General features: G+C 73.1%; 51 protein-coding genes, 5 tRNA genes and 1 pseudogene (2 of these 57 only partly in view). 10 read left to right on the top strand and 47 right to left on the bottom strand.

All coding sequences use genetic code 11. The annotated features are described in order from the left end of the window. The 8 genes and pseudogenes from lepB (RND61_RS17515) to RND61_RS17550 all read right to left on the bottom strand — a co-directional run. A pseudogene (lepB, locus tag RND61_RS17515) lies at positions 1-343 on the bottom strand (signal peptidase I) (its annotated part extends 747 nt beyond the left edge of the window); the annotation flags it as partial. Continuing rightward, positions 336-1088: a signal peptidase I gene (gene lepB / locus RND61_RS17520; protein WP_315878915.1), complete on the bottom strand. Its 753-nt coding sequence runs from the start codon at positions 1086-1088 to the stop codon at positions 336-338. The pseudogene lepB (RND61_RS17515) and the gene lepB (RND61_RS17520), both read right to left, overlap by 8 nt. Before the next feature lie 69 nt (positions 1089-1157). Then, positions 1158-1508 (bottom strand): 50S ribosomal protein L19, encoded by a 351-nt coding sequence (gene rplS, locus RND61_RS17525; protein WP_031074691.1) that lies wholly within the window; start codon positions 1506-1508, stop codon positions 1158-1160. A 131-nt stretch (positions 1509-1639) separates the two neighbouring features. Beyond that, positions 1640-2461: a tRNA (guanosine(37)-N1)-methyltransferase TrmD gene (trmD, locus tag RND61_RS17530; protein ID WP_315878916.1), complete on the bottom strand. Its 822-nt coding sequence runs from the start codon at positions 2459-2461 to the stop codon at positions 1640-1642. Then, positions 2461-3069: a ribosome maturation factor RimM gene (gene rimM / locus RND61_RS17535; RefSeq protein WP_315878917.1), complete on the bottom strand. Its 609-nt coding sequence runs from the start codon at positions 3067-3069 to the stop codon at positions 2461-2463. The genes trmD and rimM overlap by 1 nt, the downstream gene beginning before the upstream one ends. 82 nt (positions 3070-3151) lie before the next feature. Further along, positions 3152-3391 (bottom strand): RNA-binding protein, encoded by a 240-nt coding sequence (locus RND61_RS17540; RefSeq protein WP_014153811.1) that lies wholly within the window; start codon positions 3389-3391, stop codon positions 3152-3154. A gap of 2 nt (positions 3392-3393) precedes the next feature. Beyond that, positions 3394-3837 carry a 30S ribosomal protein S16 gene (gene rpsP / locus RND61_RS17545; protein ID WP_315878918.1) on the bottom strand — a complete coding sequence of 148 codons (444 nt, stop codon included), beginning with the start codon at positions 3835-3837 and terminating at the stop codon, positions 3394-3396. Between the two features lie 186 nt (positions 3838-4023). Beyond that, positions 4024-4617 (bottom strand): hypothetical protein, encoded by a 594-nt coding sequence (locus tag RND61_RS17550; protein ID WP_189537915.1) that lies wholly within the window; start codon positions 4615-4617, stop codon positions 4024-4026. 524 nt (positions 4618-5141) lie between these two features. On the opposite strand from RND61_RS17550, the gene RND61_RS17555 reads away from it, so the two are divergent. Further along, on the top strand, positions 5142-6032 hold the full coding sequence (locus RND61_RS17555; RefSeq protein WP_315878919.1) for a methyltransferase domain-containing protein: 891 nt from the start codon (positions 5142-5144) through the stop codon (positions 6030-6032). A gap of 45 nt (positions 6033-6077) precedes the next feature. Here RND61_RS17555 and ftsH read toward each other — a convergent pair whose 3' ends face one another. From ftsH to nsdA, 6 genes are all read right to left on the bottom strand, one after another. After that, the gene (gene ftsH, locus RND61_RS17560) at positions 6078-8066 is read right to left on the bottom strand and encodes an ATP-dependent zinc metalloprotease FtsH (RefSeq protein ID WP_315878920.1); all 1989 of its coding nucleotides are present in this window, start codon (positions 8064-8066) and stop codon (positions 6078-6080) included. Between the two features lie 145 nt (positions 8067-8211). Then, positions 8212-9762 (bottom strand): signal recognition particle protein, encoded by a 1551-nt coding sequence (gene ffh / locus RND61_RS17565; RefSeq protein ID WP_315878921.1) that lies wholly within the window; start codon positions 9760-9762, stop codon positions 8212-8214. Positions 9763-9942: 180 nt separating this feature from the next. Beyond that, the gene (locus RND61_RS17570; RefSeq protein ID WP_315878922.1) at positions 9943-12393 is read right to left on the bottom strand and encodes a [protein-PII] uridylyltransferase; all 2451 of its coding nucleotides are present in this window, start codon (positions 12391-12393) and stop codon (positions 9943-9945) included. A 12-nt stretch (positions 12394-12405) separates the two neighbouring features. Continuing rightward, complete coding sequence (locus RND61_RS17575; protein ID WP_315878923.1) at positions 12406-12744, bottom strand: P-II family nitrogen regulator; 339 nt, start codon at positions 12742-12744, stop codon at positions 12406-12408. Next, positions 12741-14102 (bottom strand): ammonium transporter, encoded by a 1362-nt coding sequence (locus RND61_RS17580; RefSeq protein WP_315878924.1) that lies wholly within the window; start codon positions 14100-14102, stop codon positions 12741-12743. The genes RND61_RS17575 and RND61_RS17580 overlap by 4 nt, the downstream gene beginning before the upstream one ends. A gap of 318 nt (positions 14103-14420) precedes the next feature. Continuing rightward, complete coding sequence (gene nsdA / locus RND61_RS17585; protein WP_315878925.1) at positions 14421-15890, bottom strand: transcriptional repressor NsdA; 1470 nt, start codon at positions 15888-15890, stop codon at positions 14421-14423. 428 nt (positions 15891-16318) lie between these two features. Between nsdA and RND61_RS17590 the strand changes: the two genes are divergently transcribed. Continuing rightward, complete coding sequence (locus RND61_RS17590) at positions 16319-17026, top strand: bifunctional DNA primase/polymerase (protein ID WP_315878926.1); 708 nt, start codon at positions 16319-16321, stop codon at positions 17024-17026. A 260-nt stretch (positions 17027-17286) separates the two neighbouring features. Here the strand turns inward: RND61_RS17590 and ftsY are convergent, their stop codons facing one another. The 5 genes from ftsY to RND61_RS17615 all read right to left on the bottom strand — a co-directional run bounded on the left by ftsY (position 17287) and on the right by RND61_RS17615 (position 25077). Then, on the bottom strand, positions 17287-18519 hold the full coding sequence (ftsY, locus tag RND61_RS17595; RefSeq protein WP_315878927.1) for a signal recognition particle-docking protein FtsY: 1233 nt from the start codon (positions 18517-18519) through the stop codon (positions 17287-17289). Between the two features lie 267 nt (positions 18520-18786). Beyond that, a complete protein-coding gene (locus RND61_RS17600) occupies positions 18787-20205 on the bottom strand; it encodes a sugar porter family MFS transporter (RefSeq protein WP_315878928.1) in 1419 nt (472 codons plus the stop codon). 210 nt (positions 20206-20415) lie between these two features. After that, positions 20416-23970 (bottom strand): chromosome segregation protein SMC, encoded by a 3555-nt coding sequence (gene smc, locus RND61_RS17605; protein WP_315878929.1) that lies wholly within the window; start codon positions 23968-23970, stop codon positions 20416-20418. 211 nt (positions 23971-24181) lie between these two features. Next, entirely contained in the window at positions 24182-24394 is a 213-nt protein-coding gene (locus RND61_RS17610) for a hypothetical protein (RefSeq protein WP_023586342.1), read from the bottom strand. Between the two features lie 401 nt (positions 24395-24795). Then, the gene (locus RND61_RS17615; RefSeq protein ID WP_315878930.1) at positions 24796-25077 is read right to left on the bottom strand and encodes an acylphosphatase; all 282 of its coding nucleotides are present in this window, start codon (positions 25075-25077) and stop codon (positions 24796-24798) included. A 164-nt stretch (positions 25078-25241) separates the two neighbouring features. Between RND61_RS17615 and RND61_RS17620 the strand changes: the two genes are divergently transcribed. Then, a complete protein-coding gene (locus RND61_RS17620) occupies positions 25242-26192 on the top strand; it encodes a CAP domain-containing protein (RefSeq protein ID WP_315878931.1) in 951 nt (316 codons plus the stop codon). Between the two features lie 139 nt (positions 26193-26331). Here RND61_RS17620 and RND61_RS17625 read toward each other — a convergent pair whose 3' ends face one another. Beyond that, the gene (locus tag RND61_RS17625) at positions 26332-26934 is read right to left on the bottom strand and encodes a flavodoxin family protein (protein ID WP_315878932.1); all 603 of its coding nucleotides are present in this window, start codon (positions 26932-26934) and stop codon (positions 26332-26334) included. A 141-nt stretch (positions 26935-27075) separates the two neighbouring features. Between RND61_RS17625 and RND61_RS17630 the strand changes: the two genes are divergently transcribed. Next, a complete protein-coding gene (locus tag RND61_RS17630; RefSeq protein ID WP_315878933.1) occupies positions 27076-27492 on the top strand; it encodes a winged helix-turn-helix transcriptional regulator in 417 nt (138 codons plus the stop codon). Positions 27493-27648: 156 nt separating this feature from the next. On the opposite strand, the gene mutM is transcribed toward RND61_RS17630, so the two are convergent. The 11 genes from mutM to RND61_RS17685 form a co-directional block, all read right to left on the bottom strand. Next, a complete protein-coding gene (gene mutM, locus RND61_RS17635; protein WP_315878934.1) occupies positions 27649-28518 on the bottom strand; it encodes a bifunctional DNA-formamidopyrimidine glycosylase/DNA-(apurinic or apyrimidinic site) lyase in 870 nt (289 codons plus the stop codon). A gap of 162 nt (positions 28519-28680) precedes the next feature. Further along, positions 28681-29589 (bottom strand): ribonuclease III, encoded by a 909-nt coding sequence (rnc, locus tag RND61_RS17640; RefSeq protein WP_315878935.1) that lies wholly within the window; start codon positions 29587-29589, stop codon positions 28681-28683. 19 nt (positions 29590-29608) lie between these two features. After that, the gene (gene rpmF / locus RND61_RS17645; protein WP_003957604.1) at positions 29609-29782 is read right to left on the bottom strand and encodes a 50S ribosomal protein L32; all 174 of its coding nucleotides are present in this window, start codon (positions 29780-29782) and stop codon (positions 29609-29611) included. Between the two features lie 2 nt (positions 29783-29784). Continuing rightward, on the bottom strand, positions 29785-30387 hold the full coding sequence (locus RND61_RS17650; RefSeq protein ID WP_315878936.1) for a YceD family protein: 603 nt from the start codon (positions 30385-30387) through the stop codon (positions 29785-29787). A 203-nt stretch (positions 30388-30590) separates the two neighbouring features. Further along, entirely contained in the window at positions 30591-31658 is a 1068-nt protein-coding gene (locus RND61_RS17655; RefSeq protein WP_315878937.1) for an ATP synthase F0 subunit B, read from the bottom strand. A 135-nt stretch (positions 31659-31793) separates the two neighbouring features. Then, positions 31794-32303 carry a pantetheine-phosphate adenylyltransferase gene (coaD, locus tag RND61_RS17660; RefSeq protein WP_315878938.1) on the bottom strand — a complete coding sequence of 170 codons (510 nt, stop codon included), beginning with the start codon at positions 32301-32303 and terminating at the stop codon, positions 31794-31796. Further along, positions 32300-32884: a 16S rRNA (guanine(966)-N(2))-methyltransferase RsmD gene (gene rsmD, locus RND61_RS17665; RefSeq protein WP_315878939.1), complete on the bottom strand. Its 585-nt coding sequence runs from the start codon at positions 32882-32884 to the stop codon at positions 32300-32302. The genes coaD and rsmD overlap by 4 nt, the downstream gene beginning before the upstream one ends. A gap of 70 nt (positions 32885-32954) precedes the next feature. Further along, a complete protein-coding gene (gene recG, locus RND61_RS17670; RefSeq protein WP_315878940.1) occupies positions 32955-35195 on the bottom strand; it encodes an ATP-dependent DNA helicase RecG in 2241 nt (746 codons plus the stop codon). Positions 35196-35255: 60 nt separating this feature from the next. Then, positions 35256-36890, bottom strand: a complete 1635-nt coding sequence (locus RND61_RS17675; RefSeq protein WP_315878941.1) for a DAK2 domain-containing protein — start codon at positions 36888-36890, stop codon at positions 35256-35258. A 729-nt stretch (positions 36891-37619) separates the two neighbouring features. Beyond that, a complete protein-coding gene (gene thiD, locus RND61_RS17680) occupies positions 37620-38423 on the bottom strand; it encodes a bifunctional hydroxymethylpyrimidine kinase/phosphomethylpyrimidine kinase (RefSeq protein ID WP_315878942.1) in 804 nt (267 codons plus the stop codon). Further along, the gene (locus tag RND61_RS17685; RefSeq protein WP_315878943.1) at positions 38420-39394 is read right to left on the bottom strand and encodes a thiamine-phosphate kinase; all 975 of its coding nucleotides are present in this window, start codon (positions 39392-39394) and stop codon (positions 38420-38422) included. The genes thiD and RND61_RS17685 overlap by 4 nt, the downstream gene beginning before the upstream one ends. 261 nt (positions 39395-39655) lie before the next feature. Between RND61_RS17685 and RND61_RS17690 the strand changes: the two genes are divergently transcribed. Both RND61_RS17690 and RND61_RS17695 read left to right on the top strand, forming a co-directional pair. Further along, the gene (locus tag RND61_RS17690; RefSeq protein WP_023586356.1) at positions 39656-39889 is read left to right on the top strand and encodes an Lrp/AsnC family transcriptional regulator; all 234 of its coding nucleotides are present in this window, start codon (positions 39656-39658) and stop codon (positions 39887-39889) included. A gap of 20 nt (positions 39890-39909) precedes the next feature. After that, positions 39910-40401, top strand: a complete 492-nt coding sequence (locus RND61_RS17695) for a DUF3515 domain-containing protein (protein ID WP_315878944.1) — start codon at positions 39910-39912, stop codon at positions 40399-40401. Between the two features lie 60 nt (positions 40402-40461). Here the strand turns inward: RND61_RS17695 and RND61_RS17700 are convergent, their stop codons facing one another. The 3 genes from RND61_RS17700 to RND61_RS17710 are packed head-to-tail and all read right to left on the bottom strand — an operon-like array spanning position 40462 to position 43404. Continuing rightward, a complete protein-coding gene (locus tag RND61_RS17700; protein WP_315878945.1) occupies positions 40462-41610 on the bottom strand; it encodes a D-alanine--D-alanine ligase family protein in 1149 nt (382 codons plus the stop codon). 34 nt (positions 41611-41644) lie between these two features. Continuing rightward, on the bottom strand, positions 41645-42655 hold the full coding sequence (locus RND61_RS17705) for an NAD(P)H-dependent glycerol-3-phosphate dehydrogenase (protein ID WP_315878946.1): 1011 nt from the start codon (positions 42653-42655) through the stop codon (positions 41645-41647). Next, positions 42652-43404, bottom strand: a complete 753-nt coding sequence (locus RND61_RS17710; protein ID WP_315878947.1) for a lysophospholipid acyltransferase family protein — start codon at positions 43402-43404, stop codon at positions 42652-42654. Before RND61_RS17710 ends, RND61_RS17705 begins: the two co-directional genes overlap by 4 nt. A gap of 136 nt (positions 43405-43540) precedes the next feature. Between RND61_RS17710 and cofC the strand changes: the two genes are divergently transcribed. Next, complete coding sequence (cofC, locus tag RND61_RS17715; RefSeq protein WP_315878948.1) at positions 43541-44233, top strand: 2-phospho-L-lactate guanylyltransferase; 693 nt, start codon at positions 43541-43543, stop codon at positions 44231-44233. Positions 44234-44251: 18 nt separating this feature from the next. Further along, positions 44252-44455 (top strand): hypothetical protein, encoded by a 204-nt coding sequence (locus RND61_RS17720; protein ID WP_315878949.1) that lies wholly within the window; start codon positions 44252-44254, stop codon positions 44453-44455. A gap of 127 nt (positions 44456-44582) precedes the next feature. On the opposite strand, the gene RND61_RS17725 is transcribed toward RND61_RS17720, so the two are convergent. The 4 genes from RND61_RS17725 to leuC form a co-directional block, all read right to left on the bottom strand. Further along, entirely contained in the window at positions 44583-45251 is a 669-nt protein-coding gene (locus tag RND61_RS17725) for an HU family DNA-binding protein (protein ID WP_315878950.1), read from the bottom strand. 143 nt (positions 45252-45394) lie between these two features. Next, positions 45395-45622: an SCO5555 family protein gene (locus RND61_RS17730; protein ID WP_315878951.1), complete on the bottom strand. Its 228-nt coding sequence runs from the start codon at positions 45620-45622 to the stop codon at positions 45395-45397. A gap of 337 nt (positions 45623-45959) precedes the next feature. Next, positions 45960-46553: a 3-isopropylmalate dehydratase small subunit gene (gene leuD, locus RND61_RS17735; RefSeq protein ID WP_315878952.1), complete on the bottom strand. Its 594-nt coding sequence runs from the start codon at positions 46551-46553 to the stop codon at positions 45960-45962. Between the two features lie 6 nt (positions 46554-46559). Then, positions 46560-47984 carry a 3-isopropylmalate dehydratase large subunit gene (gene leuC / locus RND61_RS17740; protein ID WP_315878953.1) on the bottom strand — a complete coding sequence of 475 codons (1425 nt, stop codon included), beginning with the start codon at positions 47982-47984 and terminating at the stop codon, positions 46560-46562. A 187-nt stretch (positions 47985-48171) separates the two neighbouring features. Between leuC and ndgR the strand changes: the two genes are divergently transcribed. Continuing rightward, positions 48172-48888, top strand: coding sequence for an IclR family transcriptional regulator NdgR (gene ndgR / locus RND61_RS17745; protein ID WP_046495934.1), 717 nt, complete (start codon positions 48172-48174; stop codon positions 48886-48888). Positions 48889-49037: 149 nt separating this feature from the next. Here the strand turns inward: ndgR and RND61_RS17750 are convergent. From RND61_RS17750 to RND61_RS17790, 9 genes are all read right to left on the bottom strand, one after another. Next, positions 49038-49113: transfer RNA gene (locus RND61_RS17750), tRNA-Glu, on the bottom strand. Between the two features lie 22 nt (positions 49114-49135). After that, a tRNA-Gln gene (locus RND61_RS17755) sits at positions 49136-49207 on the bottom strand. Between the two features lie 18 nt (positions 49208-49225). Then, positions 49226-49301 (bottom strand) — tRNA-Glu (locus RND61_RS17760). A 61-nt stretch (positions 49302-49362) separates the two neighbouring features. After that, positions 49363-49435, bottom strand: a tRNA-Glu gene (locus RND61_RS17765). 21 nt (positions 49436-49456) lie between these two features. Continuing rightward, positions 49457-49528 (bottom strand) — tRNA-Gln (locus tag RND61_RS17770). 89 nt (positions 49529-49617) lie between these two features. After that, complete coding sequence (locus RND61_RS17775) at positions 49618-50337, bottom strand: HAD family hydrolase (RefSeq protein ID WP_315878954.1); 720 nt, start codon at positions 50335-50337, stop codon at positions 49618-49620. A gap of 213 nt (positions 50338-50550) precedes the next feature. Beyond that, entirely contained in the window at positions 50551-52065 is a 1515-nt protein-coding gene (gene gltX, locus RND61_RS17780; protein ID WP_315878955.1) for a glutamate--tRNA ligase, read from the bottom strand. Next, complete coding sequence (locus tag RND61_RS17785) at positions 52058-52846, bottom strand: fumarylacetoacetate hydrolase family protein (RefSeq protein ID WP_315878956.1); 789 nt, start codon at positions 52844-52846, stop codon at positions 52058-52060. Before RND61_RS17785 ends, gltX begins: the two co-directional genes overlap by 8 nt. A 123-nt stretch (positions 52847-52969) precedes the next feature. Then, positions 52970-53152, bottom strand: a complete 183-nt coding sequence (locus RND61_RS17790; RefSeq protein ID WP_315878957.1) for a hypothetical protein — start codon at positions 53150-53152, stop codon at positions 52970-52972. Positions 53153-53742: 590 nt separating this feature from the next. Here RND61_RS17790 and RND61_RS17795 point away from each other — a divergent pair. Next, a protein-coding gene (locus RND61_RS17795; protein WP_315878958.1) for a sensor histidine kinase crosses the window boundary here: on the top strand, positions 53743-57167 show its 5' portion. The gene runs 346 nt beyond the window's last position; 3425 of the gene's 3771 nt are visible here — the first part of the coding sequence; its start codon is at positions 53743-53745; the stop codon falls past the right edge of the window.

Consider the following 57167-nt stretch of genomic DNA (forward strand, 5'->3'; position numbering starts at 1 on the left):
TGAAGACGACGACGTCGCCGCGCTCCGGCCGCGAACCGAACCAGGGCGTCAACTTGTCGACCAGGACGCGGTCGTCGATGCGGATCGTCTGCTCCATGGAGCCGGACGGGATGACGAACGCCTGCACCAGGAAGGTCTTCAGGACGAGCGCGATGAGGACCGCGACGGTGACGAGGAGCGGGATCTCCTTGAGCGCGGACCGGCGCCTGCGCCGCTTCACCCTGCGGGCGAGCCTGCGCCGTTCGGCCCGGCCGGGCAGCGGGCGGCGGCCGTCCGCGGACCGCGCCCCGGCGGGCGGCCCGGTCCCGGCGCGGTGCCCGCCGCGCCGGCCCCGGCTACCCATGCCCTCCGCCCGGGACGGGGACGTCCGGTACGGCGCCGAAGGCGCCCGTCGCGTCGACGCCGGACCAGCGCCGCACCGGCCAGCCGATCCAGTCGGCCCTGCCGATCACCCTGTCGACGGGGACCATGCCGCCGCCCGGCGCGCCCAGGTGGTCACGGGAGTCCCGGGACTGGCTGCGGTGGTCGCCCATCACCCAGAGGGTGCCCTCCGGCACCACGACGTCGAACGGCACCCGGGAGGGGGCGTCACCGGGGTACAGGTACTCCTCCTCGACGGGTGCGCCGTTCACCTCGATCCTGCCCTCCTCGTCGCAGCACCTCACCCGGTCGCCCCCGACGCCCACGACGCGCTTGACGAAGTCGGTGTCGGCGGGCTCCGCGAGGCCCAGCGCCGCCGCGGCGCCGCGCAGGAACCCGGTGACCGGGTTCTCTTCCGGAACGGTACGGACGAAGGAGCCGCTTCCGTCGAAGACGACGACGTCCCCGCGCGCGGGCCGGGCGCCGAAGCGGTACGCCAGCTTGTTGACGACCACCCGGTCGCCCACCTGGAGCGTCGGCTCCATCGACCCGCTGGGGATCTGGAAGGGCTGGATGAGGAAGTGGCTGACGAGCAGCATGCCGACGGCCCAGGCGAGGCCGAGCAGGCCGGCGGTGCGCCAGGAAAGCGCGAAGCGCGACCTCCGCTCCGGCTGCCTCTCGGCGTCGGGAGGGAGGTCGCGCTCCGTGTGCTTGGCTTCGGTGTCCATCGGGGGCGAGCCTAACCGGCCACCCTGTCAGGCTCACCCGAGGCGCGGGCGCGCGGGCTGAGCCGGGGCTCAGTTCTCGCGCTTCTCCTTGATCTTCGCGGCCTTGCCGCGCAGCTCACGGAGGTAGTACAGCTTGGCGCGGCGGACGTCACCACGGGTGACGAGCTCGATCTTCTCGAAGATCGGGCTGTGCACCGGGAAGGTGCGCTCGACGCCGACGGAGAAGGAGACCTTGCGGACCGTGAAGGTCTCGGAGACGCCGGAGCCCTGGCGGCGGATGACGACACCCTTGAACTGCTGGATGCGGGAGCGGTTGCCCTCGATGACGCGAACGTGGACGTTCACGGTGTCACCGGGACGGAACGCCGGGATGTCGGTCCGCAGGGAGGCGGAGTTGACGGCGTCGAGCACGTGGGACATGGTCGTCTGCTTCCTCGCTGATGCCACAGGTCATCAACGGCAACTGGAAAGTCGAGTGGGTGTGGCCGTGCGGCGGGTGCGGCGTCGTGTCCCCCTGTGGCAGGGGCGCCGACCGGACGTACGGCAGCGGCCTATTCTTCCACGCTCTGCGGCCTGCGCCAAAATCGGCCACCGGGCTCGGGCGCCCAGCCGAGGATGGAGAGGGTCTCGCGGTCCTTCTTGTCGAAGGCCGCGGGGTCGCACCGCTCGATGAGGTCGGGACGGTGCAGCGCGGTGCGCCGGAGCGCCTCGTCCCGCCGCCACCGCGCGATCTTCCCGTGGTGGCCGCTGAGGAGGACGTCGGGGATGCCGTGGCCCCGCCAGACGGGCGGCTTGGTGTAGACGGGGCCTTCCAGGAGGTTGGCCATGGCGCCGGGGGCGAACGAGTCGTCCCGGTGGGACTCGGCGTTGCCCAGGACGCCCGGGAGGAGCCGGGCCACGGCCTCGGTGATCACCAGGACGGCGGCCTCCCCGCCGGCCAGGACGTAGTCGCCGATGGACACCTCGTACACGGGCATCCGCGTGGCGTACTCGTCCATGACGCGGCGGTCGATGCCCTCGTAGCGGGCCGGCGTGAAGACCAGCCAGGGCCGCTGCGACAGCTCGACGGCGAGCTCCTGGGTGAAGGGGCGCCCGCTGGGCGTGGGGACGACGAGCACGGGCCCGTGGGCGCCGGCCTCGTACCCGGCGGCGGTGACCTCGTCGAGGGCGTCGCCCCAGGGCTCGGTCTTCATGACCATGCCGGGGCCGCCGCCGTAGGGCGTGTCGTCGACAGTGTGGTGCCGGTCGTACGTCCAGCGGCGCAGGTCGTGGACGTGGACGTCGAGCTGGCCGCGGGCGCGGGCCTTGCCGACGAGCGAGACGTTCAGCGGGTCGAGGTACTCGGGGAAGATCGTGACGACGTCGAGCCGCATCAGCGATCGTCCCCGTCCCCGGCGGCCCCGCCGTCGGGGACGTCGGCGCCGCCGGAGGTGTCGACGCCGTCCTCCGCGCGCGTGGAGGCGATGACGGCACGGTCGTCGATGAGGCCCGGCGGCGGCACGACGACCGCCCTCTGCCCGTCGAGGTCGACCTCGGTGACGATCTCCTCGACGAACGGGATCAGCACCTCACCGCCGTCGGGCCGCTCCACGACGAACAGGTCCTGGTACGGCAGGTGGGAGACCTCGGTGATCCGGCCGATCACGGTGCCGTCGGCGAGGACGACGTCGAGGTCGATCAGCTGGTGGTCGTAGTACTCGTCCGGCTCCTCGGGGCGCTCGTCCGGGTCGACCTCGGCGATGAGGAGGGTGTTGCGCAGCGCCTCGGCGGCGTTCCGGTCGCGCACGCCCGCGAAGCGCAGCAGGAGCCGGCCGCTGTGGACGCGACCGCTCTCGACGGTGAGGGGCCCGGCGGAGGCCGGGTCGGTGGCGAGTACGGCGCCGGGCGCGAGCCGCAGCTCGGGTTCGTCCGTACGCACCTCGACGGTGACCTCGCCCTTGATGCCGTGGGCGCGGCCGATCCGCGCGACTACGAGCTGCACTTTCTGAACTCTCCTGTCGGACGACGACGGGCCGGGGCGGGCCGCAGCCCTCCCCGGCCCGTGCGCCGGTGTTCAACTTCGCTCAGCGAACCTGGTCCACGTCGACGAGGTCGACCCGGATCCCTCGGCCGCCGATGGCACCCACGACCGTACGCAGTGCGCGCGCGGTGCGGCCGTTGCGGCCGATCACCTTGCCGAGGTCATCGGGGTGCACCCGGACCTCGAGCACACGTCCGCGGCGCAGGTCGCGCGAGGCGACCTGCACATCGTCGGGGTTGTCGACAATGCCCTTCACGAGGTGCTCGAGAGCCTCCTCGAGCATGCTCAGGCCTCGGTCGACTCGGAGGACGCGGCCTCGGCCTCGTCCGCCTTCTTGTCGGCCTTCTTGGCCTTCGGGGTGATGGCCTCACCCTTGGCGTCGTCGCCCTCGATCGACTTGGCGAAAGCGTCGAAGGAAGCGCGCTTGTCTTCCTTCGTGGCCGGGGCCAGCAGCGGCTTCTCCGGAGCCGGCAGGCCCTTGTGCTTCTGCCAGTCGCCGGTCAGCTTCAGGATGGCGAGGACCGGCTCGGTCGGCTGGGCGCCGACGGACAGCCAGTACTGCGCGCGCTCCGAGTCGACCTCGATGCGCGACGGGTTCTGCACCGGGTGGTACAGGCCGATCTCCTCGATCGCCCGGCCGTCACGGCGGGTGCGGGAGTCGGCGACGACGATGCGGTAGTGAGGCGAACGGATCTTGCCCAGACGCTTCAGCTTGATCTTGACTGCCACGGGTGTGGTGTCTCCTGGTCTTGACGTGGTTGGGCACAACGAGATGCCACGTGGGGTTGCGGTACCCGAATGCCCGATGGACGCGTCAGCCGTAGGAGAGAGGGGTCCTGTTCGACTGTCGAGTACAGCTAGCCATTGTGCCACATCCCGCATGGTCGCCGGTTCCCGGGGCGAGCGGGCCGTGGATCATCTCGCGGCGCCCACCGCTTCCGGGATGCGGAAGGGCTTCCCGCATCCGCCGCAGACGATCGGCGCCTGGGCCAGGACCGACGGGACCACCCGGACGTTGCGTCCGCAGTCGCAGACCGCCTTGACCCGCACGCCGCCGCCCGACGAGCCGTGCCGCGCGGCGGGCCCGCGGAAGGAGCGCTTCGTGTCCGCGGCCGTGGCGGCCGTGTGCGCCTTGAGGGCGCGCTGCAGCCGCTCGATCGTCGGCCGGTACCGGCGCTTGGCCTCGGGGCTGAGCGTGACCAGTGAGAAACCGCTGCTCGGGTGCGGCTCCTCGGAGTGGTCCAGGCCCATCTCCTCGGCGATCGCCAGGAATCGGCGGTTGTGGTAGCGGCCGGCACGGGAGGTGTCGCGGACCCCCCGGGCGGCGGCGATGCCGTGGACTGCCTCGTGGAGCAGTCGCTCGAAGGAGAGCTCGGCGCCACAAGCGGACGACGACTCTCCGATCAGGGACTCGGGCGCGGCGAGATCCGGCAGTTCGGGGTGGTGCCGCTGAATGTCGGCCCACGCCTGTGCCAGTTCTGCGGCGAGGACAGGTGGTGTCGTGCTCACGTCGTGAACAACGAGCCGGGGAGCCGTCGGGTTCCATTCCGGGGCATCCCAAATATTTTGCACGTACCCGTCAGTTGTCATTGATGTGTCCTCACGAGGGCCAGTGCGCTGATCTGCGGAGAAGCCGCACAGCTCGCATCAAGGTGGTACGTAGTGGCGCGGTCGCGGGCGCCCCCGAGGCGTGTGCCCCGGCGCCCGCCCGCGTCCGTGCGCCGGTCCTGACTCACGGTGCGGCGTTCGGTGACGGCGCATCACCGTGGGCGACGTTACCCCGGCGGCCGGAGGCCCGTGTCACCGACCCCGTTGCCATGGCGGGATTCGCACGGCGACCCCACTATGGGAGGTGGTTCGTGCCGGGCCAGGGGGCGCACGACCGGGGCACGCGCGCATTGCGGCCCGACCCCCTGGACGCGGGGGCGGAAGCGGAGTTCCCTGGCTACGGACCGTGCGAGCGCACGCACACGGGGGCTGTCGATCAGGGCACGGACGCACAGATTGACTCTCGGCTGATTGGGGCGCTTTCGATGACACCCATGCTCGTCCAGCACCACCCCCACCCGGCCCCGGCCTCTCCGGCCGCCCACGCGCCGGAGCGCGCCCGCGACTGGGCGGAGATCCAGGAGCGCATGCTGGTGCCGCTCTACGAGGCGGTGTACGCGCACCTGGAGGTCGGCACCGGGACACGGCTCCTCGGTCTCGGCTGCGGCTCGGGACTGGCCCTGCTCATGGCCGCCACGCGCGGGGCCCAGGTCACCGGCGTGGACACCGACCACGCGCGCGTGGAGCTGGCCAGGGAACGGCTGCTCCCCGATCCGGTGGCCACCGGCCCCGGCCGGGACCGCCGCCGCGGACCGCACGGCGGCCCCGACCCGGAGACCAGACTCCTCCACGGCACCCCCGACGCGGTCGCCGACCGGGCCGGTCCCGCGTACAACCTCGTCACCGCCTTCCAGCCCGTCGGTTGCACCGCCGGTGACTCCGACGGCCTCGTCCCCGCCCTCACCGCCGCCGTCCCCCTGGCGGAGCGCGGCAGCGCCGTCGTCCTCGCCGGCTGGGGCCCGCCCGAGCGGTGCGCCACGACCGCGGTGTTCCGCGTCGCCGGCCGGCTCGCCGAGCGGCTGCGCGGCCCCGGCGCCTGGCGGCCCGCCCGCCGCGACGACCTGGAGGAAGTGGCCGCGCGGGCCGGGCTCCGGCCGGACGGCTCCGGCCGGGTCTCCTGCCCCTTCGGCTACGCGGACACCGACAGTGCCGTGCGCGGGCTGCTCTCCACGGGCCTCTTCGACGCGGCCGTGGCCGCCTCCGACCGGGTGACCGTGGAGAAGGAGATCGTCGAGGCGCTCCACCCCCACGTCCGCCACGACGGCACGGTCTGGATGCCGAACGTCTTCCGGTACCTCGTCGCCCGGATCCCGTAGCCCTCCCCGGACGCGCCCCTGTGCGCGGACACGGCGGCCGTCCCGCTACGGCCGCCGGTCGCCGTCCCTCGCGTCCTTCCCGTTCTCCCCGTCCCTCCCGTCCCTCGCGTTCTTCCCTTCCTTCCCGAAGCGCGCGATGCCGGCGGCCCGGTAGGCGGCGTCCTCGTCGAGCGTCTCGTTCTCCAGCAGCGCCGACGCCAGGGCGTCCAGCCGGTCCCGGTTCTCCCGCAGCCGCCGGCACGCGCTCGCGTAGCACTCGTCGACGATGCGCCGCATCTCGTCGTCCACCGTGTCCAGCGTCGCCGGCGCCGCCGACAGTCCGTACGCCTGCTGCGCGTCCGAGGGGATCGCCGTGAGCCGCCCCACCCGGCCGCTCATCCCCCACCGCCCCACCATGCCCCGCGCCAGGTTGGTCACCTGCTCCAGGTCGCTCTCCGAGCCCGTCGTGACGACCCCGAACACCACCTCCTCGGCCGCCATCCCGCCCAGCGCCCCGATGATCCGCCCCCGCAGGTACTCCTCCGTGTACGCGTACTTCTCCGTGTCCGGCGCCGACAGCGTCACCCCCAGCGCCCGCCCGCGCGGCACGATCGTCACCTTCCGCACCGGGTCGGCACCCGGCTGGAGCATCCCCAGCAGCGCGTGCCCGCTCTCGTGGTACGCCGTACGACGCCTCTCCTCGACCGGCATGACCAGCTGCCGCTCCGCCCCCAGTTGCACCTTCTCCAGCGCGTCCGACAGGTCCGAACGGGTGACCTGCTCCTGCCTCCGCTTGACGGCCAGCAGCGCCGCCTCGTTCGCGAGGTTGGCCAGTTCCGCCCCCGTCATGCCCGGTGTCGTCCGCGCCACCTGCGCCAGGTCCACGTCCTCGGCGAGCGGGATGCCCCGGGTGTGGATCCGCAGGATCGCCTCCCTGCCGCCCCGGTCCGGCGGGCTCACGCTCACGATCCGGTCGAACCGCCCCGGCCGGGTCAGCGCCGGGTCCAGGACGTCCGCCCGGTTCGTCGCGGCGATCACGATGACCCCCTCCGAACCGGAGAAGCCGTCCATCTCGGTGAGGATCTGGTTCAGGGTCTGCTCGCGCTCGTCGTGTCCGCCCATGCCCGCGCCGCCGCCCCGCGCCCGACCGATCGTGTCGATCTCGTCGATGAAGACGATCGCCGGGGCGACCTTGCGCGCCTCGTTGAACAGCTCGCGCACCCGCGAGGCGCCCACGCCGACGATCATCTCGATGAACTCGGACGCCGACGCCGAGAAGAACGGCACGCCCGCCTCCCCCGCCACGGCCCGCGCCAGCAGCGTCTTGCCGGTGCCCGGCGGCCCCGACAGCAACACGCCGCGCGGCATCTTGGCCCCCATCCGCCAGTACGCCTCAGGGTTCTTGAGGAAGTCGACGACGTCGTTGAGCTCGCCCTCGACCTCGTCGATCCCCGCCACGTCCGCGAACGTCGTACGCCGCCCCGCCTCCACCTCCACCGGCTTCGGCGGCGCCTTGCGCCCCAGCATCCCGCCCGCCCCGCCGAGCCCCGCGCTCATCCGCCGCGCCAGGAACAGCCACAGCACCACCAGCAGCACGATCGGCGCGAGCGAGAACAGCAGGTTCGCCAGGAAGCTCGGCCGCTCCACCACCGGCTCGGCGGTCACCGTCACGTCGTGCTCGGCCAGCCGCCGCCACAGCGGGTCCTCGGCGAACGCCGGCCGCTGCGTCGTGAACTTCGTGTAGTCGCCGTCACCGCCCGGGACCGGCCGCTTCTCGCGCAGCTCGCCCTCGATGGCGTCGCCCTTGGAGTAGATCTTCGCGACGTTCCCCGCCGCGACCTGCTTGCTGAACTCCGTGTACGAGACGGTCGGCTCGTCGCCCTCCCCGTTCACCAGGGTCAGCACCAGGTTCGTCAGCAGGAACAGCACCAGTGCCGCCAGGACCAGCCCCACCCAGCCCCCGGGCATCCGCCGCTTCGGCGGCGGCTCCGGAGGGGCGCCCTCCGAACGCCACGGCTGGTCGGTGCGGTCACGCGGGGGCACGGAACTGGTCACGCTGCGATTATCAGCAGAGCGCCACAAAAGCGGCATCACGGATACGTACGCGTGGCCCAGCCCCCCACGCGCGAGGGGCACCCGCCACGGGCGGGTGCCCCTCTCCGCGTCCGCGGGTCGCGACCGGCCCGCGTCGGCGCACGCCTCAGCGCATGAACTTCTTGAACTCGTCCGGAAGCTCGAAGTCCTGGTCCGGCTGGCCCGCCGGAAGCCCGAACGCCCCGCCCTGCTGCACCTGCTGCTCCCGGCGCTGCGCGGCGGCCTCCTCCTCGGCCTTCCGCTTCATCGGGTTGCCGCTGCGCCGCTTGCCCTTCGCCTGCTTCTGCTGCTTCTTCTGCCGGCCGGCGCCGCCCATGCCCGGGATGCCCGGCATCCCCGGCAGGCCGCCGCCCTGCGCCATGCGCGACATCATCTTCCGCGCCTCGAAGAACCGCTCCACCAGCGACTTCACCGCGCTGACGTCCACACCGGAACCCCGCGCGATGCGCGCCCGGCGCGAACCGTTGATGATCGTCGGGTCCTGACGCTCGGCCGGGGTCATCGACTTGATGATCGCGGCCGTGCGGTCCACGTCCCGCTCGTCGATGTTGTTGATCTGCTCCCGCATCTGCGCCATGCCGGGCAGCATGCCGAGCAGCTTCGAGATGGAGCCCATCTTGCGGACCTGCTCCATCTGGGCCAGGAAGTCGTCGAGCGTGAAGTCCTTGCCCTTGCTGCTCGCCAGCTTGGAGGCCATCTTGGCGGCCTCTTCCTGGCTGAAGGTCTGCTCGGCCTTCTCGATCAGCGAGAGCACGTCGCCCATGCCGAGGATGCGGGACGCCATGCGGTCCGGGTGGAACGCGTCGAAGTCGTCCAGCTTCTCGCCGTTGGAGGCGAACATGATCTGGCGGCCGGTGACGTGCGCGATCGACAGGGCGGCACCACCGCGGGCGTCGCCGTCGAGCTTGGAGAGGACCACGCCGTCGAAGCCGACGCCGTCGCGGAAGGCCTCCGCGGTGTTGACGGCGTCCTGGCCGATCATCGCGTCGACGACGAAGAGGATCTCGTTCGGCTGGACCGCGTCCCTGATGTCGGCGGCCTGCTGCATCATCTCCTGGTCGATGCCCAGGCGGCCGGCGGTGTCGACGATGACGATGTCGTGGAGCTTGGTCCGCGCGTAGCCGATGGAGTCCTTCGCGACCTGGACCGGGTCGCCGACGCCGTTGCCCGGCTCCGGCGCGTAGACGCCCACGCCGGCGCGCTCGGCGACGACGGAGAGCTGGTTGACGGCGTTCGGCCGCTGGAGGTCGCAGGCGACGAGCAGCGGCGAGTGCCCCTGGCCCTTGAGCCACTTGCCGAGCTTTCCGGCGAGCGTGGTCTTACCGGCGCCCTGGAGACCGGCCAGCATGATCACGGTCGGCGGCTGCTTGGCGAAGCGCAGCCGGCGGGTCTCGCCACCGAGGATCTTGACCAGTTCCTCGTTGACGATCTTGATGACCTGCTGGGCGGGGTTCAGGGCCTGCGAGACCTCGGCGCCGGCCGCCCTCTCCTTGACCTGCTTGATGAAGGCCCGGACGACGGGCAGGGCGACATCCGCCTCCAGCAGGGCGATGCGGATCTCGCGGGCGGTGGCGTCGATGTCCGCCTCGCTGAGCCTTCCCTTGCCCCGGAGGCTTTTGAAGGTCGCTGCAAGGCGGTCGGAGAGGGTATCGAACACGGCGGTCGCGGATCCTCGGGTCTAGGGGGTGGGCGGACGGTTGCTCCAAGGGTATCCGGCCGCGCGGTGGAGCCGTCCTCGGCGGAGGGCAGCGGGGCGGGGCGGGGTCCCGCGGCGGCGGGGCCGGACCCCGCGGCGCGGGGAGCGCTCCTTCCCGCCGACGGGGCGGCGGCGCCGGGGTCACGACCCCGACAGGGCCCGTTCCACTTCCCCCGCCGTCCCCAGCGCCTCCTGCGGCGGCAGGGGCGCGCCCTTCAGGTCCGTGACGTAGAAGGCGTCCACCGCGTTCGCGCCCAGGGTGCTGACGTGGGCGCTGCGCACCCGTACCTCCGCGCCCTCCAGGGCGCGGCCGATCCGGTGCAGGAGCCCCGGCGCGTCCTGGGCGCGGACCTCCAGGACCGTGGCGCGGGCCGCCGAGTCGGCCGGGGCGACGGTGACCCGCGGGGGCGGGGCCTGCACGCCGCGGCGCCTCGGGTGCGCGGCGTCGCGCTCGGCGAGCCTGGCGGCCACGTCCAGGGACCCGTCGAGGGCGCGGACGAGGTCGGCGCGCAGGCGGCCGGCCTGCGGGAGGGAGCCGTACTCGGCGGCGACGCGCCAGTTCAGGACCAGGACGGTGCCCGCGGGGCCCAGCTCCGTGGGCAGCTCGATGGCCCGCAGGTCGGCGGAGCGGACGGTGAGCCGGTGCAGGGCGAGGACCCCGGCGACGGCGGGGAGGACGCCGGGCTGGTCGGGCAGGGCGATCAGGAGTTCCACGCCGACCGGTTCGGGTTCGCCGCCCTCCTCGGCTGCCTCCTGCTGGGCGTGGAGGGCCAGGACGGGTTCCCCGGTGCGGAGCGCCTCGACGGCGAGGCGTTCCTCCTGGGCTCCGGGCGCGGCCGGTTCGGGGGCGGGCGGGACGTCGCCCGCGAGGGCGGCCGCGACCCGTTTGACGAGGTCGGTGACGAGCGAGGCGCGCCAGGAGGACCAGGCGGCGGGCCCGGTGGCCAGGGCGTCGGCCTCCGTCAGGGCGTGCAGCAGCTCCAGGGTGGGGACGCCGCCGACGGTCCGGGCGACGAACTCGACGGTGGCGGGGTCGTCGAGGTCGCGCCGCGTGGCGGTCTCGACCAGGAGGAGGTGGTGGCGGACGAGGGTGGCGATGACGGCGGTGTCGGCCTGGTCGAAGCCGATGCGGGCGGCCACGTCGCGGGCGACGGCCTCGCCGGTGGCGGAGTGGTCGCCGGGTCCGCCCTTGCCGATGTCGTGCAGGAGCGCGGCGACGAGCAGCAGGTCGGGCCGGCCGACGCGGCGGGTGAGGGAGGCGGCGCGGACGGCGGTCTCGACGAGGTGGCGGTCGACGGTCCAGGTGTGGACGGGGTTGCGCTGCGGCCGGCACCGTACGCGCTCCCAGTCGGGGATGAGGCGGGTGACGAGCCCTTCGGCTTCGAGGGCCTCCCAGACGGCGACGGCGGGTTCGCCGGCGCCGAGGAGGGTGACGAGCTGCTCGCGAGCCTCGGCGGGCCAGGGCACGGGCAGGGGCCGGGCGGTGGTGGCGAGGTGGCGTACGGCGTGCCGGGAGAGGGGCAGGCCGGCCTGGGCGGCCGCGGCGGCGGCGCGCAGCGGGAGGACGGGGTCGCGTTCGGGGCGGGCGGTCCGGGCGAGGACGGCCTCGCCGTCCATCTCGACGACGCCTTCGGCGAGGGGGGTGCGCTCGGGCTGGGGCCTGCCGCCGCCGAGGAGGGTGCGCAGGCGGGGCCGGGCGGAGCGGGCGCGCAGGACGCGGTGGACTTCGCGCCAGGTGACGTCGGAGGCGTACGCGATGGTGCGGGCGGCCTCGTAGACCTCGCGGAGCAGGGCGTCGGCGTCGCGGAGGCCGAGGGCGCGGGCGACCTGGTCCTGCTCCTGGAGGGCGAGGCGGTCGGTGGCGCGGCCGGTGGCGAGGTGGAGGGCGTCGCGTACGTCGAGGAGGGTGCGGCGGGCTTCGGCGAGTCCCTCGCGGGGGGCGTCGGCGAGCCAGGAGGCGGCGACGGCGCGCAGGGCGGTGGCGTCGCGGAGGCCGCCGCGGGCCTCCTTGAGGTCGGGTTCGAGGAGGTGGGGCAGTTCGCCCTGGCGTTCGGCGCGCTCCTGGCACAGCCGGTGGAGTTCGGGGAGGCGTCCGGGGGCCCGGTTGCGCCAGTCGGCGAGGACGGCGGTGCGCAGGGCGGCGACGAGGCCGAGGTCGCCGGCGACGGGGCGGGCGTCGAGGAGGCCGAGGTGGGCCTTGAGGTCGTCGCCGGCCGTCCTGCGGGCTTCGCCGGGGGTGCGCACGGAGTGGTCGAGGGCGAGGCCGAGGTCCCAGACGGGGTACCAGAGGCGGTCGGCGAGGGCGGCGACGGCGGCGGGGTCGGCGCTGCCGTCGTGGAGGAGGAGCAGGTCGAGGTCGCTGCGCGGGGAGAGTTCGCCGCGCCCGTAGCCGCCGACGGCGACGAGGGCGGTGCCGCGGGGCGGGGAGGCGTCCGCGTAGAGCGCGGTGAGCCAGTCGTCGGTGAGCCGGGCGAGCGCGGCGCGGCGCGGCGGCCCCGGCCGCGTCTCCTGCTGGAGGAGGCGCAGCCGGGCCGCCGCGTAGCCGCTGGGTCCCGAGTCTTCCGTTGTCCCGTTCGCTTCGGTGCTCGTCACCCGGCAGCTCCCTTACAGCGCGTCGGGGCCGCGTTCGCCGGTGCGGACGCGTACGGCCGTGTCGACGGGGACGCTCCACACCTTGCCGTCGCCGATCTTGCCGGTGCGGGCGGCCTTGACGATCACGTCGATGAGCTGTTCGGCGTCGTCGTCCTCGACGAGGACCTCGATGCGGATCTTGGGGACGAGGTCGACGGTGTACTCGGCGCCGCGGTAGACCTCGGTGTGGCCGCGCTGGCGTCCGTAGCCGCTGGCCTCGGTGACGGTCAGTCCCTGGACTCCGAAGGCCTGGAGGGCCTCCTTGATCTCGTCGAGCCGGTGCGGCTTGACGATCGCGGTGATGAGCTTCATGCGTCCACCTTCTTCTGCTGTGCTGCTGCCGTCGCGGTCCCGGCGGGGGCGGGTGCGGCCTTGCGGGGGGCGGTGCCGCCGCCGGCCCCGCTGAAGTCGTACGCGGTCTCGGCGTGCTCGACCTGGTCGATGCCGGAGATCTCGTCGTCCTCGCTGACGCGCATGCCGATCGTCTTGTGGATGACCAGGGCGAGGACGGCGGAGACGACCAGGGAGTAGGCGAGGACCGCGGCGACGCCGACGACCTGCTTGACCAGCTGGTCGACGCCGCCTCCGTAGAAGAGGCCCTTGGCGTCGGACTGGACGCCGCCGGTGGCGAAGAAGCCGACGAGGACGGAGCCGACGACGCCGCCGACGAGGTGGACCCCGACCACGTCGAGGGAGTCGTCGTAGCCGAACTTGTACTTGAGGCCGACGGCCATGGCGCACAGGAGGCCGGCGACGGCGCCGATCGCGATGGCGCCGAGCGGGGAGCAGGAGCCGCCGGCCGGGGTGATGGCGACGAGGCCGGCGACGGCGCCGGAGGCGGCGCCGAGGGTGGTGCAGGCGCCGTGGCGGATCTTCTCGTACGCGAGCCAGGCGAGCATGGCGGCGGCGGTGGCGACCTGGGTGTTGACGAACATCACCGCGCCGACGCCGTCGTCGTTGCCGAGCCAGGAGCCGGCGTTGAAGCCGAACCAGCCGAACCAGAGCAGGGCGGCGCCGAGCATGACGAGGGGGAGGCTGTGCGGGCGCATCGGGTCCTTCTTGAAGCCGACGCGCTTGCCGATGACGAGGATCACGCCGAGGGCGGCGGCGCCGGCGTTGATGTGGACGGCGGTGCCGCCGGCGAAGTCGATGACGCCCATCTCGAACAGCCAGCCGCCCGCGCCCCAGACCCAGTGGGCGACGGGGAAGTAGACGACCGTGGCCCACAGGGCGATGAACAGGGCCCAGGAGCCGAACTTCACGCGGTCCGCGAGGGCGCCGCTGATCAGCGCGGGCGTGATGATCGCGAACATCAGCTGGAAGGCGGCGAAGACGAAGACCGGGATCGTGTACCCGTCCCAGAGCTGGTCGCGGCCGACGCCGCTCAGCCCGACGTACTCCGAGGACCAGCCGACGACCGATCCGGAGTCCGTGCCGAAGGCGATGCTGAAGCCGTAGAGCACCCACAGGACGGTGACGATCCCGAGGCTGATGAAGCTCATCATCAACATGTTGAGGGTGCTCTTGACGCGGACCATGCCTCCGTAGAAGAAGGCCAGGCCGGGGGTCATCAGCATCACGAGGGCGGAGCAGATGAGCATGAAGCCGGTGTTGGCGGCAGAGAGCGTGGGCGCTTCCTCTGCGGCGAGCGTCAGGATGCCTGGGGGCATCGGCGTCTCCTCGTCGTCGGTCGGCCTGTGCGGGGCGCGGAGCCGGGGCTGCGCGGCTGTGAGGGATGGCCGGTTATGACGCAGGAGATTCGCGCAGCGCCGTTTCCGACGATGCCGCCCGATGTTTCGGAGCAGTGACGAAGAGGCGGGGCGTGTTACGGCACCGTGAACCACTGGGTCACGGTTGGGTTACGGAGGTGTCCCCCGCCCCGGTCGTGAACCGGCTGCGGAGCCGCGCCCGCCGACCCGGCGGTGGGGAACCGGGTCGGGACCGTACGGGGGCGGGCGCCGCGGCCGGGGTCCGGGGCCACGGGGGGCTCAGACCGCTTCGGCGGTCTCGGGGAGGGTCTTGGCGAGGAGTTCGGTGATGTCGGCGACCTCGGGGACGTCGCCGAAGTCGCGTACGGCGGTGTCGACCGTCTTGCGCAGGCGGGTGTTCACCCGTTCGGAGCGGACGCGCTGGGCGACCTCGAGGGCTTGCGCCGCCCGGGCCACGGCCTGCTCGGGCTCGCGCTTCAGCAGGTGGACGGTGGCCATGCCAACGAGGTTGAGGGCGTAGGAGCGCTGGTGCTCCTTGTCCTCGGCGAACAGTTCGACGGCGCGTTCCATGACGGGCTCGGCGAGGGAGGCGTAGGTGGGGCTGCGGCCGGCGAAGTAGGCGAGGTCGCGGAAGGAGTGGGAGTTCTCCCCGTTGAGTTCGGCCTCGTTGAAGAAGCGGATCCAGTCGGGGTCCGGCTCGCCGTCGAGGCCGGCGTCGGCGAAGGTGTCCTCGGCCATCCGCACGGCGCGCTTGCACTTGCTGGGCTGGCCCATGTTGGCGTACGCGCGGGCCTCCATCGCATACAGCATGGCCTGGGTGCGGGCGGTGGCGCAGTCGCGGCTGCCGTACTGCGCGAGGTGGATGAGTTCAAGGGCGTCGTCCGGCCGTCCCAGGTGGATCATCTGGCGGCTCATGGAGGAGAGGATGTACGAACCGAGGGGTTTGTCGCCGGCCTCCTTGGAGGCGTGCAGGGCGAGGACGAAGTACTTCTGGGCGGTGGGATGGAGGCCCACGTCGTAGCTCATCCACCCGGCGAGCTCGGCCAGTTCGGCGGCGCAGCGGAAGAGGCGCTGGGAGACGGCGGCGGGCTGCGGCTCCTGGAGCAGGTCGGTGACCTCGTGGAGCTGCCCGACGACGGCCTTGCGGCGCAGGCCGCCGCCGCACTGGGCGTCCCACGTGCGGAACATGGCGGTGGTGGACTCCAGCATCTCCAGTTCGGCGCGGGAGAGCCGGTGCGGGCGGCGGGCCTGCGGGGGCGGGTCGGCGCGGTCGGTGGTGGGGGCGGGGACGAGCCAGCGCTGCATCGGCTCGATGAGGGAGGGGCCGGCGGCGAGGGTGAGCGACGTGCCGAGGAAGCCGCGCCGGGCGAGCATGAGGTCGCTGCGGGAGAACTCGCTGAGCAGGGAGACCGTTTGCGGGCCGGCCCAGGGCAGGTCGACGCCGGACACCGAGGGTGACTGGTGGGTGGCGCGCAGGCCGAGGTCCTCGACGGCGACGACGGTGCCGAAGCGCTCGGAGAACAGCTCGGAGAGGATGCGGGGGATGGGCTCGCGGGGCTGCTCGCCGTCGAGCCAGCGGCGTACGCGGGAGGTGTCGGTGCTGATGTGGTGGGCGCCCATCTGGCGCGCCCGGCGGTTCACTTGGCGCGCGAGCTCGCCCTTCGACCAGCCGCTGCGTACGAACCACGAACCGAGCTGTTCGTTCGGGCGCTTGCCGGCATTCGTACCGTCCGTGCCGCTGCCGCCCACTGGAAGGCCCCCATCCGCCGAATCTCCGTGTTGCCGAACCCTGGTCAGGATGCCGTGGATCGTGGGCCCGCGCCCGGGGTCCGCGCCCTTCGGACGGGACCCGTGTTGCCTCCGGCATACTCACGGGCGCGGACGCTACCCGGGGTTCGCGCACCGAAAGTAACCTCACGATCACTGACTTCGCGAGGCCGCTCACAGAAACGCCACCATTCGCCACCCCATCGAATGAACTCTCCTACCGCCGGGCGCGATTCACTTGACACATGACAATCGGGGGCCCGGTGCATCGAGGCCCGAAGTGGCGCGCGGATGGTGCGCGTACCACCGTGCGGGCGTCCGTACGCCCCCTGGACGAAGGCGCAGTGACGTAGAGTCACAGCTAGGCTCCAGATAGTAACCACCGGCGAGATCGACCCGTTGGAGGGGGCATGGGCTTCACGATCGGCGGCACGCGCATCCGCGAGATGCGGTCCGGGTGGACGGGTTTCACCGGGCTGGCCGGATTGACGTTGTCAGGGTCCCGTCGCCGCGCGACGCGGGCGGCGGAGTGCACCGTGGTCGCGGAGTACACCGGCCTGTGGGGCTGGGACGTGGTGCCCGGGGCGCGGGCCGTGTCCGGCGAGTGCTCCTGCGGGGACGCGTCGTGCGCGGCGCCGGGGGCGCACCCCCTGGGGTTCGCCTCCGAGGTGCCGGCGGGCGCGTCGCTGGACGAGGTGGCCGCGGCGTGGTCGCAGTACCCGGGCGCGTCGCTGCTGCTGCCCGTCGGGCGCTCGTTCGACGTGCTGGAGGTCGCGGAGGCGGCGGGGCGGCGGGCGCTGGTGCGGCTGGAGCGTATGGGGCTGCCGCTGGGGCCGGTGTGCGTGACGCCGACGGGGAGGGCGCAGTTCCTCGTGGCGCCGGGGGCGGCGGAGGAGTTGCCGCGGCTGCTGTACCGGATGGGGTGGGACGACGCGGAGCTGGACCTGCGGTGCCTGGGGCCCGGTTCCTGGATCACGGCCCCGCCGTCCGACCTCGGCGGCCTGGGCCCGGTCCGCTGGCTGCGCCCCCCGTGCCCGGACGCCGGCCACGCGGCCCCCCAGGCCCGTCTGCTGCTGGGCACCCTGGCCTACATCAGCCACCGCTCCACCGCGGCCTGACCGCCGGGCCGCCGTCCGGAGGCCGAGCCCTCCAGCCGCCGGCCGGGCCGGCACGGCCCGCCCCGCGGCCCCGCCCGCCACGCGCGTACGCCCGTGACCCCGCGCGCCGCGGTCCCGCACACTCGCCCTCCGCGGCGGTCCCGCGCGCGTCCGCGGGCCGCGCCGTGAACGGCGGCGGGGCGGCCCGCCGGGCGCTCGCGCGCGTTCCGGCCGGCCGCCCCGCTCGCGGGAGAGCTCGTGGGAGAGCTCGTGGGAGGTACTCAGGCGCCCTCGCCGATCAGGGCGTCGACGAAGGCTTCCGGCTCGAAGGGGGCCAGGTCGTCCGCGCCCTCACCGAGGCCGACCAGCTTCACCGGGACGCCCAGCTCGCGCTGGACGGCGATGACGATGCCGCCCTTCGCCGTGCCGTCCAGCTTGGTCAGGACGATGCCGGTGATGTCGACGACCTCCGCGAAGACGCGCGCCTGGATCAGGCCGTTCTGGCCGGTCGTGGCGTCCAGGACGAGGAGGACCTCGTCGAGCGGGCCGTGCTTCTCGACGACGCGCTTGACCTTGCCGAGCTCGTCCATGAGCCCGGTCTTGGTGTGCAGGCGTCCCGCGGTGTCGATGAGCACCACGTCGGCGCCCTCCGCGATGCCCTCCTTCACCGCGTCGTACGCGATGGACGCCGGGTCGCCGCCCTCCGGGCCGCGCACCGTACGGGCGCCGACGCGCTCGCCCCAGGTCTGGAGCTGGTCGGCGGCGGCCGCGCGGAACGTGTCCGCGGCGCCGAGCACGACGGAGCGGCCGTCCGCGACGAGGACGCGGGCGAGCTTGCCGGTCGTCGTGGTCTTGCCGGTGCCGTTGACGCCGACGACCATGACGACGCCCGGCGTTTCCAGGCCGCCCTCCGTCTTCACGGAGCGGTCGAAGTCGGTGCCGACGAGGGTGAGCAGCTCCTCGCGGAGCAGGGTGCGCAGTTCGTCCGGCGTACGCGTGCCGAGCACCCGGACACGCTCCCGCAGGCGCTCCACGAGCTCCTGGGTGGGGGTGACGCCGACGTCGGCGGTGAGGAGGGTGTCCTCGATCTCCTCCCAGGTCTCCTCGTCGAGGTTGTCGCGCGAGAGCAGCGTGAGCAGGCCCTTGCCGAGGGAGTTCTGGGAGCGGGCGAGTCGGGCGCGCAGCCGGACGAGCCGGCCGGCGGTGGGCGCGGGGATCTCGATCTCGCGGACCGGGGGCTCCGCGACGACCGGGTCCTCGACGGCGGCCGGCGTCTCGACGGCTTCCTCGGCCGTCGGGAGGTCGACCTCCTCTATGGTCCGGCGCGGTTCCGCGCGGGGTGTCTCCGCCTCCTCGCCGACGCGCGGTTCGGCGGGCGGAGCGGTGATGGTCGGCGTGGTCGACGGGGCCTCGGGCGGCGGCAGCTGCTTCTTCCGGCGTCCGCCGACGACGAGGCCGCTGATCACTCCGACCGCGACCAGGGCGATGACTACAGCAAGGATGACGAATTCCATGGTCCGTCCAGTATGCGCGACACCGTTGCCGCGCCCTCGTGCCGAGACACCTGGTTTCGGCGGTCGTGCGGCGAACGGAGGAGGGGGTGGGGGTCCGGGCCCGTGCCGACCTCCGGGCGCGGACCGGGCCCGGGCGCGACCGTACCGGGGCAGCCGCACCGGGACAGCCGTACCGGGGGCGGCGGGGGCGCACCGCGGCCGACTGCCCCGGCGCGCGGAAGGCGCGGGCCGGGGCAGTCGGAAGATCGAGGAGAGGGGCAGCGGGGATTAGCCCATCTCCTCCAACGCCTTGCCCTTGGTCTCCTTCACGTACTTGAGCACGAAGGGGATGGAGAGCACGGCGAAGACCGTGTAGAGGATGTACGTGCCGGAGAGGTTCCAGTCGGCGAGCGACGGGAAGCTGGCGGTGATGAGCCAGTTGGCCAGCCACTGGGCGGAGGCGGCGACGCCGAGGGCGGCGGCGCGGATCCGGTTGGGGAACATCTCGCCGAGGAAGACCCAGACGACCACGCCCCACGAGAGGGCGAAGAAGAGGACGAAGGCGTGGGCGGCGATCAGGGCGACGACGCCCTGGGTGCCGGGGAGCTTGCCGTCCACGAGGTCGGCGGAGAAGGCCCATGCCTCGAAGGCGAGGGCGAGGGCCATACCGGCGGAGCCGACGAGGGCGAGCGGCTTGCGGCCGACCCGGTCGACCAGGATCATCGCGATCACGGTGCCGACGATGTTGATGATCGACGTGGTGAACGAGTAGAAGAACGAGCCGGACGGGTCGACGCCGACCGACTGCCACAGGGTGGCGGAGTAGTAGAAGGCGACGTTGATGCCGACGAGCTGCTGGAAGACCGACAGGCCGATGCCGACCCAGACGATCGGCAGGAACGCGAAGCGGCCGCCGAGCAGGTCCTTGAAGGTGGACTTGTGCTCGCGGTGCATGGCGGTCTCGATCTCGGCCACGCGCGCGTCGAGGTCGACGTTGTGGCCCTCCACCTCGGCGAGCACCTCGCGGGCACGGTCCTTGCGGCCGACGGAGATCAGGAAGCGGGGCGACTCGGGGATGGCGAAGGACAGCAGGCCGTAGAGGACGGCGGGCACGACCATGACGCCGAGCATCCACTGCCAGGCCTCCAGGCCGGCGATCTCGCCGCGCTGGTCGCCGTCGGCGAGGTTGAGGATGGCCCAGTTGACCAGCTGGGAGACGGCGATGCCGATGACGATGGCGGCCTGCTGGAAGGCGCCGAGCCGGCCGCGGTACGCGGCGGGAGCGACCTCCGCGATGTAGGCGGGGCCGATGACGGAGGCCATGCCGATGGCGAAGCCGCCGACGACGCGCCAGAAGGCGAGGTCCCACAGGGCGAACGGCAGGGCGGAGCCCACGGCGCTGACCGTGAAGAGGGCGGCGGCGATCTGCATGCAGCGGATGCGGCCGATGCGGTCGGCGATCCGGCCGGCGGTGGCGGCGCCGATGGCGCACCCGATCAGAGCGATGGCGATGACCTGGGCGAGGGTGCCGGAGCCGATGTCGTAGCGGTCCCGGATGGCCTCGACGGCGCCGTTGATGACGGAGCTGTCGTAGCCGAAGAGGAAGCCGCCCATCGCGGCCGCGGCCGTGATGAAGATGACGTGGCTGAGGTGGTCGGGGTGGGCCTGCCGGGCTCCCGACCCAGGGGGCTGCGTGGTGCTGGTCAACGTGTACTCCTGGGCCCGGCACCGTCGCCGGGCATGGGGGGCGAGCCCTTCCAGTGGCGCACAACCTCACGCCGCCCACCACTTGAAGGTGAAAACAACGTTGCCGAGACTATGCCTTCAAGTTTCGAAGTCAATAGTTCGTCTCCTGTGACTTGGAGCGCACATCTCAGCCACTTGTGTTCAAAAGTTGAAGTTGATCATGTGGTTGTATCAGCGGAGCCTCTGGCTCACGACCTTCGATACCCCGTCGCCCTGCATCGACACCCCGTAGAGCGCGTCCGCGATCTCCATCGTCCGCTTCTGGTGGGTGATGACGATCAGCTGCGAGCTCTCCTGGAGCTCCTGCATGATCCGGATGAGCCGCTGGAGGTTGGTGTCGTCGAGCGCGGCCTCCACCTCGTCCATCACGTAGAAGGGGCTGGGGCGCGCCTTGAAGATGGACACGAGCAGGGCGACGGCCGTCAGCGACCGCTCGCCGCCGGACAGCAGCGACAGCCGCTTGACCTTCTTGCCGGGCGGGCGTGCCTCGACGTCCACGCCCGTGGTCAGCATGTCGTCCGGGTCGGTCAGCACGAGCCGTCCCTCGCCCCCCGGGAACAGCCGCGAGAAGACGCCCTCGAACTCGCGCGCCGTGTCCCGGAACGCCTCGGTGAAGACCTGCTCGACCCGCTCGTCGACCTCCTTCACCACCTGGAGGAGGTCCGCGCGGGTCTTCTTCAGGTCGTCCAGCTGCTCGGAGAGGAACCTGTGCCGCTCCTCCAGCGCCGCGAACTCCTCAAGGGCGAGCGGATTCACCTTTCCGAGCTGCTGATACGCCCGTTCGGCGGCCCTGAGTCGCTTCTCCTGCTCGGCGCGGACGAAGGGCCGGCCCGGCGCGCCGTCCGGGTCCTCGGCCGGCTGCTCGCCGTCGGCGGGCGGCGGGGGCGGCACGGGCTGGTCGGGGCCGTACTCGGCGACGAGCGCCGCCGGATCCACCCCCAGCTCCTCCAGGGCGCGGCCCTCCACCTGTTCGATGCGCAGCCGCTTCTCGGCGCCGAGGACCTCCCCGCGGTGCACCGAGTCCGTCAGCTTGTCCAGCTCGGCCTTGAGGTCCCGGCCCCGCGCGCGGGCGGCGGCCAGGTCCTGCTCGCGGGCGGCCCTGGCGGTCTCGGCCGCGGACCGCTCCCGTTCGGCGCGGACGAGGGACACCTCGATGTGCGCGAGCATCTGCCGGGCGCCGGAGGCGACGGCCTCGGCGACCGCCGCCTCGTGGCGCAGCCGGGCGCGGCGCTGCTCGGCGCGGGCGCGGGCCTCGCGCTCGGCGCGGGCGGCGCGGTCGAGGGAGTCGGCCCGCCCTGCGAGGCCCTTGGCGCGTTCCTCGTGGGTGCGGAGCTGGAGGCGGGCCTCCATCTCGGTCTGGCGGGCGTTGGCCCCGTCGGCGGCGAGCCGGTCCCGTACGGAGGTGTCGGGCTCCTCCTCGACGGGGGCCTCCTGGGCGACGCGCAGCCGTTCGGCCAGTTCCTCGGCCTCCTCGGCGGCCCGGTCGAGGGCCTCCTGGGCACGGGCCACGGCGGCGGCGGCCCGTTCGGCCTCTCCGGCGGCGCCCCTGGCCTGCCCGGCGAGCCCTCCGAGCCGCTGGGCGACGGCCGACTTCTCCCGGTCGGCGGCCCGGCGCCGCTCCCCCAGCTCCTCGACCCGGGCGGCGCACGCCCGGCGGTGCGCGGCGGCCCGCTCCTCCCGCTCGGCGAGCTCCTCGCACCGTACGGCCAGTTCGGCCAGCTCGGCGGCGGCCTCGTCGACGGACGCCCGGACCTCCAGGAGGCTGGGCGCCCCGGCGGAGCCGCCATGCGCGAAGTGCGCCGCCAGCAGGTCGCCGTCGGCGGTGACGGCGGTGAGCCCGGGCCGCGCGCGCACCAGGTCCTCGGCGTCCTCCAGGGTGGCGACGACCACGACGTCCCGCAGCAGGCGCCGTACGGCGGGCATCAGGTCGTCGGGGCCGCGCACCAGGTCGGCGGCGTACGCAGCGCCGTCCGGGAGGGCGGGGCACTCCCCGCCGGGCGGGCCGGGCGGACCCGCGACGAGGAGGGCGGCGCGGCCGGCGTCCTGTTTGCGCAGCAGCCGGATCGCCTCGGCGGCGTCCGCGGGGCCCTTCACGGCGAGGGCGTCGGCGGCGGCGCCGAGGGCGGCGGCGAGCGGAACCTCGTGGCCCGGGGTGACGGTGAGGAGTTCGGCGGTGGGGCCGAGGAGCCCGGTGAGCCGGCCGGCCGCATCGAGGAGGGCGCCGGTGCCGTCCTTGCGGCGCATGCCGAGGGCGAGGGCGTCGTGCCGGGCGCGGGTGGCGGCGCGGCGGCGCTCGGCGTCGGTGGCGGCCTCGCGGGCCGCGGCGAGCGCGGCCTCGGCGTCGGCCAGTTCGCGCCGGGCGGTCTCGTGGGCGGCGGCGCGTTCGGCGTCGTCGGCGTCGAGGCCGTCGACCTCGGCCCGGAGCCGCTCGTACTCCTCCTGGGCGGCGGCGGCGCGTTCCCGCGCCTCGTCGCGGGCGGCGGTCAGCCGGTCGATCTCGGCCTGGGCGGCGGCGGCGCGGGAGCGGGCGGCGCCCACCTGGCCGGTCAGGCGGGCGAGGCCCTCGCGGCGGTCGGCGACGGCACGGGCGGCGTCCTTGAGGCGGCGCTCCTCGGCGGCGAGGGCCCGCTCCAGTTCGGCGCGGTGGGCGACGGTGTCCTCCAGGGCCTGTTCGGCGGCCTCCAGGGCGGCCGCCAGCTCCGCCTCCTGCTCCCGTACGCGGGCGGCCTCCCGCTCCAGGTCCTCGGGGTCGCGGCCGCGGCTCTCCTCGACGGGCCGGGCGGTGGCGCTCGTGACGCGGGCGTCGGCCAGGGAGACGGTGCCGCGCACCCGCTCGACGAGCCGCGACAGCTCGTACCAGGTGTGCTGGGCCCGCTGGAGGCGGGGCGCCAGGCGCCGCACCTCCTCCTCCAGGGCGGCCTCGTGGGCGAGGGCGGCCCCCAGCTCGGCCTCGGCGCGTTCCTTGCGCTCCTTGAGCGCGGCCTCGTCGGCGAGTTCGGCCTCCAGTGCCTCGCGGAGTCGTACGAGGTCGTCGGCGAGGAGCCGCAGCCTCGTGTCGCGCAGCTCGGCCTGGATGACGGCGGCGCGGCGGGCGACGGCGGCCTGCCGGCCGAGGGGCTTGAGCTGGCGGCGCAGTTCGTCGGCGAGGTCCTGGACGCGGGCGAGGTTGGCCTGCATGGCGTCGAGCTTCCGCAGCGCCTTCTCCTTGCGCTTGCGGTGCTTGAGGACGCCGGCGGCCTCCTCGATGAAGGCGCGGCGGCCCATGGGGTCGGCGTGGAGGACGGAGTCGAGCTGGCCCTGACCGACGATGACGTGCATCTCGCGGCCGATTCCGGAGTCGCTGAGGAGTTCCTGGAAGTCCAGGAGGCGGCAGGTGTCGCCGTTGATCTGGTATTCGCTGCCGCCGTTGCGGAACATGATCCGCGTGAGGGTGACTTCCGCGTAATCGATCGGGAGGGCGCCGTCGGAGTTGTCGACCGTGAGGGACACCTCGGCCCGCCCGAGGGGCGGTCGGCCGGTCGTCCCGGCGAAGATCACGTCTTCCATCTTGCCGCCGCGCAGGGATTTCGCCCCCTGTTCGCCCATGACCCAGGAGAGCGCGTCGACGACATTGGACTTTCCGGAGCCGTTGGGGCCGACGACGCAGGTGATGCCCGGTTCGAATCGCAGGGTGGTGGCGGAGGCGAACGATTTGAAACCGCGGAGGGTCAGGGCCTTGAGGTGCACGCTCCGGGACTCTACCGGGCGGGTTTCGTTTGGCCGGTGAACGAGGAGGGCAGATCAGTCGGTAAGCGCGCCGCGTACGACGGGGGACACGCGGGTGAACAGGGGAGTGGAAAAGAAAGAAGGGACGCCGAAGCGTCCCTTGCATATCTGTTCGCGAGAGTGTTTCTCACCGTCCCGCAGGCCCAAGTGCTACGGGGTTCCCCGGCGGGGGTCAGGTGAGCGCAGGCTCGCCCTTGGGTACGTCGATGTCGATGCCGTCGAGCAGCGGCTCGCGATGAGCGGCGGCAGCGGCGAGCGCGTCGTTCTCGGACTGGATCCGGACCAGCTCGGACTCCAGGTCCTGGACGCGCTGCTGAAGCCGTCGCATCTCGGCGAGCAGTCGCGGGTCGGTACCGCCGACATAACCGAGAAGCGCCTTTGCCATGATGGATGGTCCTCCACACTGAGTGACCGACCGAAGCGGTGTGGGTCGTGAGGGATTCGCACCCGCGGTGCCCGACGGGAGGGATGCCGCTGCGGTTCCTACCGCCGAACAACTAAGGTGCGCGGGGCTTCCAGGGTCTCACCAAAAAGTTTGACGGTCAACACGATCACGCCCCGGATCAACAGGCGACCGGGAGCGCCGCTGCCGCTGAACGTGCGGCGGCGCCTCGCGCGCGGTGCCCGGAAGGGCGTAGAGATCATCCTTCCGCGCCGGAACCGGCACCACAACCCCTTCTCGGCAATCACCTGGTCATTTCTGTCCCCCACAAGAGGGCGGACGACCGGCGGGGGCGCTTGCGAATGCCTCGTGCGCCCCGGAATGAGGGGTGCGCCGGCGCCCTTTCAGCGGACCTCGAAGCCTTCGTATCCGCCGCGCGGCGTGTCCCAGATCTCAGTGACCCCGTCGACGCGTCCGGGTGTGTCGCCCGAGCGCAGCCAGTCCAGAAGACGGTGGCAATTCTCACGCGGGCCTTCGGCGACGACCTGGACGCGGCCGTCGTCGAGGTTCAGGGCGAATCCGGTGAGGCCGCCGATCTCCAGGGCGTTCGCCCTGGTGAACCAGCGGAAGCCCACTCCCTGTACCCGTCCGCGTACCCATGCCGTGAGCCGTGCCTCGTCGTTCATGGCTGCACGCTAACCGGCCGATCATTCCGGCGGCACTTCGCCCCCGCGTGTCATGGCGTACAGTCCCCACCCAATGAGCTTCACCCGTTCGGGTGCATCCCGGCGGCCCCGGGGCTCAGGACCGAAGACAGCAGCGCAGGACGCAGCAGCAGGAGGCAGAGCAGATGGGACGCCATCGACGCTCGGGCGCCGCACCCGCCGCCGACGAGCACGCGGCCGGCGCGCCCCGCGGGCACCGGGCGGCGCGGCGGAAGAAGCGGGCGCTGCCCCTCCGCGGAGGACTGCTCGGCGCTTCGGCCGCCATGGCGGTGGGCGCCGTCGCGGTGACGTCGGGGGTCCTGCCCGGCGGCGGGACGTTCACGGTCGGCAGCGGTGCGCCGCAGGAGCAGATACGTTCCTCCAACGCACCGGAGCTGGACGCGCAGGGCCGCGCCGACGCCGTACCGAGCACCGGGACGCCGGCCGCGTCGGCCACGCCGGCCGCACCGAGTACGTCGGCCGCGCCGAGCACGTCGCCTTCTCCGGTGGCCCCTTCGAAGACCCCCTCGAAGGCCCCCTCCCCCAGTCCGTCCGCCCCTTCGTCCTCGCCCGCGCGGACGAAGGCGGCACCCCCGGCGCCGGTGCGGACGAAGACGCCCCCGGCCCCGCCCCGTGCGAAGGCGCCCGCGCCAGAGAGGACCGCCGCGCCGGTCCCCTCGCGGGCGTCGACCCCCTCGGGTACGTCGGTGACGAGCCGGGCCGTCGCGGCGGAGGCCGCGGTGCTCGCACTGGTCAACCAGGAGCGCGCCAAGGTGGGCTGCAGCCCGGTCCGCGCGTCGACGGAGCTGGGCGACCTGGCGCGTGCGTTCAGCCAGGACATGGCGGCGCGGGACTTCTTCTCCCACACGGACCCGGACGGCGACGGCCCCTGGGAGCGGGCCGCGCAGGCGGGTGTCGAGGGCCTGGGCGGCGAGAACATCGCCCGCGGCCAGGCCGACGCGGCGGCCGTGATGGAGGCGTGGATGAACAGCGACGGCCACCGCGCGAACATCCTGAACTGCGACTTCACCCGCCTGGGCGTCGGCGTCCACATCGCCGGCGGCGGCCCGTGGTGGACCCAGAACTTCGGCTTCTGAAGAAGTCCGCGGGTGGGCGGAGGTACGGCCGGTTCCGTGCCGTTTGATGGGCGGGCGCGGTTCGGTCGGGGCGTCCTGGGCGCCGGGAAGGGCGCCGGGGGCGCGCGGGGCCTCTGCCGTGGTGGAAGCGGGCGAGGGATCAGGCTTCAGTGGTGGCGTTCACGGCCGCTCGGCCCGTCGTGAAGACGCGGGCGGTCTCCGCGACGCGGCGGCCCAGGTGCTCGGCCGTCGCGATGTCCGCCTTGTGCACTGCCTCCGGCCCTTCGTCGCTGTTGGACTGGGCGCTCGCACCGGTGAAGAAGCCGAGGCGGTTGAGGTCGTTCTCCGAGCCGGTGCTGGAGTTCCAGCCGGGCCCGAGCCCGAGGTTGATCCAGTGCATGCCGTGCTGGGCGGCCAGTACCTGGAAGTACTGCAGGGTGTGGAACTTGTCGCCGCTCTTGGAGGCGGAGTTGGTGAAGCCGGCCGCCAGCTTGTCCCGCCAGGCGCCGGTGGCCCAGCGGCCGGAGGTGGACTCGGCGAAGGCGTGGAAGGCGCCGGAGGCCGTGCCCATGTACGTGGGCGAGCCGAAGACGAGGGCGTCGGAGGCGTCGAGCAGTTCCCACTCCGCCTCCGTCAGGGCGTCGACCTTGAGCAGGTGGACGACGGCGCCGGCGCCCGCAGCACCGTCCCGGACGGCTTCGGCGAGGACGGCGGTGTGGCCGTAGCCGGAGTGGTAGGCGATCGAGATGAGGGGGATGGTCATGCGCGCTCTCCTGGCTCGGGGTCGTGCTCCGCCGCGTACCGGCTCCCCCGGGGCCCGGGGGCGACGCACCCCTGAGGCTATGCGCTAACTTTTAGAAATCGCAAGCAAACAGTAAGCGCTGTGGCCGAGTATGGTGGTTTCATGGCAGAAACAGCAGCATCGGACAACGTGGCGCGTGACGAGGACCTCGCCTTCGACGTGTTCGCCAGGTACTGCCCGTCCCGGGGCACGCTGGAGCACGTCACCGGCCGTTGGGGCGGCCTCACCCTGGGGGCGCTGTACGAGGGCAGCCTCCGCTTCAACGAGTTGCGCAGGCGGGTGGACGGCGTCAGCGAGAAGATGCTCTCGCAGACGCTGCACGCGCTGGAGCGGGACGGGCTGGTCCACCGGGAGGCGCAGCCGACGAACCCGCCGCGCGTCGACTACGAGCTGACGCCGCTCGGCCGGGAGGTCGCGGAGCGGCTGCTGTGCCTCATCCGCCTGCTGGAGGACCGGATGCCGCGGATCCTCGCGGCGCGCGAGCGGTACGACTCGGCGCGGGGCGACGCGTCCGCGTGACGGCGTCCGCCCGGACCGCCGGGCGGGGCAGGCGCTCGGACACGGGAACCGCCGGGCGGGGGCAGGCGCTCGGACACGGAGCCCCGAGCCAGACGGGCGCTCAGCGCCGGGCGCCACCAGGCGGACGCTCACACACGGGAGCCACCGGGCGGGCGTTCAGAGGCGGGGCGCCGTCGGGCGGGGCGGGCGCTGGCAGCGCGGGCAGAAGTAGCTGGACCGGTTCATCCACGGGCGGCGGCGCATCGGGGTGCCGCAGCGCCGGCAGGGCTCGCCCTCGCGCCCGTACGCGTCGAGCGACCGGTCGAAGTAGCCGGATTCGCCGTTCACGTTGACGTACAGGCTGTCGAAGCTGGTCCCGCCGGCCGCGAGCGCCGCGTTCATCACGTCCCGGACGTGGCCGAGCAGTTCGTACGCGCGGGGGCGGGTGAGCAGGGCGGTCGGGCGGTCGTAGTGGAGGCGGGAGCGCCAAAGCGCCTCGTCCGCGTAGATGTTGCCGACGCCGCTGATCAGGCTCTGGTCGAGCAGGGCGCGTTTGACGGTGGTGCGGCGCAGCCGCAGTGCCGCGTGGAAGGCGGCGTCGTCGAACGCCGGGTCCAGCGGGTCGCGGGCGATGTGCGCGATGACGTCGGGTAGGCCGTCGGGGGCGTTGTCGTGGAGGGACAGCCCGCCGAAGGTCCGCTGGTCGACGAAGCGCAGCTCGGTGCCGAGAGCATCGTCGAAGCGTATGCGGACGCGCAGGTGCTTCTCGTCGGGGGCGCCTTCGGGCTGGACGAGGAGCTGGCCGCTCATGCCGAGGTGGCCGAGGACGGAGGCGTCGGTGTCGTCGAGCGGCAGCCACAGGTACTTGCCGCGCCGCCGCGCGACGCCGACGCGGTGGCCGGTGAGGCGCGCCGCGAAGTCGGGTCCGCCCCCGAGGTGCCGCCGCACGGCACGCGGGTGCAGCACCTCGACGGCGGCGACGGTACGCCCGCTCACCCAGCGTTCGAGGCCCCGCCTAACGACTTCGACCTCGGGCAACTCGGGCACGGCACTCCTCCTGTCGGAGAACGGTGGGGCGGAAGCGCGGGAGCGCCGACGCGGCTCCGGCGGCCGGCCCGAGCGGGGCGGCCACCGGAGGCACGGCAGGTCACGGGTCCGGGCGGCGGGCGGGACCGCGGCGGTCCCGCCCGTCCCGCCCGGGCCGGAGTGTCAGGCCGTGGCCGAGTCGGCCGTGGCCGGGTCGGCCGTCGCCGGGTCGGCCGTCGCCGGATCAGCGGAGGCCGCGTCGGCCGGGGCCTGCGCGGCCGTGGTGGTCGCGGACGTGACGGTCGCGGTGGCCGCGGCCGCGGTGGACGCGGCCTCCTTCGCCGCCGCCTCGCGTTCGTCGGCGGCCGCGCGGATGGCGCGCCACGCGGACTCCGCCGCCTGCTGCTCCGCTTCCTTCTTGCTGCGGCCGGTGCCGGTGCCGTACGAGACACCACCGACGCGGGCAGCAGCAGTGAAGGTCTTCTCGTGGTCCGGGCCCATCTCGGTGACGAGGTACTCCGGCACTCCGAGACCTTCGGACGCGGTCAGCTCCTGGAGACTGGTCTTCCAGTCCAGGCCCGCACCGAGGTTCGAGGACTTCTCGATCAGCGGGTCGAAGAGCCGGTGGACCAGCTCGGACGCCGCTTCGAGGCCCTGGTCGAGATAGACGGCGCCGATCACCGCTTCGAGGGTGTCGGCGAGGATGGACGCCTTGTCCCGGCCGCCCGTGCCCTCTTCACCGCGGCCGAGCCGGATGAAGGAGCCCAGGTCGAGCCCGCGGCCCACCTCCGCCAGCGCACGCGAGTTGACCACCGCGGCCCGCAACTTGGCCAACTGGCCTTCGGGCAGGTCCGGGTGGGTGCGGTACAGCGTGTCCGTGACCACCAGGCCGAGCACGGAGTCCCCGAGGAACTCCAGCCGCTCGTTGGTGGGCAGGCCGCCGTTCTCGTACGCGTACGAACGGTGGGTCAGCGCACGCACCAGAAGGGCGGACTCGACCTGGTAGCCGAGCCGCCCTTCCAGAAGCGTGTGGGACGAGGCCGTGTTCTCCGCCTGCTTCCTGGCGTCATCCGCCGTTTTGTGGCTAGACACGGTGCCTCTCACCAGCCGCTCAGACCGCGAGGACCTGGCGCTTGTTGTACGTGCCGCAGCTGGGGCACGCGATGTGCTGCTGCTTCGGCTCCTGGCAACGCTCGCACGAAACCAGGGTGGGGACCGCAGCCTTCCACTGCGACCGGCGGTGGCGCGTGTTGCTGCGCGACATCTTCCGCTTCGGAACAGCCACGGCTACTTCTCCTGCTTCTCGTCGACGCCCGGTTCGGCGCCGCTCATGTCGTCCTTCTCGTCGGTCCCGAGTGAACCGGCGAGTCCCTGCAGTGCCGCCCAACGAATGTCGACGGCGTCGTGGTGGTGGTCCGGGTCGTCGTTCAGGTTGACCCCGCACTCGGGGCACAGTCCCGCACAGTCCTCCCGGCACACCGGCTGCATCGGCAGTGCGAGCACCACCGCGTCACGCAGCACGGGTTCGAGGTCGAACATGCCGTCCTCGAGGGGGGTGACGTCCTCGTCGTCCTCGGCATCGTCGCCCGATGCCGCACGGCGGCCCCGGTCGTCGGTGTCGGGGTACGAGAACATCTCCTGGAAGTCCGCCACGACCTCTCGGCGCAGCGGCTCCAGACACCTTACGCACTCCCCCTCGGCCGACGCACGGGCGGTGCCCGTGACGAGCACCCCTTCCATGACCGACTCGAGGCGGAGTTCGAGCTCGACGGGCGAGCCCTCCGGTACGCCGATGACTCCGTCGATACCGAGGTCGACGGGGGCCGCCACCTCGCGGGTGAGCCGCTGGAGGGCACCGGGACGCCGCCCCAGCTCGTGCGTGTCGAACACGAGGGGGTTGCGGTGGTCGAGGCGCGTACTCAGGGCTCTTCCTGCTTTCGGGATCGGGAGGGGGCCGCACCGTCCGTGCCGTACGGCGAAGCGGGCAGCCAGGATCGCGGACGTACTCGCGACCGAACAGCCAGGATACTGGACGCTTCGCCCAGGACCCAATCGGCCGGTCTCGGCCCCCGGCGACGGCCGCCGGGGAAGGGTCAGTGGCCCTGCTCGTAGCGGCGCAACTGCTCCAGGTCGATCATGCTCGTGTCGAAGAAGCTGGTCTCGTCGAGCGCCGCCGCCTGCTGGTGCGGCACCTGCGGGGCGGGTACGGCCTGGGGCTGCTGGTAGGCGTACGGGTCGGGCTCGGCGCCGTAGCCGTGGGCGTAGCCGCCCTGGTCGTACCCCTGCTGGTGGTACGCGTAGGGGTCCTGCTGGTAGGCGTAGGCGTCCTGCGGCTGCTGCGCCGGGTAGCCGTACGGGTCCGGCTGGTGCACGGGCGGCGGGGCCTGCGGGGGCGCCTGCGGCGGGACGGCCGCGGCGGCCGGCTGGGGGTCGGCGAGCTCGGCGAGGCCCGCCAGGTAGTCGGCGTCGCTGGTGTGCGGCTGCTGCGGGCCCGCGGCGTCCTGCGCCGCCATGTGCTCGCCGAGGGCGTCCGTGGCGGTCCGCCCGTGGAGCTTCTGCCGGCCGCGGCCGACGGCCTCCAGGGTCTTGCTGAGGACCGCCTCGAAGGCGCTCAGCTTGGCGTCCACGTACGCGTCGGCGCGCTGGACGAGGGTCCGCGGGTCGGAGCTGTACTCGGGGGCGTCCTCGTCGGCGTACCCCCGCTCGTCGAGGCCCGGGCCGCGGCCGAGGAGCTTCTCGCGGCCCCGGTCGACGGAGCCGATGGTCTTGGTGAGGACGACCTCGAAGTTGGCGAGCTTGGAGTCGACGTAGTCGTCGGCCTCGGCGCGGATCTCCTCGGCCTCCCGGCGGGCCTCCGCGAGGATGCGGTCGGCCTCCTCCTGGGACTGGCGGGCGACCTGGCTGTCGGAGATCAGGGAGCCGCGCTCGGCGTGGGCGGCCGCGATGATCCGCTCGGCCTCCCGGCGGGCCTCCTCGACCAACTGCTCGCGGCCGCCGATCAGCTCCTGCGCCCGGGCGAGGGAGCCCGGGAGGGCCTGGCGGACCTCTTCCAGCATCGCGAGCAGTTCGGCGCGGTTCACCACGCAGGAGGCCGACATGGGCATGGAACGGGCGTTCCCGACCGTCTCGACGATGTCGTCGAGCTTCTTCTGCACGTCCACCGTGTGCTCGCCACTCTCTACAGCCGGATGGGAAGACGGACGGGACGACTGTACGGCCAGTCGGGCCCCCTTCGACACCGATCCCCCGGGCCCGGTCCCGCCCGCCCGGGGCGCTCCCGCCGGGCCGTCAGGGGATCACTTCTCGCGGAGCCGCGCGACCAGCGCCTCGTGCACGGTCGGCGGCAGCAGGTGCGAGACGTCGCCGCCCCACGCCGCGACCTCCTTGACCAGCGAGGAGGAGAGGAAGCTGTACGTGGGATTGGTCGGTACGAACAGCGTCTCGACGCCCGTGAGGCCGTTGTTCATCTGGGCCATCTGGAGCTCGTAGTCGAAGTCGCTGACCGCGCGCAGGCCCTTCACGATGGCCGGGATGTCGCGCTCCTTGCAGAAGTCGACGAGGAGGCCGTGGTGCGACTCGACCACCACGTTGTCGTACTCGGCGGTGACCCGGCGGATGAGGTCCATCCGCTCCTCGACGGTGAACAGGCCCTGCTTGGACTTGTTGATCATCACGGCCACGTGCACGACGTCGTACAGCTTGGAGGCTCGGGCGATGATGTCGAGGTGTCCGTTGGTGATGGGGTCGAATGACCCCGGACAGACTGCTCGGCGCAACTGAAGTCCCTCGCTCTCCGGTCCGGTCATGGTGCGTCTTCGCACGTAGAGGCGGCGCGACCGTACCAAAACGTTCCCTCGCCGTAGCGACGGGCCCGCAGCGGCTCGAACCCCTCCGGCCAGCCGAATTCCCCGCCTCTGGTGCTGCGCTCCACGGTGACGAGGGCGTCCGTCGCGAGCCAGCCCCGGGCGCGGAGTGTGAGGAGTATCTCGCGAAGATCGTCGTCGGAGACGGCGTACGGCGGGTCGAGGAAGACCGCGTCGTACGGCTCGGCGGGCGCGGGCCCCGCGACGACCTGCTCGGCCCTGCCGCCGCGGACCTCGGCGCCGGGCAGTCCGAGCGCGCGGACGTTCTCCCGGACCGTGCGGGCGGCGCGGGCGTCGGCCTCGACGAGCAGGGCGTGCGCGGCGCCCCGCGACAGGGCCTCCAGGCCGACCGCGCCGGACCCGGCGTACAGGTCGGCGACGCGGATGCCGTCGAGCGTGCCCAGGAGCGACCGCCAGGTGGAGAACAGGCCCTCGCGCGCCCGGTCCGAGGTGGGGCGGGTGCCGTTGCCCGGCGGCACGGCCAGGCGGCGTCCGCCGGCCGCTCCGGCGATCACGCGGGTCATGTCAGTCCTTGTCGGTCGTTCGCGGGCGTGCGTCGACTCCACGATATGGGTCGGCGGGACCGGGGGCGTGTCACCCCTTCTCCAGGTACTGCTCGCGCTCCGCGTCGAGCAGCGCGTCGAGCGCCGTGCGCAGCTCCGGCAGGTGCTCCAGGTCGGGGTCGGCGGCGACCACCGCGGTGGCCTCGGCGCGGGCGGCGGCGATGACCTCCTCGTCCTCGATGACGGTGAGCACGCGCAGGGAGGAGCGGGCGCCGGACTGGGCCTGGCCGAGGACGTCGCCCTCACGGCGCTGTTCGAGGTCGATGCGGGAGAGCTCGAAGCCGTCCAGGGTGGCGGCGACGGCGGCCAGCCGCTGCCGGGCGGGGGCGGCCTCGGGCATGTCGGTGACGAGGAGGCACAGTCCGGGCGCGGAGCCGCGGCCGACGCGCCCTCGCAGCTGGTGCAACTGGGACACGCCGAACCGGTCCGCGTCCATGATGACCATGGCGGTGGCGTTGGGGACGTTGACACCGACCTCGATGACGGTGGTCGCGACGAGCACGTCGACCTCGCCGGCGGCGAAGCGGCGCATGACGGCGTCCTTGTCGTCGGGGTGCATCCTGCCGTGCAGGACCTCCACGCGCAGGCCCGCGAGGGGCCCCCGGGCGAGCTGTGCGGCCACGTCGGTGACGGCGAGGGGCGGCCGCTTCCCGGCGGCCTCCTCGTCGCTCTGCGCCTTCTTCGCGGCGGCCTTGCCGCCGCCCCCCGGCTCGTCCTCGTCGTCGCCGATGCGGGGGCACACGACGTACGCCTGGTGGCCGCCCTCGACCTCCTCGCGGACGCGCTCCCAGGCGCGGGCGAGGAAGTGCGGCTTGTCCTGGGCGGGCACGACGTGGGTGGCGATCGGTGAGCGGCCGGCCGGGAGCTGGTCGAGGACGGAGGTCTCCAGGTCGCCGAAGACGGTCATCGCGACCGTGCGCGGGATGGGCGTGGCGGTCATGACCAGCAGGTGGGGCGGCTGCTTGCCCTTGCCGCGCAGGGCGTCGCGCTGTTCGACGCCGAAGCGGTGCTGCTCGTCGACGACGACGAGGCCGAGGTCGTGGAACCTGACCTTGTCCTCGATCAGGGCGTGCGTGCCGACGACGATGCCGGCCTCGCCCGTGGCCAGGTCGAGGAGCGCCCGGCGGCGGGCGGCGGCGCCCATGGAGCCGGTGAGCAGGACGACCTTGGTGGCGTGTTCGGCGCCGCCGAGCATCCCTCCCTGGGCCAGGTCGCCCATCATCTCGGTGATGGACCGGTGGTGCTGCTGGGCGAGCACCTCGGTCGGGGCGAGCAGGGCGGCCTGCCCTCCGGCGTCGACCACGGCGAGCATGGCGCGCAGGGCCACCATCGTCTTCCCGCTGCCGACCTCGCCCTGGAGGAGGCGGTGCATGGGGTGGTCGGTGGCGAGGTCGTCGAAGATCTCCTTGGAGACCGCGCGCTGGCCGTCGGTGAGGGTGAACGGCAGGCGGGCGTCGAAGGCGTCGAGGATGCCGTCGGGGACGGGCTCGCGGGGGACGGCGGGCAACTGCGTGTCGGCGTACCGGCGGCGGGCGAGCGCGACCTGGAGGACGAACGCCTCGTCCCACTTGAGCCGTTCGCGGGCGTCGGCGACGTCCGCCTTGGTGCGCGGGCGGTGGATCTTGCGGAGGGCGTCGGGCAGGTCGGTGAGGCCGCGGCCCTCCCGCAGGGCGGGGGGCAGCGGGTCGACGGCGTCGTGGACGCGCGGCAGGACCGCGTCGACGGCCTTGGCGATCTTCCAGGACTCCAGTTTGGTGGTGGCCGGGTAGATCGGGATGAGGGCGCCGGCCCAGGTGTCCACCGCCTCGTCGCTGTCGCCGCGCAGCGGTTCGTAGGCGGGGTGGGCGAGCTGGAGCCGCCGGTTGAAGAGGGACACCTTGCCGGCGAACATCGCGCGCGTGCCCGGCAGGAGTTCCTTGTGGGGCTTGTGAACGCCCTTGCCGAAGAAGACCAGGCGCAGCCGGCCGCTGCCGTCGGTGATGGTCACCTCCAGCCGCTGGCCGCGGCCCTGGGGGCCGCCGTACGTGTGCAGGCGCGCGTCCGCGACCTGCGCGACGACCGTGACGTGCTCGTCCAGCGGCAGGTCGGCCAGCGCGGTCAGCTCGCCCCGCTCGGCGTACCGGCGCGGGTAGTGGTGCAGGAGGTCGCCGACGGTGTGCAGGTCGAGGGCCTCGGCCATCACCTTGGCGGTGGCCGGTCCGAGGACCTTCTTCAGGGGTTCGCTCAGCACCGCGGCCTCCTCCTCCGTACCCCGTCCTGGTCGGAGGTCCATTTCACACCACGCCGCTGACAACGGGCGGCGACCCGGGCCCCGGCGGCGCCGGGGCCCGGGTCACTCGACGCCGATCAGGAGGGGGGCCTGCTGGCGACCGCCGTGGTAGACGCAGGTGTCGACGGCGAGGTACCGGTCGCGTACGTGGCGCTCCAGGCGGTCGGCGAGGGCCGGCGGGGCGTCGGCGGCGAGGACCAGGGTGACCAGCTCGCCGCCGCCCGACAGCATCCGGTCGAGGACGGTCCGGGCCGTCTCGGCGAGGTCGTGGCCGATCACGGCGACGTCGCCGTCGATGAGGCCCAGGACGTCGCCGGCCTGGCAGACGCCGGCCGACGTGAACGACTGGTGCTCCGCGACGGCCAGTTCGCCGTAGCGGGTGGCGCCGGCGGCGGCCGTCATGGCGACCACGTCCTCGTCGAAGCGGCGCCCCGGTTCGTGGACGGCGAGCGCGGCGATGCCCTGGACGGCGGCCCGGGTGGGGACGAGGGCGACGCGGACGCCTTCGGCGCGGGCCTGTTCGGCGGCGGCGGCGGCGGGGTGGCGCAGCTCGGCGGAGTTGGGCAGGAGGACCACTTCGCGCGCGTGGGCGCGGCGGATCGCGTCGAGCAGCTCGCCGCTGGCGGGCGGGCGGCCGGGCAGTGCCAGGACGGCCGTGGCGCCCGCCTCGGCGCACAGCGCGGCCAACCCCTCGCCCGGTACGACGGCGACGACCGCGCGCTGGGTCGGTTCGGCGGGCCCGGCCGCGCTCTTCGCCGCGTCGGCGGCGAAGTGGGTGACGCGGATCCGGTACGGGCGGCCCGCCTCGACGCCGGCCTCCACGGCCGCGCCCGCGTCGTCGACGTGCACGTGGACGTTCCACAGGCCGTCGCCGCCGACGACCACCAGGGAGTCCCCGAGCCCGTCGAGGCGGGCGCGCAGCCGGGCGACGGCGTCGTCGTCGGCCTCCAGCAGGTAGATCACCTCGTACGCGGGTCCGCTCGCCGCGCAGGGCTCCTGCGGGGCCGCGGCGGTGTGCGGGAGGGGCGCGGCCCGCCGGGCGCGGGGCCCCTTCGCCGGCGCCTCGCCCGACAGGGCCTCGACGAGCGCGCCGAGCACGGTGACGAGGCCGCGTCCGCCCGCGTCGACGACGCCCGCCCTGGCCAGGACGTCCAGCTGCCCGGGGGTGTCCTCCAGCGCGGCGAGGGCGCCGTCGTACGCGGCCCTGGCCACCGCGGGGAGGGCGGAGCCGGCCCCGGAGGCGGCCCGCGCCGCGGCGGCGGCGACGCTGAGGATGGTGCCCTCGACGGGGTGGGCGACGGCCTGCCGGGCGGAGGCGGAGGCGGTGCGCAGGGCCTCCGCCAGGTGGGGTCCGTCACCGCCGCGGGCCAGCACCTCGGCCATGCCGCGCAGGAGCTGCGCCAGGATGGTGCCGGAGTTGCCGCGGGCGCCGATCAGGGCGCCGTGCGCGAGGGCCCGTACGGTGTCGGCGGGCGCGGGAGCGGTGCCGTCCGCTTCGTGCGCCGCGAAGACCGCCTCCACGGCCTGGCGGGCGGCTTCCACGGTCAGGTACAGGTTGGTGCCGGTGTCCCCGTCCGCGACCGGGTAGACGTTGATCGCGTCGATCTCCTCGCGCTCCCGGCCGAGGGCGTCCAGCGCCAGCGCGCACCAGGCACGGACCGCTGCGGGGTCGAGGTCCCGCCCCAACTTCTCCGGCACCTGGTGATCCTCCTCGTGGGGGTCCCGCACGCCGCCGGGGCGTCGGGGCGTGGGCTGCACCGCAGGGTAGACCCAGGAGGGCGGGGAGGGCCGGGGCGGGGGTCCGGCGGTCCGCGGTGGCTTCGCCCCACCGGAGTGGCCCTCGTACCCCGCTCCGGTCGCCTTATGGGAATCAAACCGTTCCCCGGCAACGCCACTTCGGTCACCGGCCCGTACGTCATCGATCTGCTTCCGGCCCGCGCCGGATCCCACCCCACGTGCGTCCGAAGTCCTTCGAGTGGCCCGTGGCGGCCGACTGCGAGGTCTGCGGCGGGGCGTCGGTCGGGTCCGGCAACGGCCTTTCGCGTTCGCGCCGCCGTACGCCCGCCCCGTCGCCGGAACGCGAGCGTCCGGCGCGTGCGTGCCGCGGCCGGTCGGACGCCGAAGCGGCCCGACGTCCGCACCCCGTGCATCGAGGCCGGCGAGGTCCCGCGCTCAAGGCGGCGTCTCGTCGTAGCGCGGCCTCTGAGGTTGCCCCGCAAGCCGGCCCACCTCCGGATGGGCCGGCTTTTCGCCGTACTCGGCGCCCGTGTCCGACGTCCGTGCCCGGCGAGTGGGGCGGAGGGGCCCGCGACTGCCGGAAGGGAGAACGCGCGCGTGCCCCGGCCGAGGAGGGGCCGGGCCCGCTCGACCCCCGGCCGCAGGGCGCGTCCCGGAGCCGGACCGGATCCGAGGAAGCCTCGGGAAGCCCTAGGACGGGACGCTCAGGCGCCAGCCGTGGTCGACCGGGCCTATCCCGCCGCCCAGCGCGAACCCGGCGGCGATGGCCCCGGTGACGTACTCCTTGGCCCCGCGTACGGCGTCCGGCACGGCCAGGCCCCTCGCCAGGCCCGCGGCGACCGCGGAGGCGAGCGTGCAGCCGGTGCCGTGCGTGTGCCGGTTGTCGAGGCGGGGCGCCCGGAACCAGTGCTCCTCGCGGCCGTCCGTCAGCAGGTCGACCGCCTCCCCGGTCAGGTGCCCGCCCTTGATCAGCGCCCAGCGCGGCCCGAACGCCAGCACCGCGTCGGCGGCCCGCCGCAGGTCGCCCTCGCCCTCCACCCGTACGCCGGTGAGCTGCGTCACCTCGTCGAGGTTCGGGGTCGCGACGGTCGCCACGGGCAGCAGCCGCTCGCGCACCGAGTCGAGGGCGGAAGCGGCGAGGAGCGGGTCGCCGTGCTTGGAGACGCCCACGGGGTCGACGACGACGGGGGCGTCCGTCGCCGCGAGCAGTTCCGCGACGGTCTCGACGAGCGGTGCGGACGCGAGCATCCCGGTCTTCACGGCCTGCACGCCGATGTCGTCGACGACGCTGCGGTACTGGGCGCGTACGGCCTCCTCCGGCAGCTCCCAGGCGCCCTGCACGCCCAGGGAGTTCTGCGCGGTGACGGCCGTGAGGACGCTCATGCCGTGGACGCCGAGGGCGAGCATGGTCTTCAGGTCGGCCTGGATGCCGGCGCCGCCGCCGGAGTCGGACCCGGCGACGGTGAGCACCCGCGGCGGGGCCTGGCGGGTCATTCGCCTTCTCCGTACGGGCCGCCGAAGTGGTCCCAGCCGCCGGTGGTGTGCCAGGGCGCGCCGTCGACGGTGACCTGCGGCAGGGCGGAGGGGTGGAGGACCCCGCCGATCACCTTCCAACGGGCGGGCAGTTTCACGTCGGGCGGGAACGTGGCGACGATCGCGTGGTCCTCTCCCCCGGTGAGCACCCACTGCAGCGGGTCGACGCCGACGGCCTGGCCGATGTCGTTCATCTGCGTGGGGATGTCGATGGCGCCGGAGCGCAGGTCGATGCGGACCTTGCTGGCCTCCGCGATGTGCCCGAGGTCCGCGATGAGGCCGTCGCTGACGTCGCACATGGCGGTCGCGCCGAGGCCGGCGGCGGCGGGACCGGCGTGGTACGGCGGCTCCGGCCGGCGGTGCGCCTCGACGAACGCGCGCGGAGAGCGGAAGCCGCGGGAGAGGACCGCGTACCCGGCGGCGGACCAGCCGAGCCAGCCGGTGTAGGCGACGACGTCGCCGGGCTGGGCGCCGCCGCGGGTGACGGGCTCGTGGTTGCGCAGGTCCCCGAGGGCGGTGATGGACACGGTGATCGTGTCGCCGCGCACCACGTCGCCGCCGACGACGGCGGCTCCGGCGACCTGGCACTCGTCGCGCAGCCCGTCCATGAGCTCGGTGGGCCAGGTGGCGGGGAGTTCGGCGGGGACGACCAGGCCGAGGAGGAGCGCGGTGGGGACGGCGCCCATGGCGGCGATGTCCGCGAGGTTCTGGGCGGCGGCCTTGCGCCCCACGTCGTACGCGGTGGACCAGTCGCGGCGGAAGTGGCGGCCCTCCAGCAGGATGTCCGTGCTGGCGACGACGCGCCGGTCGGGTGCGGCCACGACGGCGGCGTCGTCCCCCGGCCCGACCCGTACCGCCGGGGTGGTGGTGAGCCGGGACGTGAGCTCCCTGATGAGCCCGAACTCCCCGAGCTCGCCGACAGTGCCCTTCACCGAGGTTCACCTCTCCATGTCGTCGTGGGCCCGCCGTGCGACCGGCTGGTCCTCGTGCGGTTGCGGTCGCGAGCCGTCACTGCTGTAGGTACGGTCATCGAGACGGGCGGAGCCGTCAACTTCTGTCTTTCGCGCGCCGTGCTCCGGGGCACCCCGGCCCGGTGGTCTCCCCGCCGCGCGCGGCGACGCGATACCGTGGCGTCCCTTTCTCCCTGGGTCCTCCCAGCCCAGGATGATCCCCGCGGCCGCCCTGGAGGTTTCGTGGTACAGGCGTACATCCTGATTCAGACCGAGGTGGGGAAGGCGTCGCTGGTCGCCGATACCATCGCGAAGATCCCCGGCGTGATCCAGGCCGAGGACGTGACGGGCCCGTACGACGTGATCGTGCGCGCCCAGGCGGACACGGTCGACGAGCTGGGCCGCATGGTCGTCGCCAAGGTCCAGCAGGTGGAAGGCATCACCCGTACCCTGACCTGCCCGGTCGTCCACCTGTAGCCCCCGTCTACGCTGAGCCGGTGAAGTCCTCCCACCGGTTTTCCCGCCTGCCCGCCGCGGCCGGCGCCGTCGCCGCGGCCGTGCTGCTGGCGACGGCCCCGGGCTGCGCCACGACGGACGCGAAGACGCCGGTCCCGGTTCCGAGTCCGGCCGCGGAGGAGGCCGCGTACTGCCGGGCACTGCACCAGGAGCTTCCGGACGCGGTCGCGGGTCTGCGCCGGAGCGCGGCGGAGCCGCGTTCCGAACTGACCGCCGTGTGGGGGGACGGGGCGATCGTACTGCGCTGCGGGGTGCCCCGGCCCGCCAGGATGGACGATCCGCAGGCGGAGGCGATCGAGGCGGACGGCGTCAACTGGCTGCTGGAACAGCGGGAGGGCACCGGGCCGCGCTTCACCACCACCTACCGGAAGGCGTACGTGGAGCTGTCGCTCGACGAGCGGTTCGCGCACGACGCCGGCCCGCTGGCCGCGTTCGCCGGGCCCGTGGGCAGGGCCGTCCCGCCGAGCCTCTGAGGCGGCCCGTGCGGCGGGGTGCCGGGCGCGGTCCGTCCGCGCGGCCCCGCCGCCGGGGGCCTAGCGCAGTCCGGTCGGGCGGCGCAGGGCGGCCTGGACGAGGCGGTCGACCAGCTCGGGGTAGTCGACGCCGCTCGCCTCCCACATCCGCGGGTACATCGAGATCGGGGTGAAGCCCGGCATGGTGTTGATCTCGTTGATGACGAACTCGCCGTCGTCGGTGAGGAAGAAGTCGGCGCGGACCAGTCCCTCGCAGGACGCCGCCTCGAACGCGGCGATCGCGAGCCGCTGCACCTCGGCGGTCTGCTCCGGGGTGATCGGGGCGGGCACGACGCCGGACGCCGAGTCGATGTACTTCGCCTCGAAGTCGTAGAAGTCGTGGTCGCCGACGGGCGGGATCCAGGCGGGGGCGCTGGCGCGCGGGCCGTCCTCGAACTCCAGGACGCCGCACTCGATCTCGCGGCCGGTGAGCAGCGACTCGACGAGGACCTTCGGGTCGTGGCGGCGGGCCTCGGCGAGGGCGGCGTCGAGACCGGACTCGTCGTCGACCTTGGTGATGCCGATGGAGGAGCCGGCGCGGGCGGGCTTCACGAACAGCGGCCAGCCGTGCTCGGCGGCGAAGTCGGTGACCTTCCGGCGGGCGGCCGCGGGGTCCCGGTCCCACTCGCGGGGGCGGACGACCTCGTACGGGCCGACGGGCAGGCCGAAGGAGGTGAAGACGCGCTTCATGTACTCCTTGTCCTGGCCGACGGCGGAGGCGAGGACGCCCGCGCCGACGTAGGGAACCCCGGCGAGCTCCAGGAGGCCCTGGAGGGTGCCGTCCTCGCCGTACGGGCCGTGGAGCACGGGGAAGACGACGTCGACCTCGCCCAGGGCCTTCGGGACGGAGCTGGGCTCCGTGTAGACGACCTCCCGGCTGGTGGGGTCGGCGGAGAGCACGACGCTGCCCTCGCCGGGCTCGGCGAGGTCGTCGACGCTGGGCAGCGCGCGGTCGGCGATGGCCATCCGCTCCGGGGCGTCGGCGGTCAGCGCCCAGCGGCCGTCCGTGGTGATGCCGATGGGCAGCACGTCGTACTTCGTCCGGTCGATGGCGCGCAGGACGGCGCCGGCCGTGACGACGGAGATGGCGTGCTCGGAGCTGCGTCCGCCGAAGACGACGGCCACGCGCGGCTTACGCCCGGGGCTGGTGGGGAGGTTCTCGCTGCTCATATCGCGACGAGCGTACCCGCTCACCGGGGCTCCGTCAGCGCCGCTCGGGCTTGGCGCTCCGGGACATCAGCTCCTTGAGCGCCACCATCGGCGGCTTTCCCTCGTGGACGATGCCGACGACGGTCTCGGTGATCGGCATGTCGACACCGTGCCGGCGGGCGAGGTCGAGGACGGACCGGCAGGACTTGACGCCCTCGGCGGTCTGCCGGGTGACGGCGATCGTCTCCTCCAGCGTCATGCCCTTGCCGAGGTTGAAGCCGAAGGTGTGGTTGCGGGACAGCGACGAGGAGCAGGTCGCGACCAGGTCGCCGAGGCCGGCGAGGCCGGAGAAGGTCAGCGGGTCGGCCCCCATGGCGAGGCCGAGCCGGGTGGTCTCGGCGAGGCCGCGGGTGATGAGGGAGCCCTTGGCGTTGTCGCCGAGGCCCATGCCGTCGGCGATGCCGACGGCGAGGCCGATGACGTTCTTGACGGCGCCGCCCAGTTCGCAGCCGACCACGTCGGTGTTGGTGTAGGGGCGGAAGTACGGGGTGTGGCAGGCGGCCTGGAGCCGCCGGGCGACGGCCTCGTCCCGGCAGGCGACGACGGAGGCGGCCGGCATGCGGGCCACGATCTCCTTGGCGAGGTTGGGGCCGGTGACGACGGCGACGCGGTCGGCGGAGACCCCGGCGACCTCCTGGATCACCTCGCTCATCCGCTCGCAGGTGCCGAGTTCGATGCCCTTCATCAGGGAGACGAGGACGGTGCCGGGGGCGAGCCGCGGCGCCCAGGCGGCGAGGTTGCCGCGGAGGGTCTGGGAGGGGATGGCGAGCACCGTGAAGTCGGCGCCGGCGGCGGCCTCGACGGGGTCGCTGGTGGCGCGGAGGTTCGCGGGCAGCGTGACGTCGGGGAAGTAGTCGGGGTTGGTGCGCGTGGTGTTGATGGCGTCGGCGACCTCGGGGCGGCGGCCCCAGAGGGTGACGTCGCAGCCGGCGTCGGCGAGGACCATGCCGAAGGCCGTACCCCACGAGCCGGTTCCGAAGACGGCGGCCTTGACGGGGCGTGTCACTTGACTCCCTCCCCCGCGGCCCCGCGGCGCTGCTCCAGCCGGGCCCTGCGGTGGTCGTACGGCTCGTCGGGGGCCTTCTCGCCCCGGATGTCCTCCAGGAGCGCGGTGATGGCCTTCATGATCTCCTCGGTGGCCTCGCGGAGCACCTCGTTGGTGGGTTCCACCCCGTGGAACCGGGAGAGGTCGACGGGGGGGCCGGCGACGACGGTCAGCGTCTTGCGCGGGAAGAGGCGGACCTTGTTCTCCTTGGCGTAGGGCGGCATCGCCAGGTTGGCGCCCCACTGGGCGACGGGGATGACGGGCGCCTTGGTGAGGAGGGCGACGCGGGCGGCGCCGGTCTTGCCGGCCATGGGCCACATCTCGGGGTCGCGGGTGAGGGTGCCCTCGGGGTAGAAGGCGACGCACTCGCCCCGCTCGATGGCGGCGACGGCGGCACGGAAGGCGTCCAGGGCGTTGGTCGTCTCGCGGTAGACGGGGATCTGCCCGGTGCCGCGGAGCATCATGCCGACGAAGGAGCCCTTGAAGAGGCCGGCCTTCGCCAGGAAGCGCGGTACGCGTCCGGTGTTGTACTGGAAGTGCGCGTACGACAGCGGGTCGAGATACGAGTTGTGGTTCACGGCCGTGATGAATCCGCCGTCAGCCGGAATGTGCTCCATTCCGCGCCAGTCCCGCTTGAACAGAACCACCAGTGGCGGTTTTGCGATGACCGCCGCCAGGCGGTACCAGAAGCCGATTCTGCGGCGGGACACGCGGACACCTTCCTGTGGTACTCGTCTTGCCGGGGGTCAAGTGTCGCCCCAGGCCCCTGGTCTGTCGAGAACACCGTACGCCCCGCCCTCCGGGCCGGCTCTCCCGGTCGTGACCGGTCGCGCCACAATGGCCGGGATGGAGACGGACGGAGAGCGGGCAGCGGGCGCCGGCGGGCGGGGTCTGGCTGCCACGCCCTGGTCGCTGGTGGTTCCGCTGAAACCCCTTGCCCTGGCGAAGACCAGGCTCGCGGGGGCGGTCGGCCCGCCGGAGCGGCGGCGGCTGGCGCTGGCGTTCGCGCAGGACACGGTGGCAGCGGCGCTGGCCTGCGGGGCGGTGCGGGATGTGGTGGTCGTCACGGACGACCCGGTGGCCGCGTCGCGGCTGGCCGCGCTGGGCGCCGGGGTCGTACCGGACCGGCCGGGGGCGGGGCTCAACGCGGCGCTGGCGTACGGGGCGGAGGCGGTGCGGGCGCGGCGGCCGGGGGCCGCGGTGGCGGCGCTGAACGCGGACCTCCCGGCGCTGCGCCCGGCGGAACTGGGGCGGGTCCTGGCGGTCGCGGGGCGTTTTCCGCGGGCTTTTCTGGCGGATGCCGCAGATATCGGTACGACTTTTCTGTCGGCGGCGCCGGGAAAGGAATTGCGTCCGGCTTTCGGGGGTGCCTCGCGGCTGCGGCATTTGTCGTCGGGCGCGGTGGAAATCCGGCTCGGCGGTGTCGTGTCCGTCCGGCGGGACGTGGACACGGAGGCGGACCTGCGGGCGGCGCTGGAGCTGGGCGTGGGGCGGTGCACGGCACGGCTGTGCCGGGCGGGGATCCTCCCGGCGGGGTAGCCGGATAGGCTGCGGTGCATGCAGGCGACCGCGTACACGTACGACCCCGAGACCCGCACCGGCAGCGTGCTGCTCGACGACGGCACCCCGGTGGAGTTCGACGCGGAGGCGTTCGACGCGGGCGGGCTGCGGCTGCTGCGGTCCGGGCAGCGGGTGCGGATCGAGACGGAGGGCGAGGGCGGGGCCCTGCGGATCACGCTGGTGACGCTGCAGACGTTCTGAGACGGCTCCCGGCGGCGCCCCGGCGACACCGCGGGCCGGGCTTCCCCCGAGGGAAGCCCGGCCCCGCGTGTGAGTGGCCCGGCGGGCGGTCGCGTCGCCGGCGGGTGCCCCTTCGCCGTCGCGCCGCTTACTTGTTCCTCGCCGCCGTGGCCTTCTTGGCCGCGGTGGTCTTGCGTGCCGTGGTCTTCTTGGCGGGCGCCTTCTTGGCGGTGGCCTTCTTGGCGGGCGCGGTCTTCTTCGCCGTGGCCTTCTTCGCCGCGGGCGTGGTCGCGGTCTTCGCGGGGGTCGCCTTCTTCGCGGTGGTGGCCTTCTTCGCCGCGGTCGCGGTGGTCTTCTTGGCCGCGGCGGTGGTGGTCTTCTTGGCCGCCGCCGTCGTCTTCCTGGCGGGGGCGGTCTTCTTCGCCGCGGCCTTCTTCGCGGCGGCCTTCTTGGTGGCGGCCTTGGCGATGGTGGGCGGCGCGCCCGAGAGGCTGCCCTTGGGGGCCTTCTTGACGGCGACCTCGCCGCCCTTGGGCAGCTTCTTGGTGCCGCTGACCAGGTCCTTGAAGCCCTGGCCGGCGCGGAAGCGCGGAACGGAGGTCTTCTTGACCCGTACGCGCTCACCGGTCTGCGGGTTGCGGGCGTAGCGGGCCGGACGCTCGACCTTCTCGAACGAGCCGAAGCCGGTGACCGAGACCCGGTCGCCGGCGACCACCGCACGGACGATCGCGTCGAGTACCGCGTCGACGGCGTCGGCGGCCTGCTGCCGGCCGCCCATCTTGTCGGCAATCGCTTCTACGAGCTGCGCCTTGTTCACGTCTTCCCCTTCGGAGACATTGCCGGAACGAAAGTGTTCAAGCGTTTTCGCACGTTAGGCAGATATATACCGCAAATCAAACACGAAACGGGCTAATCACCCTTGTGCCGCAACGCAGTAGCCGTTCGCGGACTTCCGGGCGGTCAGTCCCCTTCAGGGAATCGGCCCTCGTCGAGGTCCTTCAACAACCGGTCGAGACGCCGCGCCGCGTCCGCGAGATCGTGCTTCGCCGCGGCCGTGATGACCAGCAGCTTCCGGGACAGCGCCATCCTTACGCCCTCCGGGACTTGCAGTGCGCGCACTCGGGAGTGCGCTTCTTTCAGCCGGGCTGCGACCGCCTCGTAGAGCTCGAGTTGGCTGTCGCGTTCCATGCGCCGATTGTGCCATCTGGGGCGAGTTGTCGCCTGCGTAGGGGGTAACTGACGTGATCCAGCGGTGTTTCGGGGCATGCCCGGGTGCCTTCCGTGCGGCACTCCCCGTTTGCCCAACCTCCCAGGTCATAAACCGAGTTGGCGTCGATTCGGCGGCCTCGGGAGGGCCGCCGGAGGGGGGTCGACCCAGGGCGCGCGGCGTCAGCCGGATGGCGGCGCGGGCACTCCCCCGGGGTGTCGTGAGGGGCGTTTTCACGCCAGTTGGACACGGGCGTGCCCCCGGCCGCTGGGCGGCCGGGGGCACGGGGTGTCGCACGGGGCCGGGGCCCCGGCGGGGTCAGACCGGGAGGGTGCGCGGCTTGTACGAGGGGCGCTTGGCCTCGTACGCGGCGATGTCCGCCTCGTTCTGGAGGGTGATGCTGATGTCGTCGAGTCCGTTGAGCAGCCGCCAGCGGGCGTTCTCGTCGAGTTCGAAGTCGGCGGTGACGCCTTCGGCGCGGACCTGGCGGGCGACGAGGTCGACGGTGATCTCGGCCTGCGGGTCGGCCTCGGTCAGCTCCCACAGGGCGTCGACGGTCTTCTGGTCGAGCACCACCGTGAGCAGGCCGTTCTTCAGCGAGTTGCCGCGGAAGATGTCGGCGAAGCGGGAGGAGAGGACGGTTTTGAAACCGTAGTTCTGCAGGGCCCAGACGGCGTGCTCGCGGGAGGAGCCGGTGCCGAAGTCGGGGCCGGCGACGAGGACGGTGGCACCCTGCCGCTCGGGGCGGTTGAGGATGAACTCGGGGTCTTTGCGCCAGGCCTCGAAGAGGCCGTCCTCGAACCCGTCGCGGGTGACCTTCTTGAGCCAGTGCGCGGGGATGATCTGGTCGGTGTCCACGTTGCTGCGGCGCAGCGGGACGGCGCGGCCGGTGTGCGTGGTGAATGCTTCCATGGTTCTTCAGACCCCCGCGGGAGTGGTGGCGTCGGACAGGTCGGCCGGGGAGGCCAGGTGGCCGAGGACCGCGGTGGCGGCGGCGACCTGCGGCGAGACGAGGTGGGTGCGGCCGCCCTTGCCCTGCCGCCCCTCGAAGTTGCGGTTGGAGGTGGACGCGGAGCGCTCGCCGGGGGCGAGTTGGTCGGGGTTCATGCCCAGGCACATGGAGCAGCCGGCGTGCCGCCATTCGGCGCCGGCCTCCTTGAAGACCTTGTCCAGCCCCTCGTCGACGGCCTGGAGGCCGACGCGGGCGGAGCCGGGGACGACCAGCATCCTTACGCCGTCGGCGATTTTGCGGCCTTCGAGGACGGCGGCGGCGGCGCGCAGGTCCTCGATGCGGCCGTTGGTGCAGGAGCCGACGAAGACGGTGTCGACCTTGATGTCGCGCAGGGGCTGTCCGGCGGTGAGGCCCATGTACTCCAGGGCCTTCTCGGCGGCGAGCCGCTCCGAAGCGTCTTCGTACGAAGCGGGGTCGGGGACGGACGCCGAAAGGGGTGCGCCCTGGCCGGGGTTGGTGCCCCAGGTGACGAACGGGGACAGCTCGGCGGCGTCGATGACGACCTCGGCGTCGAAGACGGCGTCGTCGTCGGTGCGCAGGGTCTTCCAGTACGCGACGGCGGCGTCCCAGTCGGCGCCCTCGGGGGCGTGCGCGCGGCCCTTGAGGTACGCGAAGGTGGTCTCGTCGGGGGCGATCATGCCCGCGCGGGCGCCGGCCTCGATGGACATGTTGCAGATGGTCATCCGGGCCTCCATCGAGAGCTTCTCGATGGCGGAGCCGCGGTACTCCAGGACGTAGCCCTGGCCGCCGCCGGTGCCGATCTTCGCGATGATCGCCAGGATGAGGTCCTTGGCGGTGACGCCGTCGGGCAGCTCGCCGTCGATGGTGATGGCCATGGTCTTGGGACGGGCCATGGGCAGCGTCTGCGTGGCCAGGACGTGCTCGACCTGGGAGGTGCCGATGCCGAAGGCGAGCGCGCCGAAGGCACCGTGCGTGGAGGTGTGGGAGTCGCCGCAGACCACGGTCGTGCCGGGCTGGGTCAGGCCCAGCTGGGGGCCGACGACGTGGACGACGCCCTGCTCGACGTCGCCGAGCGGGTGGAGGCGCACGCCGAACTCCGCGCAGTTCTTGCGCAGGGTCTCCAACTGGGCGCGGGAGACGGGATCGGCGATGGGCTTGTCGATGTCGAGGGTCGGGGTGTTGTGGTCCTCGGTGGCGATGGTCAGGTCGAGCCGCCGCACCTGTCGGCCGCTCTTGCGGAGGCCGTCGAAGGCCTGGGGGCTGGTCACCTCGTGCAGCAGGTGCAGATCGATGAAGAGGAGGTCGGGCTCGCCCTCGGCGCGCCGGACGACGTGGTCGTCCCAGACCTTCTCCGCGAGTGTCCTACCCATCGCTTTCCCTCCGGCCGGCGGGTGAGCCGGCGATCTAGAGACATCTGCGCCGGCGCCCGGGTCTCCCCGTGATTCCACGTTGTGGACGGCGGCAGCGGACCGTGGATCCCGGGCCGCCCCTCCAGGTTGGCAAGATCCCGGGAAAATTGAACTTGCGTTTCACAGAGTGAGACGCGAGTATCGTTGCATGGACAACTCTAGCGGCGTCGGCGTTCTCGACAAGGCAGCTCTGGTTCTGAGCGCTCTGGAGTCCGGTCCGGCCACCCTCGCCGGGCTGGTCGCGGCGACCGGGCTCGCACGGCCCACGGCCCACCGTCTGGCCGTGGCACTGGAACACCACCGGATGGTGGCGAGGGACATGCAGGGACGATTCATCCTGGGCCCGCGGCTGGCCGAGCTGGCCGCCGCGGCCGGTGAGGACCGTCTGCTGGCCACGGCGGGCCCGGTGCTCACGCACCTGCGCGACGTGACGGGCGAGAGCGCGCAGCTCTACCGGCGCCAGGGCGACATGCGCATCTGCGTGGCGGCGGCGGAGCGGCTGTCGGGCCTGCGGGACACGGTCCCCGTGGGCTCGACGCTCACGATGAAGGCCGGCTCGTCGGCGCAGATCCTCATGGCCTGGGAGGAGCCCGAGCGGCTGCACCGGGGCCTGCAGGGCGCCCGTTTCACGGCGACGGCCCTGTCGGGCGTACGGCGCCGCGGCTGGGCCCAGTCGATCGGCGAGCGGGAGCCGGGGGTCGCGTCCGTCTCGGCGCCCGTGCGGGGCCCGTCGAACCGGGTGGTGGCCGCGGTGTCCGTGTCGGGTCCGATCGAGCGCCTGACCCGCCACCCGGGCCGGATGCACGCCCAGGCCGTCATCGACGCGGCCTCCCGCTTGTCCGAGGCGCTGCGCCGCTCGGGCTGAGCACCCGCTCGTACCTGTCCATGATCCTTCTGACATCCCCGGCTCACCGCTTCAACGCCGCAGCGGTGGGCCGGAGTTGTGTGTGGTGCTGGTCGTTTCGCGTCGGCAACGCGAGGAAGCCCTCCCCTGCTGGGGAGGGCTTCCTCGTGTGGTACCCCCGACCGGATTCGAACCGGCGCTACCGCCTTGAGAGGGCGGCGTGCTAGGCCGCTACACAACGGGGGCGTGGATCACTCGCGTGAACCCGCTGGCCTACCTGGACTCGAACCAAGACTAACTGAACCAGAATCAGTCGTGCTGCCAATTACACCATAGGCCACTGGTGGTTTAGACCAGTTGGTACCCCCGACCGGATTCGAACCGGCGCTACCGCCTTGAGAGGGCGGCGTGCTAGGCCGCTACACAACGGGGGCCCTAGCGATCCTGCATCGTGATCATCGGGTGCGACCCTGATGATCCCGCGGGAAGGATCTGTACCCCCGACCGGATTCGAACCGGCGCTACTGCCTTGAGAGGGCAGCGTGCTAGGCCGCTACACAACGGGGGCTTTGCAGATGAGCTCTGCGAGCTGGCCTACCTGGACTCGAACCAAGACTAACTGAACCAGAATCAGTCGTGCTGCCAATTACACCATAGGCCACCGGAACGCAACCCCCGAGGGAGATCTTGTTCGGCTCGCGCTCCGGGCTTCCGGCCTTTCGGCCCGCTTCCCTCGGCGCAGGAAGAACATTACCCGAAGGTGTCCGGCGCTCCAAAACGGGTATCGCCGCGGAGCAGCGCGGGAAGCTGGTGGAGGTCCGTGATCCGGGCCAGCTCGGGGCGTCCGCCGAGGCCCGAGCGGTCCAGCCAGACCCCGAGGAGGCCCGCCTCGGCGGCGCCCCGGGCGTCGATGTCGGGCTGGTCCCCCACGTACGCGACCTCGCCGGGGGCCAGGCCGAGCCTGTCGCACGCGGCGTGGAAGGCGGCGGCGTCGGGCTTGGACACGCCGATGTCGGCGGCGCAGAGCACCGCCTCGAACCGATCCCGCACGCCGAGGACGCGGAGCTTGCGGTCCTGGTTGAGGAGGGAGGAGTTCGACAGGACGGCGTGCCGGTACTCGGCGGCGAGGACGTCCAGCACGGGGACGGTGTCCGGGAACAGCTCCCAGGCGGCCTCGTAGTGCGCCAGGTACCGCTCGAACCAGGCGTCCGCCTCGTCGTCGCCCAGCGGGGCGCCGAGGAACGTGCGGACCCGGTCCCGCCGCTGCTCCTCCCAGGACGTCTCTCCGGCGGCGAACCGCGCCCAGTGCAGCACGGTCGCCTCCCGCCACCGCCGCAGGGCCTCCTCGGTGCCGCCGAACACCCCGTCCAGCCCCTCGTCCCGCAGGTGCCGGCGCATCCCGGCCCGGTCGGCGGTGGCGTAGTCGAAGATCGTGTCGTCGATGTCCCAGAGGACCGCGCGGATCGCCATACGGCGACGGTACCGCCGGAAGGGGGCCCGGCCGGGGGCCAGGGGTCACCTCCCGGAAGACGCCGTGCCGGCGCCCCCAGGACCGCGCGGATCGCCATACGGCGACGGTACCGCCGGAGAGGGGGCCCGGCCGGGGGCGCGTGCCGGGGCCGGGAAAGGCCGTGGGGGCGGCGGCCGTCGTGGCCGCCGCCCCCACGGAGCGTGTCCGATCGCCTACGGGGCGAGCTTCGCCAGGGCCGCGTCGATGCGGGCCAGGGTCTTCTCCCTGCCGAGGACCTCCAGGGACTCGAAGAGGGGCAGGCCGACCGTGCGGCCGGTGACGGCGACGCGGACCGGGGCCTGGGCCTTGCCGAGCTTCAGGCCGTGCTCCTCGCCCGCCTTCAGGACGGCGTCCTTCAGGGACTCGGGGCTCGTCCAGTCCGCGGCCTCCAGCTCGGCGCGGGCCGTGGTGAGCAGGGCCGCCGGGTCGCCCTTCATCGCCTTCTGCCAGGACGCCTCGTCCTCGACCGGCTCCTTCAGGAAGAGGAAGTCGACGTTCTGGGTGATCTCGGAGAGGACCGTCAGGCGCGTCTGGGCGTGCGGGGCGATCCGCTCCCACGCCTCGCGGTCGAAGTCCTCGGGCGCCCAGGGGGCGTGCGGGGCCCGGAGCCAGGGCTCGCAGGCGGCGATGAACGCCTGGACGTCCAGCATGCGGATGTGGTCGGCGTTGATCGCTTCGGCCTTCTTCAGGTCGAAGCGCGCCGGGTTGGCGTTGACGTCCGCGACGTCGAACTTCTCGATCATCTGCGGGATCGTGAAGACGTCCTGGTCCGCGGAGAAGGACCAGCCGAGGAGCGACAGGTAGTTCAGCAGGCCCTCGGGGAGGAAGCCGCGCTCCCGGTACAGGTTCAGGGAGGACTGCGGGTCGCGCTTGGACAGCTTCTTGTTGCCCTCGCCCATGACGTACGGCAGGTGGCCGAACTCCGGGACGGACTTCGCGACGCCCAGGTCGATCAGCGCCTTGTACAGGGCGATCTGGCGCGGGGTGGAGGACAGCAGGTCCTCGCCGCGCAACACGTGCGTGATCTCCATCAACGCGTCGTCGACCGGGTTGACCAGCGTGTACAGCGGGGCGCCGTTGGCGCGGACGATGCCGTAGTCCGGGACGTTGTCCGGGGTGAAGGTCAGCTCGCCGCGGACCAGGTCGCGGAAGGTGATCGGCTCGTCGGGCATGCGGAAGCGGACGATCGCGGCGCGGCCCTCCGCCTCGTACGCGGAGACCTGCTCGGCGGTGAGGTCGCGGCAGTGGCCGTCGTACCCGGAGGGCTTGCCGGCGGCGCGGGCGGCCTCGCGGCGCTCGTCCAGCTCCTCGGCGGTGCAGTAGCAGCGGTACGCGTAGCCGCCCTCGAGGAGCCGGTCGGCGACGTCCCGGTAGATGTCCGTGCGCTGCGACTGGCGGTACGGCGCGTGGGGGCCTCCGACCTCGGGGCCCTCGTCCCAGTCGAGGCCGAGCCAGCGCATGGCGTCGAGGAGCTGCTGGTAGGACTCCTCCGAGTCGCGGGCCGCGTCGGTGTCCTCGATGCGGAAGACCATGGTGCCGCCGTGGTGCCGGGCGAAGGCCCAGTTGAACAGGGCGGTGCGGACCAGGCCCACGTGGGGGTTGCCGGTCGGCGAGGGACAGAAACGTACGCGGGGGGGTACCCCCTGCTCCAGCGGAGCCGAGAGCTTGGGGGAGTTCGCGTTAGCCACGCTTGATCACCTTGTTGGTGAGAGTGCCGATGCCTTCGATGGTGACGGCGACCTCGTCGCCGACGTTGAGGGGGCCGACCCCGGCGGGGGTGCCGGTGAGGATGACGTCACCGGGGAGCAGCGTCATGGCCTCGGTGATGTGGACGACCAGGTCCTCGATGGAGCGGATCATCTCGCTCGTACGACCGAGCTGGCGCTGCGCGCCGTTGACCGTGCACTGGATGGCCAGGTCGCTCGGGTCGAGGTCGGTCTCCACCCAGGGGCCCAGCGGGCAGGAGGTGTCGAAGCCCTTGGCGCGGGCCCACTGCTTCTCGCGCTTCTGGGCGTCGCGGGCGGTGACGTCGTTGGCGCAGGTGTAGCCGAAGACGACGTCCTTGACGCGCTCGCGCGGGACCTCGCGGCACATGCGGCCGATGACGACGGCGAGCTCGGCCTCGTGGTGCAGTTCGTTCGAGAAGGAGGGGTACTCGATGGCGTCGCCGGAGCCGATCACCGAGGTGGTGGGCTTGAAGAAGGCGACGGGTACCTCCGGGACCTCGTTGCCGAGCTCCGCGGCGTGCTCCGCGTAGTTGCGGCCGATGGCCACGACCTTGTTGGGGAGCACCGGCGGCAGGAGCCTGACCTTGCTCAGCGGGACCTTCGTACCGCTGAGTTCGAAGTCGGTGTACGGAATGCCCTTGATGATGTCGAGGACGAGGTCACCCTCTGCGCCGGGGGCGCTCCCACCCTCGACCGCGCCGAAGGCGACATTGCCGTCGATGGAGAATCTGGCGATGCGCACGGATGCGTGTGCCCCTCACTGAGCTGGCTGGAGTCTGACGCTCCAGGCTAACGCGGGAGGGGCGGGGGACCTGCCCTACGGTGGTGCGCGCTCCCCGCTCGCGGGCCGCGCGCACCGGCGGCGTCAGCGCTCCGCGGGGGCCGGGGCCTCCATCAGGACCGTGCGGCGCGGGTTGGCGGTGACGGAGGGCAGCCCGGTCGCCTGCTCCGGCAGGGCGCCGCGCTCCAGCCCGGCCGCGTCCCCCAGGTGGGCGAGGGTGGTACGGCGGGGGTTGGCGGTGCTGCGGATCGTCATCGTCGTCTTCACGGTGGCTTCAGACCTCGTCGCTCGGCGTTGCTCGGCTCGGGTGGACGCGGGGCGCCCTTGACGGGCGGCCCGTCCTCGGTAACGCGTCAGGCTAAACATCGTGTTCCCCGCCAATACCGCGAAGAGGCCGCCGTTGGCATGTGAGTTTGCTCACCACCGACCACGCAAGTCGGACATTCCGGATGATCGACCGGGGTGACGAAAAGGGACATCACGCCACTGAACGCTTTATTCCGCCGCTGATCATCTCGACTGGGGCACCCTCCACGCGTAAGCGACTCGTTCGAGAAAGTCCGTTTCCTCCCTGATAGCTTTCTACTGCATGTGAGTGAGTCATCACACCTGGTGACCCCGTTCGCGGGGCCGGCCACCGCCCTTGTTGGAGATCCGGCACTGTGCTGGAATTCCACGCACCGCCGCGATGGAGACCGGCGAGCTGGGGCGCAAAGGCAGCGCCGAGCGGCGGTGGGGAAGGGGGATTCCGCGCCGGTCACCGACGACCACCGAGGGGCGCACTCGCGCTCCCACGACGCCGACACCGTCCTGTCCGTTCGCGCGGAGGGACGCCTGGTCCAGAGGTTGCGACGCTAGTGCAGGGACGTTTCAAGAGGGATGGCAGCGCTGCGGCGGAACAGGAGCCGCGCGGCGGGACCGACCGCGGCTCCTCGCCCCAGCACACCCACGACCCGGGACCGGCGGTCGCCGGGAACGGCGGCGGCCGCTCCGGCCGCGCGGCAGGCGCGGCGGCCGGGGCCGAGGCGGCAGGTGCGGCGGGCGGCGGCAAGGGCGGGAAGCCCGGGCGGCGCGACAAGGCGGGCAGGTCGGCCAAGCCGGGGAAGGAACCGAAGGCCGCGGCGCCGGGCGACACCGGCTCGCGAATAGCCCTGCGCAACTGGCGCATCAGCACCCGGCTCGTCTCCCTCCTGGCCCTGCCCGTGGTCGCCGCGACCTCGCTGGGCGGACTCCGCATCCAGGAGTCGATGGAGAACATGGAGCAGCTGGACCACATGCAGCTGCTCACCAAGCTCACCCGCGAGGCGCACCACCTCGCGCAGGCGCTCCAGGAGGAGCGCGACCTGTCGGCGGGCCCGAAGGCCAACGGCTACGCCGACGACAACCTGACGATCAAGACGCCGCGCGACAAGACCGACGCGGCGCAGCGGGCGTTCCTGAACGCCACCGACGAGATCGGCGACACCCAGGAGGACGAGGCGCTGGCGAGCATCCGCGCCAACGTCACCCAGATCGCCAACCAGGTCGTCACGCTCGGCACGATCCGCAAGGACGCCTACGCCAAGAACCAGATGTCCTCCGCGACGGTCGGCAAGTACAACCGGCTCATCGAGTCGCTGCTCACCCTGTCGCAGGACATGGCGCAGGCCACCAGCAACCCCGAGATGATCAAGCGCACCCGCGCGCTGGCGGCGTTCTCGTCCGCCAAGGAGTACGCCTCCATGCAGCGGGCGATCATCGCCGCCGCCCTGCCCAAGACGACGAAGAACAAGGCGAAGCTCAACGAGAACGACCGGCAGTACGCCGAGGACGCCCGCGTCAACGAGAACGCGGCCCTCAAGTCGTTCCGCTCGATCTACGAGTCGGCCGGCGGGGACGCCACCGACCTGCTCGGCCCGCTGAACTCGGGCAACCCCTCGATCCAGGCCGCCGACCAGTACGCGGACCGCGTGCTGCGCGAGCCGAACGGGCTCGAGCGGGCCGAGACCCGTACGTTCCTCGACTGGACCGACGAGGCCGAGACCAAGCTGCGCGCCATGGAGACCATCGAGGCCACGCTGCTGGGCGAGATGGAGAGCAAGGCCCGTGAGCTGCGCCAGGAGGCGCAGCGCGACGCGATCGTCAACGGCGCCCTGATCATCCTGGTCCTCGGCGTCTCGCTGATCGGCGCCTTCGTGGTGGCCCGCTCCATGATCACGTCGCTGCGGCGGCTCCAGGACACCGCCACCAGGGTCGCCCAGGAGCGGCTGCCCCAGCTGGTCAAGCAGCTCTCCGAGGCCGACCCGCAGGACGTCGACACGTCCGTGGAGTCCGTCGGCGTGCACTCGCGCGACGAGATCGGCAAGGTGGCCGCGGCCTTCGACGACGTGCACCGCGAGGCGGTCCGCCTCGCCGCCGAGCAGGCCCTGCTGCGGGGCAACGTCAACGCGATGTTCACCAACCTCTCGCGCCGCTCCCAGGGCCTGATCCAGCGTCAGCTTTCGCTCATCTCCGAACTGGAGTCCCGCGAGGCCGACCCGGACCAGCTCTCCTCGCTGTTCAAGCTCGACCACCTCGCCACCCGCATGCGCCGCAACGGCGAGAACCTCCTCGTCCTCGCCGGCGAGGAGCCCGGCCGCCGGTGGACGCGGCCCGTGCCCCTCGTCGACGTGCTCCGCGCCGCCGCGTCCGAGGTGGAGCAGTACGAGCGCATCGAGCTCGCGTCCGTGCCGGCCACCGAGGTCGCCGGCCGCGTCGTCAACGACCTCGTGCACCTGCTGGCCGAGCTGCTGGAGAACGCCACGTCGTTCTCCTCGCCGCAGACCAAGGTGCGCGTCACCGGCCACGCGCTGCCCGACGGGCGCGTGCTGGTCGAGATCCACGACACCGGCATCGGCCTCTCTCCCGAGGACCTCGCCGCGATCAACGAGCGGCTCGCCTCGCCGCCCACCGTGGACGTCTCCGTCTCCCGCCGCATGGGTCTGTTCGTGGTCGGCCGCCTGTCGCTGCGGCACGGCATCCGGATCCAGCTGCGCCCCTCCGACTCCGGTGGTACGACCGCGCTGGTCATGCTGCCCGTGGACGTCACGCAGGGCGGCAAGAAGCCCGGTGGCCCCGGTGGTCCGGGCGGGCTGCCGCAGGGCGGCTCCGGCCAGGGCGGCCGGACCCCCGGCGGCCAGGGCGGGATGCCCGGCGGCGGACGGCCCGGTCCGGGCGGTCCCGGCCAGGGCGGCGCGCCGCAGAACCGGCTCGCCGCCGGCCTCGCCGGTGCGCGCGGCCAGGTCGGCGCCGCCGGCGGCGCCCGCGCCGCGCTGCCGGGCCGCGACGACCCGGGCGGGCGCCCGGGCGGCGCGCAGGGCGGTGCGCCGCAGGGCGGCGGGCTGTTCGGCGGGTCCCAGGGCGGGCAGCCCGGCCGGGACGGCCGCGGCCAGGGTGCCGGGTTCCCCGGTGCGTACGGGGACCAGGGCGGCCAGGCGCCGCAGGGCGGTCCGGCCCGGGGCGGTCCCGTTCAGGGCGGCGCGCCGCAGGGCGGTCCCGCCGCGCGGGACGGCATCCCGTCCCGCTCCGACGTGTGGCAGGGCGGCCAGGCCGGGCAGGCCCCGCAGGGCGGCCAGGGGCAGCAGCGCCAGCAGCAGCTCCCGCCCTCCGGCGGCCCGCGCGCCGAACTCCCCGGCGGCCCGCAGCGCTCCGCGCGGCCCCAGCCCGGCGGCTGGGCCGGCGACCAGGGTGTCCCGCGCTCCCCGCTGGACGTGCCGCGCGGCCACGAGGAGCACGAGGCGACCGGCCGGTTCGCGCGCCCGGCGGCGGACCACCAGGGCCCGGGCTCCACGGCCGAGTTCCCGCGCCCCGACTTCGACGGGCCGCGCCCGGACCCGGGCGTCCCGCAGGGCGGCCGGGAACCGCAGGACCCGGCGGCCACCGCGGCGATCCCGCGCCCGGACTTCGGCACCCCGCGCCCGGACTTCGACGCCCCGCGCCCGGACTTCGACGCCCCGCGCCAGCCGGTCGGCAGCCTGCCGCCCGCCGGCGCCGGCGACGGCCGCACGCCGCTGTACGACACGCTGGAGACCAACTGGTTCCACGGCCAGCAGGAGGGCCGGAACGGCGCCCCGCAGGGCCCGGCGCAGGACCAGGGTCAGGGTCAGGGCGGACGGCACCAGGGCCGCCCGGCCGGCGAGTCCTACCCGGCGCACGACCAGACGATGCCCACTCCGGTCGTACCGCAGCCACAGCAGCCCGCGTACGGCCGCCCGGCCCCGGCGGTGCCGCAGCGCGCCGGCCAAGCGCCGGGCCAGGGCCAGGG

It is taken from the genome of Streptomyces tamarix (assembly GCF_032423885.1).
In the GTDB taxonomy this organism is placed as follows: domain Bacteria; phylum Actinomycetota; class Actinomycetes; order Streptomycetales; family Streptomycetaceae; genus Streptomyces; species Streptomyces tamarix.

Coding starts and splice junctions, on each gene's coding strand:
- lepB (WP_315878915.1), bottom strand. CDS start 1,088: ATGGACACCGAAGCCAAGCACACGGAGCGCGACCTCCCTCCCGACGCC.
- rplS (WP_031074691.1), bottom strand. CDS start 1,508: ATGTCCCACGTGCTCGACGCCGTCAACTCCGCCTCCCTGCGGACCGAC.
- trmD (WP_315878916.1), bottom strand. CDS start 2,461: ATGCGGCTCGACGTCGTCACGATCTTCCCCGAGTACCTCGACCCGCTG.
- RND61_RS17540 (WP_014153811.1), bottom strand. CDS start 3,391: ATGCTCGAGGAGGCTCTCGAGCACCTCGTGAAGGGCATTGTCGACAAC.
- RND61_RS17555 (WP_315878919.1), top strand. CDS start 5,142: ATGACACCCATGCTCGTCCAGCACCACCCCCACCCGGCCCCGGCCTCT.
- RND61_RS17575 (WP_315878923.1), bottom strand. CDS start 12,744: ATGAAGCTCATCACCGCGATCGTCAAGCCGCACCGGCTCGACGAGATC.
- RND61_RS17580 (WP_315878924.1), bottom strand. CDS start 14,102: ATGCCCCCAGGCATCCTGACGCTCGCCGCAGAGGAAGCGCCCACGCTC.
- RND61_RS17590 (WP_315878926.1), top strand. CDS start 16,319: ATGGGCTTCACGATCGGCGGCACGCGCATCCGCGAGATGCGGTCCGGG.
- ftsY (WP_315878927.1), bottom strand. CDS start 18,519: ATGGAATTCGTCATCCTTGCTGTAGTCATCGCCCTGGTCGCGGTCGGA.
- RND61_RS17610 (WP_023586342.1), bottom strand. CDS start 24,394: ATGGCAAAGGCGCTTCTCGGTTATGTCGGCGGTACCGACCCGCGACTG.
- RND61_RS17615 (WP_315878930.1), bottom strand. CDS start 25,077: ATGAACGACGAGGCACGGCTCACGGCATGGGTACGCGGACGGGTACAG.
- RND61_RS17620 (WP_315878931.1), top strand. CDS start 25,242: ATGGGACGCCATCGACGCTCGGGCGCCGCACCCGCCGCCGACGAGCAC.
- RND61_RS17625 (WP_315878932.1), bottom strand. CDS start 26,934: ATGACCATCCCCCTCATCTCGATCGCCTACCACTCCGGCTACGGCCAC.
- RND61_RS17630 (WP_315878933.1), top strand. CDS start 27,076: ATGGCAGAAACAGCAGCATCGGACAACGTGGCGCGTGACGAGGACCTC.
- coaD (WP_315878938.1), bottom strand. CDS start 32,303: ATGACCGGACCGGAGAGCGAGGGACTTCAGTTGCGCCGAGCAGTCTGT.
- rsmD (WP_315878939.1), bottom strand. CDS start 32,884: ATGACCCGCGTGATCGCCGGAGCGGCCGGCGGACGCCGCCTGGCCGTG.
- recG (WP_315878940.1), bottom strand. CDS start 35,195: ATGGACCTCCGACCAGGACGGGGTACGGAGGAGGAGGCCGCGGTGCTG.
- thiD (WP_315878942.1), bottom strand. CDS start 38,423: ATGACCCGCCAGGCCCCGCCGCGGGTGCTCACCGTCGCCGGGTCCGAC.
- RND61_RS17700 (WP_315878945.1), bottom strand. CDS start 41,610: ATGAGCAGCGAGAACCTCCCCACCAGCCCCGGGCGTAAGCCGCGCGTG.
- cofC (WP_315878948.1), top strand. CDS start 43,541: ATGGAGACGGACGGAGAGCGGGCAGCGGGCGCCGGCGGGCGGGGTCTG.
- RND61_RS17720 (WP_315878949.1), top strand. CDS start 44,252: ATGCAGGCGACCGCGTACACGTACGACCCCGAGACCCGCACCGGCAGC.
- RND61_RS17730 (WP_315878951.1), bottom strand. CDS start 45,622: ATGGAACGCGACAGCCAACTCGAGCTCTACGAGGCGGTCGCAGCCCGG.
- leuD (WP_315878952.1), bottom strand. CDS start 46,553: ATGGAAGCATTCACCACGCACACCGGCCGCGCCGTCCCGCTGCGCCGC.
- leuC (WP_315878953.1), bottom strand. CDS start 47,984: ATGGGTAGGACACTCGCGGAGAAGGTCTGGGACGACCACGTCGTCCGG.
- ndgR (WP_046495934.1), top strand. CDS start 48,172: ATGGACAACTCTAGCGGCGTCGGCGTTCTCGACAAGGCAGCTCTGGTT.
- RND61_RS17775 (WP_315878954.1), bottom strand. CDS start 50,337: ATGGCGATCCGCGCGGTCCTCTGGGACATCGACGACACGATCTTCGAC.